The organism is Streptomyces sp. NBC_01198 (assembly GCF_036010485.1).
Taxonomy (GTDB): Bacteria; Actinomycetota; Actinomycetes; order Streptomycetales; family Streptomycetaceae; genus Actinacidiphila.
The window spans coordinates 1,028,380-1,086,050 of record NZ_CP108568.1 but is presented as its reverse complement, the minus strand read 5'-3'; the positions used below and the strand labels follow the sequence as shown (position 1 = coordinate 1,086,050).

General features: G+C 69.0%; 38 protein-coding genes (2 of these 38 only partly in view). 25 read left to right on the top strand and 13 right to left on the bottom strand.

Going from position 1 to position 57,671, the window contains the following annotated elements:
- Window positions 1–713, top strand: partial view of an amylo-alpha-1,6-glucosidase gene (locus OG702_RS04820; RefSeq protein WP_327287629.1) — the 3' end only. It extends 1,042 nt beyond the left edge of the window; the window shows 713 of its 1,755 coding nt (coding positions 1,043–1,755); the start codon falls outside the window, past its left edge; the stop codon is at window positions 711–713.
- Window positions 714–835: 122 nt separating this feature from the next.
- Here OG702_RS04820 and OG702_RS04815 read toward each other — a convergent pair whose 3' ends face one another.
- Window positions 836–3,265 carry a ricin-type beta-trefoil lectin domain protein gene (locus tag OG702_RS04815; RefSeq protein ID WP_327287628.1) on the bottom strand — a complete coding sequence of 810 codons (2,430 nt, stop codon included), beginning with the start codon at window positions 3,263–3,265 and terminating at the stop codon, window positions 836–838.
- 770 nt (window positions 3,266–4,035) lie between these two features.
- On the opposite strand from OG702_RS04815, the gene OG702_RS04810 reads away from it, so the two are divergent.
- Window positions 4,036–5,334: an RICIN domain-containing protein gene (locus tag OG702_RS04810; protein ID WP_327287627.1), complete on the top strand. Its 1,299-nt coding sequence runs from the start codon at window positions 4,036–4,038 to the stop codon at window positions 5,332–5,334.
- Window positions 5,335–5,541: 207 nt separating this feature from the next.
- Window positions 5,542–6,993 carry a glycoside hydrolase family 6 protein gene (locus OG702_RS04805; RefSeq protein ID WP_327287626.1) on the top strand — a complete coding sequence of 484 codons (1,452 nt, stop codon included), beginning with the start codon at window positions 5,542–5,544 and terminating at the stop codon, window positions 6,991–6,993.
- A gap of 337 nt (window positions 6,994–7,330) precedes the next feature.
- Here the strand turns inward: OG702_RS04805 and OG702_RS04800 are convergent, their stop codons facing one another.
- Window positions 7,331–8,533, bottom strand: coding sequence for an IS110 family transposase (locus tag OG702_RS04800; RefSeq protein WP_327287625.1), 1,203 nt, complete (start codon window positions 8,531–8,533; stop codon window positions 7,331–7,333).
- 212 nt (window positions 8,534–8,745) lie between these two features.
- Here OG702_RS04800 and OG702_RS04795 point away from each other — a divergent pair, with 212 nt between their 5' ends.
- From OG702_RS04795 to yjfF, 4 genes are all read left to right on the top strand, one after another.
- On the top strand, window positions 8,746–9,747 hold the full coding sequence (locus tag OG702_RS04795) for an ABC transporter substrate-binding protein (protein ID WP_327287624.1): 1,002 nt from the start codon (window positions 8,746–8,748) through the stop codon (window positions 9,745–9,747).
- 75 nt (window positions 9,748–9,822) lie between these two features.
- Entirely contained in the window at window positions 9,823–11,361 is a 1,539-nt protein-coding gene (locus OG702_RS04790) for a sugar ABC transporter ATP-binding protein (protein ID WP_327287623.1), read from the top strand.
- A complete protein-coding gene (locus OG702_RS04785) occupies window positions 11,358–12,437 on the top strand; it encodes an ABC transporter permease (protein ID WP_327287622.1) in 1,080 nt (359 codons plus the stop codon). The genes OG702_RS04790 and OG702_RS04785 overlap by 4 nt, the downstream gene beginning before the upstream one ends.
- Complete coding sequence (gene yjfF / locus OG702_RS04780) at window positions 12,434–13,441, top strand: galactofuranose ABC transporter, permease protein YjfF (RefSeq protein WP_327287621.1); 1,008 nt, start codon at window positions 12,434–12,436, stop codon at window positions 13,439–13,441. The genes OG702_RS04785 and yjfF overlap by 4 nt, the downstream gene beginning before the upstream one ends.
- Before the next feature lie 68 nt (window positions 13,442–13,509).
- Here the strand turns inward: yjfF and OG702_RS04775 are convergent, their stop codons facing one another.
- The 8 genes from OG702_RS04775 to OG702_RS04740 all read right to left on the bottom strand — a co-directional run bounded on the left by OG702_RS04775 (window position 13,510) and on the right by OG702_RS04740 (window position 23,678).
- Window positions 13,510–14,412 (bottom strand): carbohydrate ABC transporter permease, encoded by a 903-nt coding sequence (locus tag OG702_RS04775; protein ID WP_327287620.1) that lies wholly within the window; start codon window positions 14,410–14,412, stop codon window positions 13,510–13,512.
- Window positions 14,412–15,434: a carbohydrate ABC transporter permease gene (locus OG702_RS04770; protein WP_442814300.1), complete on the bottom strand. Its 1,023-nt coding sequence runs from the start codon at window positions 15,432–15,434 to the stop codon at window positions 14,412–14,414. The genes OG702_RS04775 and OG702_RS04770 overlap by 1 nt, the downstream gene beginning before the upstream one ends.
- 11 nt (window positions 15,435–15,445) lie before the next feature.
- On the bottom strand, window positions 15,446–16,750 hold the full coding sequence (locus OG702_RS04765; protein WP_327287618.1) for an ABC transporter substrate-binding protein: 1,305 nt from the start codon (window positions 16,748–16,750) through the stop codon (window positions 15,446–15,448).
- Between the two features lie 660 nt (window positions 16,751–17,410).
- A complete protein-coding gene (locus tag OG702_RS04760; RefSeq protein ID WP_327287617.1) occupies window positions 17,411–18,349 on the bottom strand; it encodes an amidohydrolase family protein in 939 nt (312 codons plus the stop codon).
- Window positions 18,350–18,407: 58 nt separating this feature from the next.
- Window positions 18,408–20,339 carry a hypothetical protein gene (locus OG702_RS04755; protein ID WP_327287616.1) on the bottom strand — a complete coding sequence of 644 codons (1,932 nt, stop codon included), beginning with the start codon at window positions 20,337–20,339 and terminating at the stop codon, window positions 18,408–18,410.
- Window positions 20,340–20,450: 111 nt separating this feature from the next.
- Window positions 20,451–21,404 carry a carbohydrate ABC transporter permease gene (locus OG702_RS04750; RefSeq protein ID WP_327287615.1) on the bottom strand — a complete coding sequence of 318 codons (954 nt, stop codon included), beginning with the start codon at window positions 21,402–21,404 and terminating at the stop codon, window positions 20,451–20,453.
- The gene (locus OG702_RS04745) at window positions 21,394–22,254 is read right to left on the bottom strand and encodes a carbohydrate ABC transporter permease (RefSeq protein WP_327293087.1); all 861 of its coding nucleotides are present in this window, start codon (window positions 22,252–22,254) and stop codon (window positions 21,394–21,396) included. Before OG702_RS04745 ends, OG702_RS04750 begins: the two co-directional genes overlap by 11 nt.
- A 50-nt stretch (window positions 22,255–22,304) precedes the next feature.
- Complete coding sequence (locus tag OG702_RS04740) at window positions 22,305–23,678, bottom strand: ABC transporter substrate-binding protein (RefSeq protein WP_327287614.1); 1,374 nt, start codon at window positions 23,676–23,678, stop codon at window positions 22,305–22,307.
- Window positions 23,679–24,106: 428 nt separating this feature from the next.
- Here OG702_RS04740 and OG702_RS04735 point away from each other — a divergent pair, with 428 nt between their 5' ends.
- Window positions 24,107–24,790 (top strand): FadR/GntR family transcriptional regulator, encoded by a 684-nt coding sequence (locus OG702_RS04735; protein WP_327293086.1) that lies wholly within the window; start codon window positions 24,107–24,109, stop codon window positions 24,788–24,790.
- Between the two features lie 147 nt (window positions 24,791–24,937).
- Here the strand turns inward: OG702_RS04735 and OG702_RS04730 are convergent, their stop codons facing one another.
- Window positions 24,938–27,340 carry a ricin-type beta-trefoil lectin domain protein gene (locus OG702_RS04730; protein WP_327287613.1) on the bottom strand — a complete coding sequence of 801 codons (2,403 nt, stop codon included), beginning with the start codon at window positions 27,338–27,340 and terminating at the stop codon, window positions 24,938–24,940.
- A 140-nt stretch (window positions 27,341–27,480) separates the two neighbouring features.
- Window positions 27,481–29,019 carry an arabinofuranosidase catalytic domain-containing protein gene (locus OG702_RS04725; RefSeq protein ID WP_327287612.1) on the bottom strand — a complete coding sequence of 513 codons (1,539 nt, stop codon included), beginning with the start codon at window positions 29,017–29,019 and terminating at the stop codon, window positions 27,481–27,483.
- A 670-nt stretch (window positions 29,020–29,689) separates the two neighbouring features.
- Between OG702_RS04725 and OG702_RS04720 the strand changes: the two genes are divergently transcribed.
- The 9 genes from OG702_RS04720 (at window position 29,690) to OG702_RS04680 (ending at window position 41,991) form a co-directional block, all read left to right on the top strand.
- The gene (locus OG702_RS04720; protein ID WP_327287611.1) at window positions 29,690–30,760 is read left to right on the top strand and encodes a LacI family DNA-binding transcriptional regulator; all 1,071 of its coding nucleotides are present in this window, start codon (window positions 29,690–29,692) and stop codon (window positions 30,758–30,760) included.
- Window positions 30,761–30,825: 65 nt separating this feature from the next.
- Window positions 30,826–32,502, top strand: a complete 1,677-nt coding sequence (gene araB / locus OG702_RS04715; RefSeq protein ID WP_327287610.1) for a ribulokinase — start codon at window positions 30,826–30,828, stop codon at window positions 32,500–32,502.
- A 32-nt stretch (window positions 32,503–32,534) separates the two neighbouring features.
- Window positions 32,535–33,341: an L-ribulose-5-phosphate 4-epimerase gene (locus tag OG702_RS04710; RefSeq protein ID WP_327287609.1), complete on the top strand. Its 807-nt coding sequence runs from the start codon at window positions 32,535–32,537 to the stop codon at window positions 33,339–33,341.
- On the top strand, window positions 33,338–34,843 hold the full coding sequence (araA, locus tag OG702_RS04705; RefSeq protein ID WP_327287608.1) for an L-arabinose isomerase: 1,506 nt from the start codon (window positions 33,338–33,340) through the stop codon (window positions 34,841–34,843). Before OG702_RS04710 ends, araA begins: the two co-directional genes overlap by 4 nt.
- Before the next feature lie 96 nt (window positions 34,844–34,939).
- Complete coding sequence (locus OG702_RS04700; RefSeq protein ID WP_327287607.1) at window positions 34,940–36,025, top strand: aldose epimerase family protein; 1,086 nt, start codon at window positions 34,940–34,942, stop codon at window positions 36,023–36,025.
- A gap of 436 nt (window positions 36,026–36,461) precedes the next feature.
- Entirely contained in the window at window positions 36,462–37,556 is a 1,095-nt protein-coding gene (locus OG702_RS04695; RefSeq protein ID WP_327287606.1) for a substrate-binding domain-containing protein, read from the top strand.
- A complete protein-coding gene (locus OG702_RS04690) occupies window positions 37,556–39,139 on the top strand; it encodes a sugar ABC transporter ATP-binding protein (RefSeq protein ID WP_327287605.1) in 1,584 nt (527 codons plus the stop codon). Before OG702_RS04695 ends, OG702_RS04690 begins: the two co-directional genes overlap by 1 nt.
- Window positions 39,140–39,200: 61 nt before the next feature.
- Window positions 39,201–40,217, top strand: a complete 1,017-nt coding sequence (locus OG702_RS04685) for an ABC transporter permease (RefSeq protein WP_327287604.1) — start codon at window positions 39,201–39,203, stop codon at window positions 40,215–40,217.
- A 169-nt stretch (window positions 40,218–40,386) separates the two neighbouring features.
- Window positions 40,387–41,991, top strand: a complete 1,605-nt coding sequence (locus OG702_RS04680) for an alpha-L-arabinofuranosidase B (RefSeq protein WP_442814299.1) — start codon at window positions 40,387–40,389, stop codon at window positions 41,989–41,991.
- 72 nt (window positions 41,992–42,063) lie between these two features.
- On the opposite strand, the gene OG702_RS04675 is transcribed toward OG702_RS04680, so the two are convergent.
- Entirely contained in the window at window positions 42,064–43,104 is a 1,041-nt protein-coding gene (locus OG702_RS04675) for a LacI family DNA-binding transcriptional regulator (RefSeq protein ID WP_327287603.1), read from the bottom strand.
- A gap of 686 nt (window positions 43,105–43,790) precedes the next feature.
- On the opposite strand from OG702_RS04675, the gene OG702_RS04670 reads away from it, so the two are divergent.
- From OG702_RS04670 to OG702_RS04635, 8 genes are all read left to right on the top strand, one after another.
- Window positions 43,791–45,275, top strand: coding sequence for an endo-1,4-beta-xylanase (locus OG702_RS04670; protein ID WP_442814298.1), 1,485 nt, complete (start codon window positions 43,791–43,793; stop codon window positions 45,273–45,275).
- Window positions 45,276–45,566: 291 nt separating this feature from the next.
- Complete coding sequence (locus tag OG702_RS04665; protein WP_327287601.1) at window positions 45,567–47,000, top strand: arabinofuranosidase catalytic domain-containing protein; 1,434 nt, start codon at window positions 45,567–45,569, stop codon at window positions 46,998–47,000.
- 432 nt (window positions 47,001–47,432) lie between these two features.
- The gene (locus tag OG702_RS04660) at window positions 47,433–48,866 is read left to right on the top strand and encodes a lectin (RefSeq protein ID WP_327293083.1); all 1,434 of its coding nucleotides are present in this window, start codon (window positions 47,433–47,435) and stop codon (window positions 48,864–48,866) included.
- A gap of 122 nt (window positions 48,867–48,988) precedes the next feature.
- A complete protein-coding gene (locus OG702_RS04655) occupies window positions 48,989–50,644 on the top strand; it encodes a glycoside hydrolase family 27 protein (protein WP_327287600.1) in 1,656 nt (551 codons plus the stop codon).
- 148 nt (window positions 50,645–50,792) lie between these two features.
- A complete protein-coding gene (locus tag OG702_RS04650) occupies window positions 50,793–53,201 on the top strand; it encodes a ricin-type beta-trefoil lectin domain protein (RefSeq protein WP_327287599.1) in 2,409 nt (802 codons plus the stop codon).
- 83 nt (window positions 53,202–53,284) lie between these two features.
- On the top strand, window positions 53,285–55,267 hold the full coding sequence (locus OG702_RS04645; RefSeq protein ID WP_327287598.1) for an alpha-L-fucosidase: 1,983 nt from the start codon (window positions 53,285–53,287) through the stop codon (window positions 55,265–55,267).
- A 56-nt stretch (window positions 55,268–55,323) separates the two neighbouring features.
- Window positions 55,324–56,814 (top strand): endo-1,4-beta-xylanase, encoded by a 1,491-nt coding sequence (locus OG702_RS04640; protein WP_327287597.1) that lies wholly within the window; start codon window positions 55,324–55,326, stop codon window positions 56,812–56,814.
- 217 nt (window positions 56,815–57,031) lie between these two features.
- On the top strand, window positions 57,032–57,671 hold the 5' end (the start) of the coding sequence (locus tag OG702_RS04635) for an arabinofuranosidase catalytic domain-containing protein (protein WP_327293082.1). Its footprint extends 749 nt past the window's final position; 640 of the gene's 1,389 nt are visible here — the first part of the coding sequence; the start codon lies at window positions 57,032–57,034; its stop codon lies beyond the right edge, outside the window.

Genomic DNA, 57,671 nt, shown 5'->3' with positions numbered 1-57,671 from the left:
CCCGCACCGCGCCCGGCCAGCGCCTGCCGCACTACCAGCACGGCAACGACAGCGGCTGGGACAACGCCACGACCTTCGACGGCCGGCGCGTGCTGATCACCGCCGACCTGGCGGCGTTCCTCATCCTCCAACTGGCGGAGCTGGCCGCGCTGGCCGCTGACGTCGGGGACGCCGAGGCCGCCGCCCGGCACCGGGGGACCGCGGACGAGCTCCAGGACGCCCTGCTTGAGGACCTGTGGTCCGGCGACCGGTTCCGCAGCCGGGCTCCCCGTTCCCCCGACGCGTCCGCCAGCCGCAGCCTGCTCGACCTCATGCCCATCGTGCTGGGCGAGCGGCTACCGCGCGCCGTCGGCGACCGCCTCGCAGAGCGGATCGCCTCGCACCTGACCCCGCACGGCCTGGCCACCGAGCACATCGACTCGCCGCACTACGAGTCCGACGGCTACTGGCGCGGCCCCATCTGGGCTCCGGCCACCGTCCTCATCGAGGACGGCCTGCGCCGCACCGGCCACACCGACCTCGCGGACGACATCAGCCACCGGTTCCGGGCCCTGTGCGAGAAATCCGGCTTCGCCGAGAACTTCGACGCCCTCACCGGCGAAGGGCTGCGCGACCGCGCCTACACCTGGACCGCCAGCAGCTACCTGCTGCTGGCCGACGACCATCACCGGCGCACCTCGCCGGCACCGGGCACCTCGCCGGCCGGCCCGTGACGCGGGCCGGATCAGATGGGTGAGGGTCCACCGGCCCGCGGACGAGGCGGGGACAGCCTGAGCTGTCCCCGCCTCATGATCCGAGTGGAGGCGAGCCGGCCCCCTGGGGCGCCACTGCTACCTCAGCTGCGGGACCATTTCTGGTTGGCGCCGCCGTTGCAGGTCCAGATCTCCAGCAGGGTGCCGTTGGCGGTGGCGCCGCCCGTGGCGTCGAGGCACTTGCCCGATCCGGTCCCCACGATCGTCCCGTCGGAGTTCACGGTCCACTGCTGGTTGGCGCCGCCGTTGCAGTCGTAGATGTCGACCGCCGTCCCGTCGGCCGTGCCCTGCCCGTTGACGTCGAGGCACTTGGTCCCGTAGACGGTGAGCTGCTTGGCGGAGGTGAGCGTCCATATCTGGTTGGTGCCGCTGTTGCAGTCCCAGAGCTCGGTGACGGTGCCGTTGGCCTGCGTGGCGTTGGGGACGTCGACGCATCGGCTCGACGCCTGCCCCCTGATCGGCCCGGTGCTGCCACCACCCCCGCCGCCGCTTGTCGCGGTGACCGACAGGTTGTCGAACATGTCGGTCTGGTAGCCGACGACGCCCAGTCCGACCTGGCCGCTGGCGTACGAGCTGTCCGAGGCCGAGCCGAGTGCGGCGCCGTCGAGGGTGGCGCTGATCTGGCTGCCGCTGAAGCTGAGCGAGACCGTGTGCCACGTGTTGAGTCCCAGCGAGGCGTGGGTGCCTGAGGCGAGGGTGGTCAGCGTGCCGGAGGTGGTGCTCTTGACGATCGACCAGGCTCCGGTGTTGCTCAACCGCAGCTCGTAGGCCGCCTGGTGCGACTGCGGGCGCAGCTGGGTGTTCGCCCGGCCGAGCAGCGTGACGGTGCCGGCCTGCTGGAGGTTCACGTCGGTACTGACCTTGTAGTTGCTCCAGGAGGTGTCACCGACCAGGCCGAAGGCGTCACTGTCGTCCTGCCATTCGATCGGCCGCGCGGGCGTGACCTGCTGGAGGCACTGGCCGGTCCTGCCCGCGGCGCAGGGGCGTACTTCGAAGGAGCCCTGCATGTCGGAGAAGTACTTCGCCTCGCTGCGGGAGGCGTCGGCGTCATAGGAGTCGGTGTACGGCAGCGCAAGTGGCGCTGCCGCCGGGCCGGCTGCCGTTCCCTTGCCCTGGCCGGTGGTGGTGGTCACCGAGTAGATCCGGTTGGGTTGCAGCGTCAGCGAGTAGCTGCCGCCCGTGGGCGTGATGGCGGACTGCTCGGCGAACCAGTCGGCCGGGTTCGACGAGCCCAGATTGGTGGACCACACGTGGACGGTGCTGGTGTTCAGCCCGCCCGTCACGTTGACGTTCACTGTCTGCGCGGCGCTCGCGCCGGTCGTCTCGTAGATCGTCGAGTAGTCCGTGTTGTTGGTGGACTTCAACGAGATGTAGCTGCCGTTGTTGCGGTTGCCGCCGAGGTAGCCGCTGGCCGAACCGGTCAGGAAGCGCCAGCCGGGCTGGGTGAACTGGGCGACCTGCGCGTTCGCCCACAGGCTTTTGCCGAGCGAGTACGCGCCGGACCACGGTGAGGAGGCCACGGCCAGCGCGTCGGTGTTGAAGGGCAGGTTCGGAGTCAGCGCCGCCACCAGCGGCCAGTTGATGAAGCCGGTCATCTGACCGTCCAGATATCCGCGGGTGATGCTGCGGATGTACGGACCGGAGCCGGTCATGTAGTCCTGCGACCCGAACTCGCTGGCCCAGAGCTGCTTGCCGGACGCCACGGCGTTGGAGCTGGACGAGCACGAGGTGGCGTCGCCCAGGTAGCCGCACGGGTAGTGGGCACCGATCACGCCGACGGCGGACTTGAACGCCGGGTCGCTCTGGGCATCGTCCGCGGCCGCCCAGCCGAAGCTGTCGTCGGCGACGATCTGCACGCCGCTGTATCCGTGGGAGTCGAGGGCCGAGCGCAGGTTCTCGTACCAGGTCTTGTTGTGCCCGCGCTCGTTCCAGCCACCGATGTAACTGATCGGCAGGCCGTGCTGCTTGGCGCAGTCCAGCCACTGGATGTCGTAGTTGATCATGTCCGTCGACCAGAAGTTGCCGCTGCCGATCCAGCCGGGCGCGGTCCAGGGGAGGGCCACCAGCTTGATGTTCGGGTTGCGTGCCACCGCCTGCTCGCCGAGCCAGAACTCGTAGCCCACGTTGCAGTTCACGTCGCCGCGCGCGTGCTCGATGCTCGGCTCGGCGCCGTCGGTCGAGTTGGCGTCGCCGCCGATCTCCAGCTTCAGCAGTTGCACCGCGGCGCCGTAGCCCGGCTTGAACAGGTAGTCCAGTATCTGTGCGCGCTGGGTGGCGGGATAGTCGATGAGCAGCCGGGAGTTGCCGCCGCCGCCGCTGATCGCCCCCACCCCGTCGAACGCCCGTCCGGTGGAACCGCCGTTGACCGTGATCGCCGTGGCCGCCTGGGCCGCGGGGGCGGCCGCCACCACGGTGCCGGCGCCGGCGACGCTGCTGAGGAGGAGCGCCAGCCCGAGACGCAACCATCGTCTGCCGGAGGTCGCTCGGCGCGGTCGCCATCGAGATCTGTCCATCTGCCACCGATCCTTTACTGAGGTGCGGCCCAGGTGGTCGGCCGAGGTGCCTGCGCCGGACCGCCGGTGCCTGTCCAGGTTCTGTTCCAGCGGCCCACGTGGTTGTGAACGCTCCCATGGGCGGGGGTGGGCTGCGGCTGTGGTGTGTGTCGTGGTTGCCCGTCGGCCTGGTGTGCTCTGTGATGGCCGGTGCATCTGGGCTCTCTGTTGCCCGGCGGTGGCCGATCGTAGGAGCGCGGTGAGGGCGGGTCAAGGGTTTTGTCCGACCCTGTTGTTCGACCATGTTTGATTGAGTGCGTTATTGCAGGTCGCTCGCCGCCGACGTTCCCCCGGTACGGTCGGTGCCGGCTCAGCCGCGGCAGGTGCGCCGGCTGCGGCGAGGGTTGACACCGTGTGCCCCCGGGTGCAAAGTGCCGCCGTCGGAGCCGACCCGTTTCCGCAGCCGGCAGCTCCGCCGTCAACGGCTGGACCGTGCACCGGATCCTCGCCAACGGCACCACAACCACACCCCGTTCGCACCGCCGCCGGCCCCTGAGGCGCGGCGGACCCACCTGCGGACCCTGGCAGGGAGCGGCACCAGCCCGGCCGACGGCACCTCTCCTACGGAAAGGAACGCATCAATGAGAACGCGATCGCCAGGGAGCAGGGGCCCAGTCGCAATTGAGCGCAGCGGAAGGAAAGCCGGCCTGGAACGGGCGATGGCCTTTCTCGTATTAGCGCTCAGCCTTTTTCTCGCTGTGACGCAGACGCAGACCGCATCGGCTGCGACCGTGACCAGTTACCCCGGCGCGGTGGCGTACGACACTTCGGGGAACGTGATCCAGGCGCACGGTGAGGGCATCATCAAGGTCGGCAGCACGTACTACTGGCTGGGCGAGGACAAGACCGCAGGGTCGCCGTTCCAGAACATCAAGTGCTATTCCTCGACCGACTTCAAGAACTGGACGTTCGTCCGCAACGTCCTGACCCGGCAGTCCAGTGGTGACCTCGGGCCCAACCGGGTCGTGGAGCGCCCGCACGTGATCTACAACGCCTCGACATCGACGTATGTGATGTACATGCACATCGACAACGCCGGTTACTCCGAGCGGAAGGCGGGCGTCGCCACCAGCACCAGTGTCTGCGGCACCTACACCTACCGCGGCAGCTCCAAGCCGCTGGGCCACGACAGCCTGGACGACAACCTCTTTCTCGACGGCAGCACCGGTTACTTCATGAGCGAGGACCGAACCAACGCGAAGCTGCAGATCTACCAGCTCTCGCCGGACTTTCTCAGCGTGTCCTCTCTGGTCAAGACCCTGAACCAGTACGAGGCGCCGGCCATGGCGAAGATCGGCGGCACCTACTACATCTTCGGCTCGCACCTGACGGGCTGGTCGACCAACGACAACCAGTACGCCACCGCCGGCTCGATCGGCGGCACCTGGTCGTCCTTCAAAAGCTTCGCGCCCGCCGGCACCAACACCTGCAACTCCCAGACCACAGCGATCGTCCCGATCGCCGGTTCCAGTACCACCAGTTACCTCTTCCTCGGCGACCGCTGGAACTCCGGGAACCTCAGCGACTCGCGCTACGTCTGGGAACCGCTGAACGTCAGCGGCACCAACGCCTCGGTCGCCTGCAACGCGTCATGGACCATCGACACGGACACGGGTGTCGTCGGCGGCGCCACCGGCGGTGGCAGCAACGCGCTGCGCGGGGTGGGTTCGAGCCGGTGCCTGGACGTGCCGAACAGCAGCACCGCCAACGCGACCCGGACCGAGATCTGGGACTGCAACGGCGGGGCGAACCAGTCGTGGACCCCGAACTCCGCCAAGGAGCTGGTGGTCTCCAACAGCGGCAAGTGCCTGGAGGCCAATGGCAACGGGACCGCGGCCGGTACGGCTGTCACCATCTACGACTGCAACGGCGGCGCCAACCAGCAGTGGAACCTCAACAGCAACGGCACGATCACCAACGTCCTCTCCGGCCTGTGCCTGGATGTCTCGGGGGGCGCCACCGCCAACGGCGCGCTGGTCGAGCTCTGGACCTGCAACGGCGGCAGCAACCAGCAGTGGACCCGCCAGTAGGCGGGGCCGCGCGGGATCGCCACCGGGAGCCGGTTGGGGGCGCGTTGCTGAAGGTGAAAATGGAACGCGCAGGGGGGATGACGCACCCTCGTCCGGCTGGCTAGGCTCGACCGGGTATGTGGGAGCGCTCCCACTGCCGTCACATCCGGCCTTCACCCCCACCCCGAGGGCCGACCCTCTCCCCCCACGAGAGCACGGAGGACACCTGTGACACCCCCCATCGGCACCCCCGGACCGCCCGAGGCGGCCACGGCCCCCACGCGCGGCCCGCGGCTGCGCAAGGCCACGGCGCTCGGCCTGGCGGCCGGTCTCGCCGCCACCGGTATCGTGCTGGGCACGGAGATCACCGCGGGCGCCGCGGCGCAGGGCAGCATCCCGGCCGGGACCCAGCTCTACAAGGACCCCGACTCCCAGGTCGTCCGCTGGGTCGCCGCCAATTCCGGCGACTCGCGCCAGCCGGTCATCGCCCGGCGGATCGCCAGCCAGCCCCAGGCGATCTGGTTCTCCAACTACCGCCCCTCCACGGTCACCAGCGACGTCAGGACGGTCACAACGGCCGCGGCCGCGGCTGGACAGGTGCCGGTGCTGGCCGTGTACGAGATCCCCAACCGCGACTGCGGCGGCGCCTCCGCCGGCGGCGCGCCGGACCTGTCCTCGTACGACACCTGGGTGCGCAACTTCGCCGCCGGGCTGGGCAGCGGCCGGTCGATCATCGTGCTGGAACCCGACTCCATCGCCCTGACCACCTGCCTGTCCGCGCAGCAGCAGGCCGACCGGTTCGCCTCGCTCTCCCGGGCGGGTGCCGTCATCCACGCGGCGGCCCCCAACGCCAAGGTCTACCTGGACGGGGGCCACTCGGCCTGGAACAGCGCCTCGGAACAGGCCAACCGGTTGCGCAGCGCCGGCATCCTGAGCAACGCCGACGGCCTGTTCACCAACGTCTCCAACTTCAACACCACGGCGAACGAGGTCAACTTCGCCAAGAACGTGCTGGCTTCGCTGGGCAATCCGGCCAATCTGCACGCCGTGGTCGACACCAGCCGCAACGGCAACGGTCCGGCCGGCGGTGGGGCGTGGTGCGACCCGTCCGGCCGGGCGATCGGCACCTACCCCACGACCAACACCGGGGACGCGTCCATCGACGCCTTCCTCTGGGTGAAGCCGCCGGGAGAGGCGGACGGCTGCGCCGGGGCCGCGGGGACCTTCCTGCCGGACGTGGCCTACGCGCTGGCGTCCGCCGGAGCGTCGGATCCCGCCTCGCCCACAGCCACGCCGACCACGACCCCGCCGACGACCACTCCGCCGACGACGACTCCGCCCACGACCACCCCGCCAGCGGGCGCGGCCTGCTCGGTCAGCTACAAGATCGCCAGCGCCTGGACGGGCGGCTTCACCGCGGACGTGACCGTGCGCAACACCGGCAGCACTGCCGTCAACGGCTGGTCGCTCAAGTGGACCTTCCCCGCCGACCAGAAGATCACCAACGCCTGGAACGCCAGGACCAGCCAGTCGGGCACGGCCGTGACCGCCACCGACCTGGGCTACAACGGGGCTGTCCCGGCGGGCGGCTCCACCAACTTCGGCTTCCAGGGGACGGGTTCCAGCACCACCTCGCCCTCCGCGTTCACCCTCAACGGTGGCGCCTGCACCGTGTCCTGACCTGCCCCCGATCGACCGCGGCTGCCGACCCGGGTCCTCCCGGGCCGGGCCGCGGTCGATCCCCACCGAGATCACGCAGAAGCCGTGACCTGCGCACCCGAGAGGAGGGGGAGATGTTAACGCTCACTGTCCGGCGATCCCCGCCCGGCTCGCGGTCCCTGGACCCTTCCGATGCGGAAGGAGGGGAGTACGGCTGTGTCGCGGCCGAACTCCGGCCGCACGGTGGTGCCGGCACGGTGGCATGCCCTGTTAGCGCTCACCCGACCCTCTCACCGGTGGAACTGTCCGGACGCCACCGATCCCACCCGAACTCCCCGAAGGAGTCTCAATGATGAAGTCAAGCCGTTTGCGTGACCGGCGGGGCGGAGGTGAACGTCCGTCCGTCACGCAGCAGTGCCCAGAGCACGCTCGCTCGTCGGCGTGCCAGGGCGATGACGGCCTGGACGTGTTTGCAGCCCTCACCGCGCTTCTTGAGGTAGAAGTCCCGGTTCGGTCCCTCGCGGATGATGCTGGTCTGCGCCGACATGTAGAACACCCTGCGCGGGCGGCGGCTGTAACGCTGGGGCCGGTGCGGGTTGCCGGTGCGGCGACCCGAGTCGCGCGGGACGGGAACCAGCCCGGCCGCCGAGGCCAGATGCCCGTCGTCGGCGTAGGCCGGGAGGTCGCCGGCTGCGACGATGAACTCGGCCCCAAGGATCGGTCCCATACCGGGCAGGGATTCGATGATCTCGGCCTGCGGGTGGGCACGGAACGTCTCACGGATCTGCTTGTCGATCCTCTTCAGCCGGTCGTCCGGGGCCAGGATCTGCGCCGCGAGGTCGGCGACGATCTGCGCGGCGACGCCCTCGCCGGGAAGCGCGGTCTGCTGGGCCTCCGCGGCCTCCAGAGCGGTCGCGGCGACCACGTCGGCGCTGCGGACGCTGCGGTTGGCGAGCCATGCTGCCAGCCGTGCCCGGCCGCGGCGCCGGATGGCTGCCGGGGTCTGGTAACCCGTCAGCAGGACCAGGGCGCCCTTGTGCGCCGAGTAGTCGAAGGCCCGCTCAAGGGCGGGGAAGACACCGGTCAGCACGTCGCGGAGCCTGTTGATCATCCGCACCCGGTCGGCCGCGAGGTCGGACCGGTGGGCGGTCAGCAGGGCCAGATCGGCAGCCGGCTGGGCGGGGACGTCGATCACGGCGAAGTCCCGGCGGTGTCGGGCGGTCTCGGCGATGACGCAGGCGTCGCGGGCATCGGTCTTTGCTTCGCCCCGGTAGGCGCCCGACATGCGGTTGACCGTTCGGCCGGGCACGTAGACGGCCTGCTGACCGTGCGCCGCGAGCAGGGCCGGCAGCAGCGCGGAGGACGTCCCGGAGATGTCCACCGGCCAGTGGACGTGGTCCGCCAGGTTGAGGATCTCGCCGAGCGCGGTCAAGATCGCCGACTCGTCGTTGACGACCTTCTTCGACCACAGTGTCGTGCCGGTCTCGTCGACCACCGCCGCCCAGTGGTGCCCCTTCCCCGCGTCAACGCCCGCCCAGGCCTGGGCCTTTCCATCACTCACCTGCCCCTCCTCGCTCCGCACGGCATGCCGTCGGCCCGAGGAACACCCCGCTGTCATCTCCGTAATCAGCGACCGCACAAAGCGCGCATATCTCAATCAGCAGCCAGGGCGCCCCGGAGAGCCGGGCGGCCACTCCTTCGAAGCCACTGAAGGCAAGCAGACATCAGCCACACCCGGCCCTCCCGGGCCGCCTAACAACTTACGGAGCAGACATGATCGACAGACGCGGCTTCCTCACCGCGAGCGCGGCCGTCTCGGCCGCGGGCGTGCTCGCGGCGTGTGCGAAGAAGAACCCGGCCAAGACGACCGGCTCCGGCAGCGGGAGCAAGCAGATCACCCTCGGCTTCTCCCAGGTGGGGTCGGAGAGCGGTTGGCGCGCGGCCAACACCCAGTCGGTGAAGGAGGCCGCCAAGGCTGCCGGGATCAACCTCAAGTTCTCCGACGCCCAGCAGAAGCAGGAGAACCAGATCTCGGCGATCCGCAGTTACATCGCCCAGAAGGTGGACGTCATCTCGTTCTCCCCAGTGGTGGTCACCGGCTGGGACGCCGTACTGAAGGAGGCGAAGGCCGCCGGGATCCCGGTGATCCTCACCGACCGCTCGGTCGAGACGTCCGACCCCTCGCTCTATGTCACCCTGGTGGGCTCGGACTTCGAGGTCGAGGGGGAGCGGGCCGCGCACCAGTTGGAGAAGGTCCTCGCCGGCCACAAGGGGCCGGTCAAGATCGCGCAGCTCGAGGGCACCACCGGCGCCGCTCCGGCGATCGAGCGGGCCAAGGGCTTCGCCAAGATCATGCACGCGAGCCATCCGGAGTGGACGATCATCGCCAGCCAGACCGGGGACTTCACCAGGGCGGGCGGCAAGCAGGTGATGGCGGCCTTCCTGCAGGCACATTCGGACATCGATGTGCTCTTCTCCCACAACGACGACATGGCCATCGGCGCGATCCAGTCGATCCAGGCGGCCGGCAAGACCCCGGGGACCGACATCAAGATCGTGTCCGTCGACGGTGTGCACGACGGCTTCGTGGCGATGTCGAAGGGGCAGATCAACGCGATCGTCGAGTGCAACCCCCTGCTCGGCCCGCAGCTGATGGATGCCGTCAAGACCGTGCACGCCGGCAAGGGATCCACGCTGCCCCGCTGGATCAAGACCAAGGAGAGCGACTACACGGCGGACCAGGCCGCGGCGGCGCTGCCGGACCGCAAGTACTGACAGCCTCCACGGTTCTCCCGGGCCACGGGGGGAGTCCCGTTCCGCGTCGTGACGAATCCACCAAGGAGCGCTGCCATGGCAGAGCCTCGGCCCATCCTGGAAATGACCGGCATCGTCAAGGAGTTCTCCGGCATACGGGCTCTGTCGGAGGTGGACTTCCGGCTCTTCCCCGGGGAGATCCACGCCCTGCTCGGCGAGAACGGAGCGGGGAAGTCCACCCTCATCAAAGTCCTGACGGGGGTCCACCCGCTCGACGGCGGAACGGTCGTCGTGCGCGGGCGACCGGTCCGGATCACCAGCCCGCTCCAGGCTCAGCAGGCCGGCATCAGCACGGTCTACCAGGAGGTCAACCTCTGCCAGAACCTCTCGGTCGCGGAGAACATCCTGATCGGACACGAACCGGTCCGGGCCGGTCGCATCCGCTGGAAGGAGCTGCGCAGGCAGGCCCTCCAGCTGGTGACCCGGTTCGGTCTCGACCTCGACGTCTCCGCCCCGGTGGGCTCGTACCCGCTGGCCGTACAGCAGTTGGTGGCCATCATCCGTGCGGTCGGTTCCGGGTCCCCGGACGGCGGCGGTGCCGGGACCCGCGTGCTGATACTGGACGAGCCGACGTCCAGCCTCGACCGGGACGAGGTCGAGGTGCTGTTCGGCCTGATGCGGCGGCTGAGGGAGGAAGGGGTGGCGATCGTCTTCGTCTCGCACTTCCTCGACCAGATCTACCAGGTCTGCGACCGGATGACCGTGCTGCGCAACGGCGCCCTGGTGGGCGAGCACCTGGTCGCGGACCTCGACCAGGTGAGCCTGGTCAGGCTGATGATCGGCAAGGACCTGGACCAGCTGGAGGAACTCAGCGACCACCACGCGCAGCCGCGTACGGGCGAGGCGGTACTGAGGGCGCAGGGCGTCTCCCGGACCGGGGGTATCGCCCCGTTCGACCTGGAGGTCCACAGCGGGGAAGTCCTCGGGCTCGCCGGACTCCTCGGTTCAGGACGCACCGAACTCGCCCGGCTGCTGTTCGGCGCCGACACGTCCGACAGCGGCAAGGTGTACATCGACGGACGGCAGGTCGCGTTGCGGGAGCCCAATGACGCGATCGCCCGAGGGGTCGCGTTCCTCTCGGAGAACCGCAGGACCGAGGGCCTGATCCCCGACCTGACCGTGCGGGAGAACGTCATCCTCGCCCTCCAGGCCGCACGCGGCTGGACCCGCCCCGTGCCCGCGTCCCAACGCGACGAACTGGTGGCGAAATACATCGCGGCACTGGACATCCGCCCGGCCGACCCCGAGGCGAAGACCGGCTCGCTGAGCGGCGGCAACCAGCAGAAGGTCCTGCTCGCCCGATGGCTGCTCACCCGTCCGAGGCTGCTCATCCTGGACGAGCCGACTCGGGGGATCGACGTGGGGGCCAAGGCGGAGATCCAGAAGCTGGTCGTGTCGCTGTCGGAGGAGGGCATAGCCGTGGTCTACATATCCGCCGAACTGGAGGAGGTGCTACGGCTCAGCCACACCATGGGCGTTCTCCGTGACCGCCGGCTCGTCGCACGCATGGCCAACGGGCCCGACGTCACCGCCGGGCGGGTCCTGGAGATCATCGCGAGTGGGGAGCACCGGTGAGCCTCAACTCTTTGTGGCGCGCGGCGACACAGCACCGGCTGTTCTGGCCGGTGGCCGCTCTGATAGCGCTGCTCGTGGTCAATGTCCCCTTCACTCCGGGGTTCTTCGAGATCCACGTCAAGAACGGCCACCTCTACGGGAGCCTGGTCTCCATCGTGCTGTTCGGCTCCCCGCTCATCCTCGTGGCGATCGGTATGACCCTGGTGATCGCCACGGGAGGCATCGACCTCTCCGTCGGTGCGGTGGTGGCGATCTCCGGGGCGCTCGCCTGCCTCGTCGTCAGCAAGCAGGACGACCAGAACGCCGTGGCCGGGGTGCTGCTGGCCTTCGCGCTGGCGCTGGCCGTCGCACTGGTGTGCGGCGCCTGGAACGGCCTGCTGGTCGCGCGCCTCGGCATCCAGCCGATCATCGCCACGCTCATCTTGATGGTCGCGGGCCGCGGGATCGCCCAGCTGATCACGGGTGGCCAGATCATCACCGTCAACAGTGACGCGTATTCACTGATCGGCGGCGGCTACTGGCTGGCACTGCCGTTCTCCCTCTTCGTCGTGGCCCTGGTGGTCGCGCTGAGCATGGCGCTCACTCGTCGCACCGCCCTGGGGCTGCTGGTCGAGGCCGTCGGGGGCAACGCGGAGGCCAGCCGTCTGGTGGGCATCAGGTCCCGGCGCATCAAGATCATGGCGTACGTGTTCTGCGGGCTCTGCGCCGGCATCGCCGGCCTGATGATCAGCTCCAACGTCTCCGCGGCCGACGGCAACAACGCGGGACTGTGGATCGAACTCGACGCGATCCTGGCCGTCGTGATCGGCGGCACCCCGCTCACCGGCGGCAGATTCCACCTCGGTGGCACGATCATCGGAGCGCTCATCATCCAGACCCTGACCACCACGATCTACACCATCGGCGTGCCGACCCAGACCAACCTCGTGTTCAAGGCAGTCGTCGTCATCGTCGTCTGCCTGATGCAGTCCCCCCTCTTCCGGGCCAAGGTGTTCGGCGCCCGGCGGCGAGGCCCTGCTCGGAGAAGTCCAGGTGCGCCCGTCGACGCGGCGCAGCAGATGGAGGTGTCGCCGTGAGCGTGATCGACAGTTTCCGACCGAGTACGGAAAGATCCCGGCTGCTGCACGACCGGCGGCTGCCGGTCGGTGTGACAGCCGGTCTGTTCGTGGTCATGTTCGGCTTCGGCGCCTTCCGCTACCAGTCCTACGGATTCCTCGACGGCCAGGTCTTCATGAACCTGTTCATCGACAACGGTTACCTGCTCGCCGCCGCCGTCGGCGCGACCTTCGTCATCCTCACGGGTGGAATCGACCTCTCGGTCGGCTCGATCATCGGGTTCACGACGATGCTGACCGCCTGGCTGGTGGAGAAGCAGGGCCTGCCTCTCCTTCTCGTGGCGCCCATCGCCCTCGGCGTCGGGGCGTTCGGCGGATATCTGATGGGCTATGTGATCCACCACTTCGAGATCGAGCCCTTCATCGTCACGCTGGCGGGACTGTTCTTCTTCCGGGGGCTGTGCCTGGTCATCAGCAAGGAGTCGATATCCATCACCGACCCCACGGTGAACAACCTCGCCCAGACCCACGTTCCGCTGCCCGGCGGAGCCTTCCTCTCGATCGCCGCCGTGATCTCGCTGGCCGTCCTGGCCGTCGCGTTCTACGTGCTGCACTACACGCGGTTCGGCAGGCGGGTGTACGCCATCGGCGGGAACGAGCAGTCGGCGCTCCTGATGGGCCTGCCGGTGGCCGGCACGAAGATCGCCGTCTACACCGTCAGCGGTTTCTGCTCGGCGTTGTCCGGACTGCTGTTCACCCTGTACATCCAGTCCGGTGACCCCTTGCACGCGGTGGGCCTGGAACTTGACGCGATCGCCGCGGTGGTGGTGGGCGGCACGCTGCTCACCGGTGGATCCGGCTACGTGATCGGCACCCTGTTCGGCGTTCTGGTGCTGGGTCTGATCAAGACGCTCATCCAGTTCGAGGGCACCCTCAGCTCCTGGTGGACGAAGATCGCCACGGGAGTGCTGCTCTTCGCCTTCATCCTGATCCAGCGCACCATGACTGCCCGACGCCGCGCCTGAGACCGGTAGCGCCGGCCACCGCACGGTGGCCGGCGCTACCGGTGTGACCGACGCGGGCGGCGCCGGGCTCAGCCCTTCACGGCGCCGGTGAGACCGCCGACGATCCGCTTCTCGAAGACCGAGAAGAAGACCAACGCGGGCAGCATCGCGAGCGAGGTGAACGCGAGGACTTTCGCGGTGTCCGTGGAGTATTGCGAGGAGAACGCCTGGACCCCGAGCGGCAGGGTGAAGTTCGCTTGCGAGTTGAGGATGTACAGGGGCAGGACGTAGTTGTTCCAGCTGCCGATGAAAGCGAGGATGCCCACCGTCACCACACCGGGCAGCGACAGCGGTACCACCATGCGGACGAAGAACCCGAGCCGGCTGGCTCCGTCTATCGCGGCGGCCTCTTCGATCTCGTTCGGAATGGCCCTGAGGAACGGCACCAGGATGATGACGGTCGTCGGCAGGCCGAAGGCGATCTGCGGGACGATCACGCCGAACAGGCTGTCGACGAGCTTGAGGTCCTTGATGACGATGTACAGCGGGGTGATCGCGATGACCATGGGGAACATCAGTCCGGCCGCGAAGAGGGAATACATCGCCCCTTTGAGCTTGAAGTCGTAGCGCGCGATGACGAAACTCACCATCAGGCCGAGAACGACGATCCCGATCGTGCTGGCGAGAGCCACGATGACGGAGTTGGCGAACTCGCCCCAAAAGGTGTTCGACTTCAGCACGTTGATGTAGTTGTCGACGACCCAGGGGTGCGGCAGCCCGGCCGGGCTCGTGGTGATCTGCGAGTTGGTGCGGAATCCGCCGACCACGATATAGAGCACCGGGGCGATGCAGACCCCGATGAAGAGCAGCGCGACGAAGTAGGTGAAGGGATTACCCCACTTCTGCGGCCGGTCCCGGGTGTCGCGGCGGCCGGCAGGCGTGTTCGGCTCCGTGGCGGAGGAGAACCAGGATCTCGCGGTCGTCGCGCTCATCAGACGACTCCTTCCGTGACGGCTCCGCGGAGATCACGGCGGAGGACGAAACGCTGGTAGATCAGCGCGACGATGAGCGATATCAGGAACATCACGACCGCGATGGCACTGCCGTATCCGTAGTTGCCGGCGTTCCGGCCCTGGGCGAGCATGTAGATCGCCATGGTCGAGGTGCCCGCCGTGCCCGAGACGTACTGCCCCCAGATGATGTAGACGAGGTCGAAGAGCTGCAGCGAGCCGATGATCGACAGGAACGCCCAGATGCGGATCGTCGGCCCCAGCAGCGGCAGCGTGATGCGGCGCTGTATCTGCCAGTAGGAGGCGCCGTCGATCTGGGCGGCCTCGAAGAGCTCCTCGGGGATCGACTGCAGGCCGGCCAGCATCAGAATCACCGCGAAGCCGATGTACTTCCACGAGATGATGCCCATCAGCGTCCAGATGGCCAACTTCGGGTTGGAGAGCCAGTCGGCCTGCAGCGAGCCGAGGCCGATGTGTCGCAGCAGGTCGTTGACGGCGCCGTCGCTCTGGAGCATCAGGCTCCAGCCGGTGCCGACGATGACTTCGGAGATGATGTACGGCACGAAGATCAGCACCCGGATGACCGAGCGGCCGCGGATCTTCTGGTTGAGCAGGAGCGCGAGCACGATTGCCAGCGGGCCCTGGATGACCAGTGAGAGCCCCATGATCAGGAAGCTGTGCTTGAGAACCTGCTGGAACGCCGGGTCGGTGAGGATCAGCTTGTAGTTGTTCAGGCCGACCCAGTCGGTGGGAGCCCCGTAGCCGTGCCAGCGGTAGAAGCCGTAGTACGCGGCGAGCGCGACCGGGAAGATCACGAACGCCAGGAACATGATGATCGCCGGTCCGGAGAGGAGCGCGATCTCGAGTCGCATCTTGGCACGGCCACGGCGGCGTGAAGCCGGACGCGGACGAGTCGGGGATCCGGACGTGGCCGCACCCCCGACTCGAGACGTGCCCTGCGACCGGTGGCCGGTGGCCGTGTCAGTGCCCAGGGTGTCGCTCATCGTCTGCTTGCTCATCCCCTCTCGGCGGCAGAGTTGGTGTCCTTGACGATGTCGGCGGCGGTGCCCTTGCCGGCCAGCAGGTTCACGACGGCGGTGTTCATGGCGTTGCCGACGTTCTGGCCGTACTCGGTGTCGAGGAACTGCATGGAGTAGGCGGCCTTGTTGAAGGCCTGCAGCGCCGAGATGTTGTAGGGCTCGGTGACGACGCTCTGGGCTTCCTTGTTCACCGGGATCGTGACGAAGGCCTTGGCGTAGGCCACCTGCTGGTCCTTGGTCAGGAGGAACTCGAGGAAGCCCAGGGCCTCCTTCGGCGCCTTCTTGGACAGCGAGTACCCGCCGCTGCCGCCCATGATGGCGCTCGGGTCACCCTGGCCGCCGGCCACGCCGGGGAAGGGGAACCAGCCCAGGTCGGGCAGCGGCTTCTGGTCCTTGGTCAGGCCGGCGATCACCCCGGGATCCCAGTTGCCCATGAGCTCCATGGCCGCCTTGTGGTTCGCGAGCATGCCCGCCGACGAGCCTGCGCCCTGCTGCGACGAGGCGGTCAGGAAGCCCTTCTGGAAGGGGTTGACCTTCAGGAACGACGCGAGGTCGTCGCCGGCCTTGGTCCAGCACGGATCGTCGAACTTGAGCGACTTGCCGACCTTCGTCATGGTGTCCTGGCTGCACTCGCGAAGGGCGAAGTTGTAGTACCAGTGGGCGGCCGGCCAGGCGTCCTTGGCACCGACCGCGATCGGCGCGACGTTGGCCGCCTTCAGTTTCGCGACGCCGGCCTCAAGCTCGTCCATCGTCGTCGGCGCGGAGCTGATTCCGGCCTGCCGGAAGAGGTCCTTGCTGTAGTAGATGCCTTCCGGCGCCGTGTCGAGCGGCACCGCGTAGATCTTGCCGTCGATCGAGTCGCCCGCGATGGCTGCCGGGCCCGCGTTCGTCTTGTCGGCGGCGGTCAGGTCCAGCGCCTGGATCTGACCGGCGTCGACCATGGCCTGCATCTTGCCGCCACCGCGCTGCAGGAAGACGTCGGGTGCGGAGTTCGAGTTGAGCGCGGTCTGCAGCTTGCCGTCGAAGTCCTCGTTCTGGACCGTCTGCAACGTGACCGTGACGTTCGGGTGCAGCGTATGGTAGGCCTTGGCGGCGTCCACGAAGAACTGCTTGCCCGGCCCGGTCGTCGAGTTCTCCCAGAGGGTCACCGTGACCTTGCCGCCGCCGGACGAGCCGGTGTTGCCGCTGTCATCGTCGCTGCCGCCGGCGCACCCGGTGGCAGCGAGTGCGATACCCAAGCCGATCGCGACAGCCGTCGCGCTGCGTGTCTTCCTCGTCATCGTGGAAACTCCCTGATCTGTCGTCATTGACACAAATGGGGCGAATAGTCTGCGCAAGATGGTGGTCCGGGCTGGTGTGAAAAGGTCTCGTCGGCATGCCGACCCGGTGTTCAGGCGGCAGGCCGGCCGGTGGCAACGGGGAACGTCGGGCACGTGCACGACGTCGTGCGGTCAGCCCCTGCTTCTTCGGCTCCGGGTGTCTCATGGCCCTGCCGCCCCCTCGATTCGTGGCGCGCGTCGGCGCCGAGGGCAGGTGCCGCAAAGGGTGACCGATCTGGTGAGCGCTAACATTCGCATTTTCGTCGGCGTGCGGAGAGTTGACGTGGCGGAGCCCGCTGCCCGTGGGTCTCGGGTCGAGTCGCCCCTCCGTTCCGGCGCGCTGCCCGTGCGGCAGATTCGCCAGGTTCCGAAACTTCCGCAAGTTGTGCGAACGTTTCGGGCACCCTAAGTCGGCGGTGGGCGGGCGTCAATACGTCTCGCAGAAGCCGGTTGGCCTGGGGCGGCCCTCAGCGACCGCACGCCAGGCCTACGGAGGACGAAGGGGGCGCCTCAAGACGGTCTTCGAAAGTTTTCGGGCGAGAGCGCCGCACGAATTCGCTGACGGCAGACGGACTTCGGGGCTGAGCCGGGACTCCGGCCCAGCCCCGAGGCCGTGTTCAGCTACGCGGACTCCACAGCTCCTGCGGGCCGGACGGCTTCGCCGGACCGGGGCGCCGGTCCCTGGGTCTGCGCCAGCCGGTAGGTACGGACCGCGTTCGTGCGCATCACCGCGTCGGCCTCGGCTGCCGACAGGTCGGCGAGCGCTTCGCGGACCAGGTCCAGCCAGGACCCGTACGAGGTGGCCTGCGTCATCACCGGCCAGTCCCCGCCGTACAGGCAACGGCCGGGGCCGAACGCTTGCAGCGCCTCGCGGAGCACCGCGAGGAAGGCTCCCGCACCGGTCCTGGGAGCCGCCTCGGTGGCCAGCCCGGAGAGCTTGCAGACGACGTTGTCCTGCCGCGCCAGCCGGTGCAGGGCCGTCCGCCACGAGGGTCCGGGCTCGGGCAGGGACGGCTTGCCCAGGTGGTCAAGGACGATGAGGGTCCGCGGGCACGCGGCCGCCAGTTCGGCCAGCTCCTCCAGTTGCCCTTGCCGCACACACGCGTCGAACGGCAGCCCGGCCTCGCCCAGCAGCCTGACCCCGGCGCGGAAGTCGGCTCCCGCGATGAAGTCCGCGCCCTCGTCCTGGATGTTGTGGCGGACTCCGACGGTGAACGGGTCGGCGGCGAACCGCCGTACGGCCTCAGGAGCGGTGAGCGGGTTGTCGAGGTCCACGTGCGCCACGGCGCCGCGGATCCACGGCCGGGTGAGGGCGAGGCCGCGCACCCACCGCACCTCGTCGGCCGCCTGCTCCGGGGTCCGTCCCGCTTCGACGAAGACCGCCTCCACCGGCTCGGAGACCTCGTCGAGGAAGTCCGAGGGGGAGAACTCCCGATCGAGGACGGGAACGTCTGACAGCCACGGGTAGTCCAGGTGGCGCGGGTTCCAGAAGTGGACGTGGCTGTCGAACACCGCTTCACGCTTCGCTGCGACGCCGTCGGAGGACTGGTAGATGCTCATGGCCGTACCTCGGAAGGCTGGTGGTCGGCGCCGCGCAGGCCGCCCGGAGCGCGTCGCTTCATGAAGTGCTCCGCTCGACCGGCCCGTCGAACGGGGAGCGGTAGGTGGGCGGTTGGGTACGCAGATCGAGCCGGAGCGTGAGGCGGACGGTACTGGAGCGCGGGAGTTCCACCCGCAGCCACGGTCCACCGACGGTCGTCGAAGCGGCCGTCACTGTCGGTGCGGTGTGTCCGTAGTCGTACAGGTCGCCGATCCAGGACGGGTCGTCGCAGACGCTGTAATCCACCGAGCGGATGGTGTGCTCGCTGAACGCACCGGCCTGGACGATCACCGATCGCGCCGATTCCGGGTCGAGGTTGACCAGGTCGACGACCGTGGCCTGCGGGTCGATGGCCGAGACCAGCGCCGCCACCCCGGCGGGCAGTCCGGGACGCCGCGCGGCGGCGTCGTGGTAGCGCACGCGTGCCTGCTGCAGCCCGCCGTTGTAGACCACTTGCGGGCCGCCCCAGGTCAGCTGGACCAGCGCCTCGGTGACCACCGGATTGGACTGCTGCCACAGATGGATGTCCGCCTCGGGCACCTCGGTGTCGCGGTACGCCTCCATCCGGGACAGCCGGTGCCGCACCTGCGCCTGGGCGGCGGCCAGGATCTTCTCCGGATAGCCCGGATCGTCCCCGGCCAGGAAGGCCAGCCAGGGCTCCTCGTGACCGGCCTCCTCCTTGCTGCGGAAGGACCGGACGGTGCGCCAGTCGTATCCCGCGGCCGCGCGCAGGCGCTCGATACGCGACAGGTCCGCGTCGGAGGCCGTGTGGTGCCACAGCGCGGTCGGGACCGCCATCAGCATGGGGTTGTAGTCGAACCAGCCCCCGTCCTCGTAGCGGAACGGCACGTGGAAGGTCGGGGTCGCGACGTCCTCCGCCAGCTGGGGTGTCCACTTGGACCGGATGCTGGAGTCGGCCTCGGTGAAGGTCATCACCTTGCCGTGCGAGATGATCTCGTCCAGCGCCGGGCGTACCAGGTCCAGGTAGGAGTCCTCGCCGGTCGCGGTGGCCCCCGCCAGGGCGGCGACGACGGCCGCGTGCCCCACGCTGTACCAGCCGTGCGGCCAGGACCAGCCGTAGTGGCCGCCGTACCAGCGGCCCTCCAGCAGACCGCCGACGGTACCGTCAGGGGCGACGTTGTCCGGCAGGATCCCCCCGTTGGCCGTGGCGCGCTCCCGCCAGGCGCCCACGTACTCGGCGATCCAGTCCGCGTACCGCTGCTCACCGGAAAGAATCCAGGCGTTCAGGACGAGCCCCGCGGCGGCGAGGTTGACGGCGGTGTCGCCGGAACCCATCCGGCGGCGCATCTCCTCGCCGAGGCGCGGATCGGCGTCGAGCGGGGGCTGCTCCGCGTCGGCGGCCAGGAGCCAGCCGAGCGGGAAGCCGTACATCCGCGCTTCGTTCGGCAGCCAGGGGTAGGCGTCGCCGTCGAAGAGACCGTCGCGTTCCGGGTCGCTGCCGTTGTGCGGCCGGCGGATGATGCGCCGGCCGGGGTCGTAGTTTCCGTGCCCGGGGTCCACGTACAGGTCGGCGAAGCGGCGCGCGCGTCCGGCCCACCGCTCGGGGGCAGCCATGCACAGGAAGTACAGCAGCAGCAGGCTCTCACCCTGGTGGAACCAGTCGTAGCCGCGTTCGTACTCGTCCTTGAGCATGCCCAGCTCGGTCAACTGGCGGGTGACGCCCTCCCAGTGCTGCTCCGACTGGGCCAGCAGATCATCGGCACCGCCCAGCAGGTACAGCTGGGGCCAGTTGAAGAAGACCTCGTAGAAGTCGTCCACGCCGTCGCGGGAGGTCAGGGCACCGGAGTAGCGCAGCCGCCCGTCGGGTCCGGTGAAGTCGCGGGCGAACCGGCGCCAGGCCCGGTCGAGCAGGTCGAACAGCTCCCGCTGGGCGGTCGCCCACCCGGGCGGTTCCAGCAGCGGCACCGAGGCCGTGATGACGGGATGCATCGGGAGGAGCTCCATTCGCGTTCGGGCACGGCCGCGTTCGGGGCACGGCGACGCGCGCGCACCGGCCCGGCCGGGCCGATGCGCCGCGTGTCGTGCGGAGCGGCCGGACGGTCAGCTCTTGGTCGCGCCGGCGAGCATGCCGGCGACCAGGAACCGTTGGGAGAACAGGAAGACGATCAGAACGGGGACGATCGCCAGCAAGGTGGCCAGGGCCAGTTCGGGGCGCTCGACCTGAAGGGTGCTCGCCGTCGGGTTGAACTGCGGGACGGAGTCCAGCAGCGTCCCCAGGCCGACCTGGACCGGCAACTGGTCGCTCTGCGGCAGCATGACGTACGGCAGGTAGTAGTTGGTCCAGTTGGCGACGAAGCTGAAGAAGCCGACCAGGGCGACGACGGGCGCCGCCAGCGGCAGCGCCACCCTGCGGAACGCGCCCAGTTCCGAGCAGCCGTCCAGCCGGGCGGCGTCCAGCAGCTCCCGTGGCATCGCGGTACTGAAGTAGATGTAGGTCAGGTACACCCCGAACGGGTAGAACGCGTACGGCAGGATGATCGACCACATCGAGCCGATCAGGTGAACCGCGTTGACTTCGAGGAAGAGCGGCACGACGAGGGTGGCGTTCGGCATCAGCATCACCACCAGGGTGGCGACCAGCAGGGCGCGACGGCCCCGGAACTCCGTCATCGCCATCGCGTAGCCGGCCGGCACCGCCACGCACAGGGTGATCACCAGTGCCAGGGAGGAGTAGAGCGCCGAGTTCCGCAGCCACATGAAGATCGCGTCGCCCTGGTAGGCGGTCAGGGCGTTCCAGTTGGCGCGCAGCGCGTGGAGCGAACCGAACGACAGCGGATTGTTGTGCACCAGCTGGTCGTCGGTCTTGGTGGCCGCCAGCAGCAGCCAGAGCACCGGCAGTACGAAGAAGACCACGAACAGCAGGAGCACCAGCGCCGGCAGCGGGTTGACGCGGCCCCGGGCGGGCCGGCCGGGACCGGCTCCCGCCGCCCGGCTCGCCTGCGCCCACCTGCCGGACGAGCGTGCGACCGCGGGCCGCCGGATGTCAGTCTGCATCGAAGAACCCCGATCTGGCCACGAAGACCCCTGCGACGACCAGTCCGACCAGCAGCAGTTCCACGGACACGGCGGCCGCGGTGTTGACGTCGTTGTTCTGGAACGCGAAGTCGTACGCGAGCTGGTTGAGCGAGTAGTCCCGGCCGGCGACCCCGACGCTCGCCTGCGACAGCAGCTGCGGCTCGACGAACAGCTGAGTGCCGCCGGCGAAGGCGAGGATGAGCATGTAGACGATCCACTTGCGCAGCAGCGGGATCTGGATCCGCCAGGCCGTCTGCCAGGCGCCGGCCCCGTCGATCCGCGCGGCTTCCAGCACGTCCTGCGAGATGTTGTTCAGCGCCCCGTACATCACCACGATCCAGCCGCCCGCCCCGGTCCAGAAGGCGATGAGGGTGAACAGGATCGGCAGGTGCCCGGGAGCGATGACCTCGCCGAAGGTGTGGTAGCCGAATGCCCGCAGGAGGAAGGCGACCGGGCTGACCGTCGGGTCGAGCACGAACAGCCACACCATGACGCTGGCCGCCCCGGCCAGCGCGCCGGGAACGTAGTACAGGAAGCGCAGCGCCCTGCTCACGCCCCGCGACGCCAGGCGGTGCAGCAGGAGCGCCAGCCCGACGACGAGGACGACCAGCGACACCAGCCACCACAGCAGGTAGAGGGCCACATGCTCGACGGCGGGGGTGAAGCGGAAGTCGCTGACGGCGGTGGAGAAGTTGGACAGGCCGCTGAAGGTGCCGCCGCCGTCGGTGAAGGCGAAGTAGACCGCGTAGCCGGTCGGCACGAGCCCGAAGGCGATCAGCAGGACCGTGTAGGCGGCGACGAAGCCGTATCCGGCCCGGCCGGACCACAGCGTGCGGGTGCTCCGCGCCGTGGCCCGGCCTGCGTCGGCGGGCTTCGCCGTCACTGCGTCACCTTGTAGCCGGCGGCGCGGGCGTAGTTGGCGATCGCGCTCTGCCAGGCCGGCAGCAGGGAGGCGATCGTCTTTCCCGCGGTCAGCTTGGGAGTCACCGTGGCGGCCCAGACGGCCTCCTGGCTGAACTGGCCGTAGCCCCAGCCGGGCCAGACCTCGTTCGCCGCGGCCTGCATGGGTGAGGAGATGTCGCCGGCGAAGAAGTCGGAGGCGGCCTGTTTGGCCAGCCAGCTCTTCGCCGCCGAGGTGTAGGCCGGATAGCCGGGCGCGAGCTTGGCCTGGTAGTCGTCCGAGGTGGTCACCCAGGTGAGAAAGGCGGTCGCGGCCTTGAGGTTGGCGCTGTGGGCCGACAGCAGCCAGGTCCCGCCGCCCACGTTGCCCGCGGTGCTGCCCGGGTCGGCGGACCACTTGGGCATCGGCGCGACGGCGATCTGGTGCGCCGGCGTCTTGAACGTTCCCTGGAACAGCGCACCGCCGAACCAGGAGGGGCCGGGCATCATGAGGATCTTGGCGGCCTGGTTCTTGTCGAAGTCGGAGCTGAAGACGCTGCTCATGGACATCGTCTTGTTCTTGATCAGCGTGTCGAGCAACGAGGCCATGCGCGTGCACTCCGCGCTGGTGGTGTTGACCGTCACTGCCTTGGGCCCGGTGATCTGGTTGGCCCCGCACTTGCTCGGCCACATGTAGAGCTCGGGCGCCCAGGTGTCGCCGCCCGATCCGACCAGGTAGCCGGGATGTTCGGTGGCCACCTTCTGCCCGAGGGCCTGGTACTGCTCCCAGGTCTGCGGGACCTGGTAGCCCCACTGCTTCATCAGCGGTGCGTTGTACCACAGCACGGTCTGGGCGAGATCGTTGCGCAGGCAGTACAGGGTGCCGTTGACCGTGCAGGGGGTGTTGGCGCCCTTGGCCCAGCCCGACAGCGTCGACTCCGGTATGAGGCCCTTGTTCAGCGGGGCGGTGAATCCGGCGTCGACCGCCCAGGTGGTCTCGTTGTTCTGGGAGCTGAACACCACATCCGGCCAGCCCTTGCGGGTGCGGTCGAACAGGCTGACCTTCGTGCGGAGGTAGTTGGAGCCGTTCGCGTCGCCGTCGTAGCTGACGATGTTCATTTTCACGTCGGGGTGCTGCTTCTGGTAGAGCTTGGCGGCATCCATGCGAGAGGCGTCCACCCACACGGTCAGGGCGCCGCCTGTCTGCTTGACCGGGTGGAAGTCACCGTGGGAGCCGTTGCCACCGCTGCCGCCGCCCCCACCGCAGGCGCCCACCGTGACCAGCGCCAGTGCGCCGGCCGTGGCCAGCAGTCCGGCACGTCTGCGGGTTCCGCCGGGTGTGTGCACGCCGACCGCGCGAACCTTGGCTGTCATGAACAACTCCACTACGTTGTGGGACCCAACCGGGACGAAGCCGTCCTGGCCTGACGTTCCAGGCGAAGCGGCATGAGGCTTTGATCACACATAACAAGCTCCCGGCGGGGGTCCAGTCAACAGGATGAGCAGGTTTATTTTCATGATCTTTTGCCATCAGGGGTGCACAGTCGGGAACTTATGCACCATATTGCCGGATATGACGGGAGTGGCGGCGTCGAATAAGTCGTACACATATCGGAGTCCTGGAGGGTCGATGTAAGCTGCGGCTTGACATCGGACCGGTCGTGTCCCACGCGCGGCCGGTGACAGGAGATGAAGGAGGCGGGTCATTGGACGGCAGCCCCGTAGGTGCGGCGCCCGGCAGTTCCGCCGCTGCGCCGTCAGCCGAGCAGGAGGCGGCGGCCTACCGACCCGGCTATGAGCGCGTGGCCGAGGAGATCCTGCGGCTCATCGCGGAGTTGCAGCTTCAGCCGGGTGACCGGATGCCCACCGAGAACCAGTTGGCATCGCGGCTGGGGACCAGCCGGACCGTGGTGCGCGAGGCAGTCAAGATCCTTTCGGCCATCGGGCGGATCCGCGCCCAGAAGGGCCGTGGCCTGTTCGTGGCGAACGACCAGGGCATGCTGGGCTCTTCGCTCTGGGGCAGCTTCTTCCTCCCCACCGATCTCGAGCACGTCTACCGGCTGTTCGAGTTCCGCCGGGTGCAGGAGGCCGCCGCCAGCCGGCTGGCGGCGACCCGCGCGACACCGGCGGATCTGCGCGCGATCGAGAAGGCGGCCGAGACCTGCCGGGAAGGCCATCTGACCGGTCGGCGCGAGTTGTTCGACCGCGGGGACGACGACTTCCACCTCTACGTCGCCAAGGCGTCCCAGAATCCGTTCCTGGTGGACGCGGTCCGCGAGGCGCGGCGTCTCCAACGCCAGTCCAGCATCATCGGGTTGCACGGGACCGTCGGCGGGCACGCAGAGGAGGCCGTGGCGGAACACGCCGCGATCTACAGCGCGATCAGGGGCGGCGATCCCGAGGCGGCGGCGCAGGCGGCCACCGTCCACCTGGACCAGACCCTGGAGGACTACCGGCGCGAGATCCAGCGCCGCGTGTTCGGCTGAGCCGCCTGCCGGCCCACCCCCGGCACCCACGTCAAGGGCGACCCGCGGCGGCCTGCCGCCGCCCCGCCCGGGGTGTCCGGAACGAGGCGGCGGCCTGCCGTACGGTTCAGCGGCGCCAAGTCCGCTGGGACAGCACCGTGGTGCGGGTCATCCGAGCTTCCACTGCTGGTTGCTCTGCCCGTTGCAGGTCCACAGCTCGACCAGCGCGCCGTTGGCGGTGGAGGCTCCGCTCACGTCCAGGCACAGTCCGGACTGGACCCCGGTGACGGTGCCGTTGGCGTTGAGGGTCCACTGCTGGTTGCTCTGGCCGTTGCAGGTCCAGATGCCGACCTTCGTACCCGCGGTGGTGCCCTGGCCGCTTGCGTCCAGGCACATCTGGCCGGTGCCGCTGTAGACCGTCAACTGCCCGGATGAGGTGCGGGTGAAGGCCTGGTTGGCCGCCCCGGAGCAGTCCCAGATCTGCGTCTGGGTGCCCGGCGTGGTCGAGGAGTTCGGCACGTCGAGGCACTTGCCGGCACCCACCGCGTGCAGCCCGCCGCCGCCACTGCTGCTGCCGGTCACCCCGGCCTGAGCGATGACCTGCTGCGCTCCTGACGGCCAACTGTTCCCACTGACCTGGACGTTGCCGCTCAGGACGTTGTTGTGGGGTGACCCGGTCGCGACGTTGGTGGAACCGGAGTTGTACCAGTTGGTGGAGAAGGTGCTGTCGTTGGTGTTGTTCGAGCCGCTGGCGTTGGTGAAGGCCCACACACCGCTGTCCTGGACGACGTTGTTGCTGAGCGTCAGATAGCGCGAACCCTCGTCGAGGTAGAGGCCGACCGTGTGCTGGTTGTCGTAGATGTAGTTGTGGTCGATGCTGCCGCCGGGGTTGGCCGACAGGTTGTAGATGCTCCCGCCGTCGTGGAAGACCTTCTTGGTGCCGTGGACGAGGTTGTAGCTGACGACCGTGTTCTTCAGCGTCGTCGCGGTGGTGTAGACGGGCTGGTAGTTGTAGAGACCGCGGTTCCGGTAGTCCTGGCTGCCGCCCGGGTCGTTCGCCCCCCACCCCCAGCCGACGTCGATGCCGTCGTAGGCGAGGTTGGAGACCTCGTTGTGCGTGATGACGGCGTGCGTGACGTAGGTCGAGAGGATGCCGGCCATGTCCTTGTAGTCCTTGGCGACGCCGGTGATCCGGTTGCCCTGGATGGTGATGTCCTGGTTGGTCATGGCGGTGTTGGAGGGGTGGTGCGCGTCGGGCTGGACGCCGCCGACCACGATGCCCGAGCCGGAGTCGTCCGAGAAGGTGCTGCCGGTGACCGTGACGCCGGATGCGCCGAGGCCCACTCCGGAGCCGTGGGCGTTCGCGTCGTTGCCGATGCCGAGGCCCACCTGGCCGAGGTGCGCGAAGGTGTCACCACTGAAGGTGATACCGCGGGCGGCGGAGACCTGAACCGCCGCGGGCACCTGGTTCCAGCTGTTGCGGGCGGCCTCGAACAGCGGGCAGCCGGACTGGCAGGAGCTCAGGAAGTCCGAGGGCATCGAGAAGGACCGGGCGAGGAACCCGCCGCTCTGCTGGTCCGCGTAGCCGATGGAGCTGCTGGGCTGGAGCCAGGTCGTGTGCTCGAAGGCGATCCCCTGGACGGTGATGTCGTGGGCGGGGCTGGCGTAGCTGCCGCCGATCTGCAGCAGCGAGGTCAGCCGGGGCAGCTCTATGTCGTGGGCCGTGGGCGACCATCCCGACGGCGCCTTGTAGTAGAGCTGTCCGGCCTGCGAGTCGAGGAACCACTGGCCGGCGGTCTTGAGGAAGGAGTAGGAGTTCTCCAGTTGCAGGCTGCCGCCGGCGAAGGGCTTGGCCAGGGTGTCGTAGCCCCAGTTGTTGTTGTTCCAGGCCGGCTGCTGCATCGTGATCGTCGTGCCGCTGATGCTCTGCACAGGGGCGTATCGGTCGGTGAAGGAGTTCTGGCTCTCCAGCTCGATCCGGTTCTGCTGCGGCAGCGACGCGAGGTAGTTCAGGGCCGAGTTGACGATGGTCATCCCGCCGGTGGTGATGTTCACGTCGCTGCGGGAGATGGAGATCGCCGCCCGCGGTGCCAGGGCACCGTCCACGTACAGTTGCCGCGAGTCGGCCCCGCCGGGTACGGACGCCGCATAGATGTTGTTGGTCGCGTCCTTCACCGACCACCCCGTCACCTGCTGTCCGCCGGACAGCACCGGACTCTGGCCGGGAGCGGCCTGCCAGATCACCTGGTGGCCGTTGCTGCCCGAGTCCGCGCTGCCGAGCACGAGCGGGGAGGACATGCGGTACGTCCCGCCGGCCAGTTGCACGACGATGTCGCCGCTCATGTTCCCGTCGATCGCCTCGACCGAGGACTTCGCCTGGGTGACCGAGCAGGGGGCCGAGGCCGAACACGAGGTGCCGCTGCCGGTGGGCGAGACGTACAGCGTCGTCATGGTGGCCGCGTGCCCGCTCACGGCCGGTGCGGCGAGGACCGCGCCGGCGGCGAGGGCCGTGACGAGAGCCGCTCTCGGTGGGCGGCTGCGGTCAGGACGGCTGCGACGGGGGAAACTCATGGGCTGCTCGCTTTCTGCGTCGAGAGGGGAGAGAGAACGGCACCGCGGTTGCTCCGCGGTGCCGTACTCGGATCAGGTCGTGGTGCCGCGGTTGTGTTCGGCCCTGCGGATGGCGTGCGTGCGATCCGCGCGTGGCGGGGTCAGCTCCTGCTCCACTTCTGGTTGGTTGCGCCCGTGCAGGTCCACAACTGGACGAGGGTCCCGTTGGCGGTGCCGTAGGCACTGACGTCGAGGCACAGGCCGGACTGGGCGTTGGTGATGGTGCCGTCGGAGTTGACGTTCCATTTCTGGTTCGTTCCGCCGTTGCAGTCCCAGATGATCGCCCGGGTACCGTTCGCCGTACCGCTCGCCTCCGCGTCCAGGCACTTGCCGCTGTAGACGCGCAGTTCCTTCGCGCTGGTGGCGGTCCACTGCTGGTTGGCGCCGCCGTTGCAGTCCCACAGCTCGGTCTGGGTGCCGTTGGTCTGGCTGGAGTTGGGGACGTCCAGGCACCTGCCGGCCGCCACGGCGTGCAGCGCGCCGCTGGTGCCCGTACCACCGGAGGAGGTGCCGTAGCCGGCGGTGGTGATGCTCGACTGGACGGCGTTCTCGGTGGTGTCACTGGGGAAGCCGGCGGTGATGGCGCCCTCGAAGAACTCGCCCTGGCCGGTCGGGCTGTTGTCGCCGCCGGTGCCCAGCAGGATCGAGCTGTCGGTCTTCATGGGCGAGTAGCCGTTCGGCAGGGCGCCCGAATACGTGGTGGTCAGCCCTCCCGTGGCGGCGTTGCCGTATTTGAGGGTGAAGTTGCTGGTGCCGTTGTTCTTCTCCCAGGCACTGACGAACGGGTAGTGGACGCCCTGGTTGTTCGCGTCGTGGTTGGAACCCGATCCGGTGTGGAACATGCCGTTCTCCAGGTCGGCCTCGACCCAGGGGCCGCTGCCGGTGCAGCCGCCGAACCAGCAGGCGTTGCCCCAGTAGATGGAGTTCATGGTGGCGTTGCCGGTGTCGGTGTGGGAGTTCTCCCCGCTGCCGTAGTCGAAGCAGCACCACTGGTTGGTGTAGTTCGACGAGGTGACCATGTAGATGCCCTCGGGCTGGGAGCCGGTGGGGGCGCCGTTGGCGTGGTCGAGCCGGTAGCCGGTGCCGGGAGTGACCTTGACGCCGAAGACCTGGTGGCCTGCTGCCGTCACGGGCAGGGCCATGGCATCGGCCCCCACATCGGCACCGTTGGCGCCCGGCCCCTTCCAGTAGCCGCCCCAGGAGATCGGCATGTCGTTGTGCTTGCTGCTCTGGTCGTAGATCTTGGTGATGGTGCACGAGGTGCCGGAGCAGAACGAGACCTGGGATGCCCCGTCCGCGTACCCGCCTGCGGACAGCAGCCCGATGTCGCGATAGCTGTGGTCCGACGCGCGCTGGATCTGGTAGAGCGGTCCGTTGTACGAGATGAACAGAGCGCGGGTCGTGGAGTGCGCGGCGATGCACGGCGTACCGCCGGCGGCGTACAGGTCACACGGAAGCGACGACGCGGCGGCGGCCGCCGGAGCGGCCTGATGGGTGACGGTCGTGCCCGCGGCGGGCCCGCTGGCGTCGGCCCGCCCTCCGAAGACGGCTGCGGCCACGGCCAGGGCGAGCACCAGCAGGAGGACCGCGAGCGGTCTGCCGCGGCGTAGCCCGGTGGGTGGGGGGAACGTGACGGACATGGATCTTCCTTTCGGGAGAACGGGCTGCTGAGACGGGTGATGGCGGACGGGGCGACGAGCCCCGCCAAGCCGACCCTGACGCCGCAATAGGATTTATCTCGCGCCGGGCCGGTCACCATGGATCAGTCTCTTGGGACGTCGCGATGCCCCAGCATGCAGTGGCTGCGGTGGATTGCCGGGTGCGGACGCGCTCCGCCCGTTGTGGGCGGAAAAGCCCAGCGACCGGGAGGGCCGGAGATCCGGCCAGGTCAGACCGATTCCTCTGATCATGGAACAGCTCCTGGGGGGATGTGAGCGCTCACAATCAAGCTGCGGGGTACAGAGGTGGGATCCACGAGGGAACGGGCGGACGAGCGCCGAAATGAGACTGACATATTCCGGGGCTGAACCTCAAGGGGCGTGCACGCCGGGCTTCCCCTTCCGGGGCGGGTGCGCCCGTGCCGGGAGTACGCGCACCGCGAGAAGGCCGATCGCGATCGGTACCCGCCCCCGCGCACGGTTCACCGGTCCGCCTGCGGACCGCAGTCGGCCGTCTGCCGCTTCACCACGGGCAGGTGGCTGCGGTACGGTCAGAGGCGCGGGCAGGGCAATCCTTTGTTCAGGTCGGACAACATCTTGACTGGCGCCTCTGTGAGCGCTAACACTTAGCGCCATCACGGATAGGAGAGTCATGTCGGATACTGCGGAGACCCCGCCACGGGAGCCCCGCCGCCGTGCTCCCACCATGGCGGATGTCGCCCAGGTGGCAGGGGTGTCGCATCAGACCGTCTCGCGGGTGCTGAGCAACCACCCGAACGTGCGCGATTCGACGCGGGCGGAGGTGCAGCGGGCGATCGAGCAGCTGGGGTACCGGCGTAATTCGTCGGCCAGGGCGCTGGTGACCCGGCGCACCCTGACGCTGGGGGTCGTGGCCTGCAATCCGACCCTGTTCGGTCCGGCCAGCACGCTGTTCGGGCTGGAGGAGGCCGCCCGCGACGAGGGCTTCATGGTTTCCGCGGTCACCCTGCGCCGGTATACGGCGAAGGCGCTGGAGGAGGCCATCGACCACCTCAGCGACTGGGGGGTCGAGGGCATCGTGGTGATAGTCCCGCACCGGGAGGCTGTGGCGGCACTGGCGGAGCTGCGGCTGCCCTTCCCGGTCGTCACCGTCGAGGGCGGCCACTCGCTGCCGATAGCCGGTGTGTCGGTCGACCAGGAGCTGGGCGCGCGGCTGGTGACCAGCCATCTGCTGGGGGCCGGCCACCGTACGGTGTGGCATGTCTCCGGGCCGCCGGACTGGCTGGAGGCCGAGGCGCGGGTCAGGGGCTGGCGCAGCACCCTGGAGGAGGCCGGCGCCGAGGTGCCGGAGCCGCTGGTGGGGGACTGGACGCCGCTGTCCGGCTACCGGGCGGGCCAGGAGCTGGCCGGCCGGGTCGCGGCGGGCTCGGCCCGCAGGACGTCCGCCGGTGTGACAGCGGTCTTCGTGGCCAACGACCAGATGGCGCTCGGCCTGATGCGGGCGTTCCGCGAGACCGGTCTGTCGGTGCCGGGCCAGGTCGCCATCGCCGGCTTCGACGACATTCCCGAGGCCGAGTTCTTCGCGCCGCCCCTGACGACCGTCCGGCAGGACTTCGCCGCGGTCGGGCAGGCCAGTATCCGCCTGCTGGTCTCCCAGCTGGAGTCCGGCTCGACCGGCCACGAGGGTGAACGCGTGGTGATCGAGCCCCGGTTGATCGTCCGGCGCAGCAGCACGTCGTCCTGACCGGCGGCCCTCCCCCCGCAACCGGCCGGGCGCCTTATCGATTCCGTTTCCTCTGGAGAGCACTTATGATCACCGATTCGCCCGCTGTGACCGTGGGCGTCGACTTCGGGACCCTGTCCGGCCGCGCGCTGGTCGTCTCCGTCGAGGACGGTGCCGAACTGGGCAGTGCGGTGCACGAGTACGCCCACGGCGTGGTCGACGGTGAGCTGCCGGGCGGCGGCGCTCTGCCGCCGGACTGGGCGTTGCAGATTCCGCAGGACTGGCGCGACGTGCTGCGGGTCGCGGTGCCGGCGGCGCTGGCCGCCGCGGGCGTACGGGCGGAGCAAGTGATCGGCGTCGCCACCGACTTCACCGCCTGCACGGTGCTGCCGGTGACGGCGGACGGTACGCCGCTGAGCGAGGTGGCGGCCTTCGCGGACCGGCCGCACGCGTATCCGAAGCTGTGGCGGCACCACGCGGCGCAGCCGGAGGCCGACGACATCGTGGCAGCGGCCGAGGCGTCGGGGCAGGGCTGGCTGGCACGCTACGGCGGGAAGATCTCCAGCGAGTGGCAGTTCGCGAAGGCGCTGCAGGTGCTGCGCGAGGACCCCGGGGTCTACGCGGCTGCCGAGCGGTGGATCGAGGCGGCCGACTGGATCGTGTGGCAGCTGACGGGGGCGGAGAACCGCAACCTGTGCACCGCCGGCTACAAGGGCATCCACCAGGACGGCGCCTACCCGGACGCGGAGTTCCTGGCCTCGCTGCATCAGGACTTCGCCGGCTTCACCGCGAAGCTGGAGCACCCGCTGTCCCAACTGGGCTCGCCCGCAGGGAAGCTGACCGCGCAGGCGGCCGCGCTGACCGGGCTGCCCGAGGGCACCGTCGTCGCGGTGGGCAACGTGGACGCGCACGTCACCAGCGCGGCGGCCCGGGCGCTGGAGCCCGGCCACATGCTGGCGATCATGGGCACCTCGACCTGCCACATCATGAACTCCGACGTGCCGGCCGAGGTGCCGGGCATGTGCGGGGTGGTGCGGGACGGCGTCGTACCGGGGCTGTGGGGCTACGAGGCCGGGCAGAGCGGGGTGGGCGACATCCTGGCGTGGGCGGTGCGCACGGTGGTGCCGCAGGAGTACGCGGCCGAGGCGGCGCGGCGCGGCGTGCCGGTGCACGACCTGCTCACGGAGAAGGCCGCCGCACAACCGGTGGGCGGGCACGGGCTGGTGGCGCTGGACTGGCACAGCGGCAACCGCTCGGTCCTGGTCGACCACCATCTGTCAGGCCTCATCGTGGGGTTGACGCTGGACACCCGTCCCGAGGACATCTACCGGGCCCTGGTGGAGGCCACCGCGTTCGGCACCCGCACGATCATCGAGGCTTTCACGGCGGCCGGGGTGCCGGTCGGCGAATTCACCGCGGCCGGCGGGCTGTTGAAGAACACCTTCCTGATGCAGACCTACAGCGACGTGCTGGGCCGTCCGATCAACGTGCTGGCCTCGGAGCAGGGACCCGCCCTCGGGGCGGCGATCCACGCGGCGGTCGCCGCGGGGGCGTATCCGGACATCCGCAGCGCGTCGGCGGTGATGGGCCGGATCGAGCGGGCCGCGTACACCCCCGATCCGGCACGGGCGGCGGCGTACGACCTGCTCTACGCCGAATACCGCGCCCTGCACGATCACTTCGGCCGCGGCGGCAGCGACGTGATGCACCGGCTGCGGGCCATGCGCGCGACGCGGACGAGCAGTGACATTCCTTCTATGTGAGCGCTAACCTCCTCCCTGTATTCGAGGTCCCGATGCCTGAACGCCCTCCTCCGTCCCCTGTCGACGATGTTCTCGGCCGGCTGCGCCGGCAGGTCAGTGACCTGCACCAGGAGCTGGTCCGCTACGGCCTGGTGGTGTGGACGGCCGGAAACGTCTCCGCCCGGGTGCCCGGCGCCGACCTGTTCGTGATCAAACCCAGCGGTGTCGACTACGACCGCTTGTCACCCGGGAACATGATCGTGTGCGATCTGGACGGCCGGGTGGTGGACGGTGGCGGCCTCTCGCCGTCCTCCGACACGGCCGCGCACGCGTACGTGTACCGGCACATGCCGGAGGTGGGCGGGGTGGCGCACACCCACTCGACCTACGCCTGCGCCTGGGCGGCGCGGGGGGAGCCGGTGCCGTGCGTCCTGACCGCGATGGCCGACGAGTTCGGGGCGGAGATCCCGGTGGGGCCGTTCGCACTCATCGGCGACGACTCGATCGGGCGGGGCATCGTGCAGACGCTGGCAGGGCACCGCTCGCCCGCCGTGCTGATGCAGAACCACGGCGTCTTCACCGTCGGCCGGGACGCGCGGGCGGCGGTCAAGGCCGCGGTGATGTGCGAGGACGTGGCGCGAACCGTCCACGTCTCACGCCAGTTGGGTGACCTGCTGCCGATAGCCGGGCCGGACATCGACCGCCTCTACGACCGCTACCAGAACGTCTACGGCCAGCCCGCGCCCGCGTCCGTTCCCGAGCTCGGGTCCGAGTCCGCGAAGGGCGAGGCGGACGACCGTTCCGCCGTCGATCGGCCTGCTAACGACGGTCCCGTCACCGACCGAGGAGCCACCGTATGAACGCCACGCCCACCGCCGAGATCTGGTTCCTCACCGGCAGCCAGGGACTCTACGGGCCCGACACCCTCGCGCAGGTCGCCGACCAGTCACGGCGGATTGCCGACCAGCTCGCCGCGCTGCCGGGCGGCCCGGTGCGGGTGGTGTGGAAGCCGGTGCTGACGGACGCCTCGGCGATCATCGGCACGGTGCTGGCGGCGAACGCCGACGACGGATGCGTGGGGCTGATCGCCTGGATGCACACGTTCTCGCCGGCGAAGATGTGGATCGGCGGGCTGGATCTGCTGCGCAAGCCGCTGCTGCACCTGCACACCCAGGCCAACGTCGAGTTGCCGTGGGCGACGATCGACATGGACTTCATGAACCTCAACCAGGCCGCCCACGGCGACCGGGAGTTCGGTTACATCCAGTCCAGGATCGGGGTGACCCGCAAGACGGTCGCCGGGCATGTCACCGACCCGGCCGTGGGGCAGCGTATCCACACCTGGATGCGGGCCGCGCTCGGCCACGCGGCCCTGCGCAAACTCCGGTTGGCCCGCTTCGGCGACAACATGCGCGATGTCGCCGTCACCGAGGGCGACAAGGTCGAGGCGCAGCTCCGCTTCGGCGTCTCGGTCAACACCTACGGCGTCAACGACCTGGTGGAGGCCGTCGACTCGGCCGCGGACAGCGAAGTGACCGCCCTGGTCAAGGAGTACGCCGACGCCTACCGGCTTGATCCCGCGCTCGGCCCGGACGGCGTACGCCACGACTCGCTGCGCTACGCCGCGCGGATCGAACTGGGCCTGCGCGCCTTCCTCGACGGCGGCGGGTTCGGTGCGTTCACCACCAACTTCGAGGACCTTGGGGGACTTCGGCAGCTGCCGGGGCTCGCGGTGCAGCGGCTGATGGCCGACGGCTACGGCTTCGGCGGCGAGGGCGACTGGAAGACCGCGACGCTGCTGCACACGGTCAAGGCGATGGCCGCCGGGCTGCCCGGCGGCACGTCCTTCATGGAGGACTACACCTACCACCTGGCCCCGGGCAGCGAACTGATCCTGGGCGCGCACATGCTGGAGGTCTGCCCGACGATCGCGGCCGGCGTGCCCAGCTGCGAGATCCACCCGCTGGGCATCGGCAACCGGGAGGACCCCGTCCGCCTGGTCTTCGACGCCGCCCCCGGGCCCGCGGTCGTGGTGGGCCTGGCCGACATGGGGGACCGCTTCCGCCTGGTCGCGAACCAGATCGACATCGTCGAGCCGGTGGAGCCCCTCCCGGCCCTGCCGGTGGCCCGGGCGGTCTGGCGCCCCGCCCCGAACCTGCGAACCTCCACCGAGGCGTGGCTGACCGCCGGCGGCCCCCACCACACGGTGCTGTCCAGTGCGATCGGCGCGGAGGAACTCACCGACCTCGCCGACCTCCTGGGCACCGAGCTGCTGATGATCGACACCGACACCGACCTGCGCCAGTTCACCAAGGAGATCCGCTGGAACCAGGCCTACTACCGCCTCGCCCGGGGCCTGTGAGGACCGTGCAGGACCCGGTTGTCCGGACGGTCGGCGTCCCGGCACCCATCCGGGCCCCAGCATGCCCACGCGACGCCCCGACTCACCGGAGACCGTATGCCCGACGTATCCTGCTCGCCTGCCGGGACGCTCACTGACGGCCGCGTCGTGCACCGCTGGCGGCTCGCGGCCGGCGGGGTCCGCGCTGACGTCCTGACCCTCGGAGCAAGCCTGCACACGCTGAGCTTTCCGGACCGTACGGGACGGTCGGCCGACGTGGTGCTGACTCCGGCCGGGGTCCAGGACAAGCTCACCGCGGCGCGCTATCTGGGTGCCACGGTGGGCCGCTACGCCAACCGCATCGCGCATGGCCTGGTGCCTGCTCCCGAAGGTCCTGTGCAGCTGAGTGTCAACGAGAACGGCCATACGCTGCACGGCGGTCCCGACGGCTTCGACTCGCGGATCTGGGACGGCAGCCCCTTCCGGGTCGCAGGACGCGTGGGCGTCGCGTTGACGCTCGCCAGCCCGGCAGGCGATCAGGGCTTTCCCGGCAATGTCGAGGTGACGGTGCGCTACAGCCTGAGCGAAGCGGGGGAACTGCGGCTCGACTACTCGGCCTCCACGGACGCGACGACACCGTTCGGGCTGACCAACCACGCGTACTGGAATCTCTCCGGCAGCAAGCGGAGTACGGTCCATGACCACGAGTTGTATGTCGCGGCCGACTTCTACACGCCGGTGGACGCCGCACTCATTCCGCTGCCAGGTCCGCCCCGGCCGGTCGCGGGCACCCCTTTCGACCTCACCGCCCCGCGCCGGCTGTGTCAGGTGCTCGATCGTCTCGACGACGAGCAACTCGCCCTCGCCGGAGGCGGTTACGACCACAACTGGGTCCTGCGGGGCACGTCAGGTGAGCCGCGCCTGGCCGCGGTGCTCAGCCATCCCGCGACAGGCCGGGTGATCGAGTGCCTCACCACGGAGCCGGGAATGCAGGTGTACACAGCCAACTCCTCCGTGCCGCCCGACGCCGGGGAAGGCACGGGTGAGGCCACAGGACCCCATTCGCCGGCCCGGCACGCCGGTGTCGCGCTGGAGACCCAGCACTTCCCCAACTCGCCCCAGCGGCCGGACTACCCGTCCGCGTGGCTGCGCCCGGAGCGTCCTTACCGGTCGACGACGATCTACCGGACGGGAGCTGTGTGACGAACGGTCAACTCGCCCTGGGGGGCGCCGTCGGCCCGCCCGTTTTTGTTCTGTGCAACGTCTTGACGCCGTGCCGGTGAACGCTAACAATCGCTGCCAAGCAACGGACCACAAGCGGGTACGGGAGCGATCGTGCGGGCTTCTGATGTCTCTCGGCGAGAGGTGGCGATGTCCGCACCGGCACGGGAGGGTAAGCGCACGGGGTACGGAACCCCATGTGCGGTTTCACCCGCCGGAGAACGCAGCTCCGTACGGCGTTGTGGTGCGGGGGAAGCGTGATGGGAACAGCAGCCGTCGGCCACAGCGGCACCTTGCACCAGATGATGTGAGCGCTAACAGGCCGCAAGGCCCCTCTGAACAGGATTTGATCATGCGTGATGTGCGGTCTCGTAGTCAGAGAGTCCGATGCTGGAGTGCTGCCGCCATCGCTGTTGCGATGGTTGCCACTGTCGGCGCGTGCAGCAAGAGTGGAGCCGGTGGCTCGTCGTCGGACACGGGCAAGTCCGGCGGCGGGGCGACGACGTCCACCGCGGTGACCATCAAGGGTGACATCGCCTTCAACGACGACAACCTGGCGAAGCTGGACACCGCGCTGAAGGCGGCGCTGGCGGGGAAGGACCTGTCGAAGCTGAACGAGGCGATGGTCGTCAACGTCGCCGTCGACTACTGGAACGCGGGCAAGGCCGGCTTCAACAAGGGCCTCAAGGACCTCGGCGTCAAGGGCACCTACCAGGCGCCGGCGAACGGCCGGCTCGACCAGCAGCTGTCGATCATCCAGACGCTGCGCGGCCAGGGCATCACCGGCCTGAGCGTGTCGGCGATCGACCCCACCGCCATCAAGGCCCCCATCGCGTCGGCCAACAAGGCCCACATCCCGGTGCTGGCGATCGACTCGCCGCTGCCGAAGGAGGACGGCGCCGCCCTCTACCTCGGCACGCCGAACTACACCGCGGGCCAGAAGGCCGGCGAGGCGATGAAGCAGGCGCTGGGCGGCAAGGGCCAGGTCGTCGTCCTGGTCGGCTCGCTCACCACGTCCAACGCCGTCGAGCGCATCCAGGGCTTCGAGGACGCGCTCAAGGGCACCGACATCAAGGTCGCGCAGAAGCTCAGCGACGGCATGGACGCGGCCAAGGCGCTCACCAACGCGCAGACCGCCATCCAGACCAACCCGAACATCAACGGGCTCTACGGGGTGTACTCCTACGACGGGCCGTCGGCGGGCCAGGCGGTGCAGGCGGCGGGCAAGTCCGGCAAGGTCAAGATCATCTCGGACGACAGCGATCCGCAGACGCTGAAGTTCGTGCAGTCGGGTGTCATCCAGGCCACCGTCCTGCAGCAGCCGTACCAGCAGGGCTACACGGGCGCGTACTTGCTCGCCGCGTTCAAGGTGCTCGGAGTCGACGCCACGCTGAAGCTCGTCAAGCCCTACCTGGAGTCGGACGGAGCCACGCTGTCCTCGGGCGTGGGTCTGGTCACCGGAGGGAATCTCGCGGACTACCAGGCCAAGCTCAAGGACCTGGGAATCAGCTGATGGACCCGTCCACCGACATTGGTGCCGGGGCTCCCGGCGGCAACGCGGTCTCGCTGCGGGACGTGACCAAGTCCTACGGCCCGGTGAAGGTGCTCGACATCCCGAGCCTGGACCTGGCTCGCGGACAGATCGTGGCCGTGGTGGGGGAGAACGGCGCCGGCAAGTCCACGCTGATGGGCGTGCTGTCCGGCACCGTCACCCCCACCACGGGGTCCATGGAGATCGCCGACACCGCGCTTCAGCCCGGGCGGCCCGACCACTCCCGCGAACTCGGAGTCGCCCTCGTCGCCCAGGAGTTCCCGCTGGTCGGCCAACTGAGCGTCGCGGAGAACCTGTTGCTGGGGCGCCGTCCGCAGCGGGCCGGTTCCGGCCCCGTCGGGCGGGTCGTCTTCGACCGGGCGGGTACGAGGGCCGAGGCGCGGACGCTGCTGGAGGAGGTGGGCGTCACCGGCGTGGACGTGGACCGCCCCGTCGGCCGGTTCCCGGTCCCCGTACGGCAGATGATCGAGATCGCCAAGGCCTGGGGCCACCGCCCCGTCGTGCTGATCCTGGACGAGCCCACGTCGTCGCTGGGACCGGTGGAGGCCGAGCGGGTGCTGGACCTGGCCCGCGCGCACGCCGCCGCCGGGGGAGCGGTGCTCTTCATCGGGCACCGCCTCGACGAGGTGCGGGCGGTCGCGGACAGGGTGATCGTTCTGCGCAGCGGCGAGCTGGTCGCGGATCTGACACCGGCCGAGGCGACCGAGGAACGGATGATCCGGGAGATGGTCGGCAGCGAGCTCGCTCGCGCCGACCTCGCCCCGCCGTCCTCGGTGGAACGCGCCACGACGCTGTCGGTACGGGAGTTGACCGCCGACGGCCTGGGCCCGGTCGATCTCGACCTGAAGGCCGGTGAGATCGTCGGCGTTGCCGGGCTGATGGGCTCGGGCCGCAGCCGCCTGCTGCACACGATCATGGGCGCCCAGCCCCGTACCGGCGGCACCGTCGCCTTCGAGGGGAAGGACTTCCGTCCCCGGCACCCGGCCGACGCGGTGGAGGCCGGTATCGGGATGGTCCCCGAGGACCGCAAGGTGCAGTCGCTGCTGCCCGCGCACTCGGTGCGCTGGAACGTCACGCTCAGCACGCTGCGCCGGATCAGCCGCCGCGGTGTGCTGCGCCCCAGGAACGACAAGGCGCACGCGGCCCGCATCGTCAAGGACCTGGGCGTGCGGCTGCACAGCCAGGAGCAGCCGATCAGCTCGCTGTCCGGCGGCAACCAGCAGAAGGCGGTCTTCGGCCGCTGGCTCTCGGCCGAGCCCAAGCTGCTGCTGCTCGACGAGCCGACCCGCGGGGTGGACGTCGGCGCCAAGGCCGAGATCTACGCCCTCATCGACGAGGCAGCCGAGAAGGGCCTGGCCGTGCTGGTGGCCTCCTCCGAACTGGAGGAGCTGATGTGGATCTGCCACCGCATCGTGGTGATGTCCCACGGACAGGTGGTGGCCGACATCCCGCGTGACGGATTCGGCAAGGAAACGATCATGACCGCCGCGGCCGGCACGCGCAGCAGGCTGCTGGACGGCCAGCAGGGGAAGGCAAGCGCATGACCACCCGCAGTATCCCGGTTGCCGTCGACACGGCGGACGTCTTTCACGGGAAGGCACGCGTATGAAGACCAGCACCGCTCCGGCGCTCGCGGACCTGGACACCGGTGACAAGCCGGGTACGTCCCTGGTCCGGCGGCTGGCCGAGACCCCCGAAGTCGGCGTCGTCGTCGCCTGCGTGGTCGTCTTCGTGTCGCTCGCGATCGACAAGTCCACCTTCGCCGGCGCCGTCAACCTCCAGGGCATGGGCTTCGACCTGGCGCAGTACGGCCTGATCGCCATCGGTGAGTCGCTGGTGATCCTCACCGGCGGCATCGACCTGTCGGTCGGGGCGCTGCTGGGCACCAGCGTGATCCTGATGTCCTGGTTCAACGTACGGGCCGGCCTGCCGCCGGTCCTCGCCGTCCTGGTGACGCTGGTCATCGCCGGCACGGTCGGCCTCATCCACGGGCTCGCCGTCACCCGGCTGAAGATGCCGCCGTTCGTGGTCACCCTGGTCACCTACACCGTCGCCCAGGGCGTCACGCTCGCCATCACCTCCGGCACCTCGATCACCGGGATCGGCGGCTTCTTCGGCGACGTCGGCCAGACATACGTGGCGCAGATCCCGCTGCCGCTGATCCTCTTCGTCGTCGTCGCGATCGCCGCCTGGTTCTTCCTGGAGCGCACCTACCAGGGCCGCCAGGTCTACGCGGTCGGCGGCAACGCGGAGGCGGCCCGGCTGGCCGGCATCCGCGGCGACCGGCGGATCGTGTCGATGTACGTCACCAGTTCGCTGCTGTCCGCCTTCGCCGGGATCATGGTGCTCGGCCGGATGGGCGTCGGCTCGGCCAGCGGCGTCGGGGTCGGCTGGGAGCTCTCCGCGATCGCCGCCGCCGTCATCGGCGGGGTCAGCCTGGTGGGCGGCCAGGGCCGCATCGTCGGCATCGTGGCGGGGACGATCCTGCTCGAACTGATCAACAACGGCCTGACCACGCTGCAGATCAACTCCAACTACACCAACATCGTGCTGGGTTGCGTCCTCGGCCTGGCCATCACCGCCGACCGGCTCCGCGCCAGAAGCGTCGCCCGCCGCAACTGAGCCCCCGCCCGAGGCCAGGCCCCGCACCCCGCTCCTGGGCGCTGGGCCGGGCTTCGGCCTGCCCACCCGCGGGCCCCCCACCGTGCCGGTGTCAGTTCCGTGGCCGCCGGCCGCACATGGCCATGCGCCGGGCCGCGCGTCCGGTCCCCCCACACAGAGGAGAAACCCGGTGTCCGCACCAGTGACGGCCGTGATCCCACGGCAGTTCAGAAAATATCTGCTGGCGGCTGCTGCCGTCCTCGCCCTCATCGCCGGAGTCCTGGCCGGCGGATCGCACGCCTCGCAGGCGGCCGGCTCACTTCCCTGCGACCTGTACGCGTCCGGTGGTACGCCCTGCGTGGCCGCGCACAGCACCACCCGCGCACTGTACGGCTCCTACACGGGCCCGCTCTACCAGGTCAGGCGTTCCTCGGACAACACCTACAAGAGCTTCAGCCCGACGACCGCGGGCGGCTACCCCGACGCGTCCGCACAGGACTCCTTCTGCTCCGGTACGACCTGCGTCATCACGCGGATCTACGACCAGTCCGGGCGCGGCAACGACCTGACCCAGGCGCCCGGCGGCGGCGCGGCCGGCGGCCCGGACAACCTCGCCAACGCCACCGCCGCGCCGACGACTGTGGGCGGGCACAAGGCCTACGGCGTGTACGTCGCCCCCGGAACCGGCTACCGCAACGACAGCACGAACGGCATCGCCACGGGTGACAACCCGGAGGGCATGTACGCGATCTTCGACGGGACGCACTACAACGGCGGCTGCTGCTTCGACTACGGCAACGCCGAGACGAACAACAACGACGACGGCAACGGCACGATGGAGGCCATCTACTTCGGCAACATCAAGGTCTGGGGCTACGGTTCGGGCAACGGTCCGTGGATCATGGCCGACCTGGAGAACGGCCTGTTCTCCGGCGTCAACCAGCACCTCAACTCCGGTGACCCGACGGTCAACTACCGCTACACCACCGCTATCGTCAAGGGCAAGCAGAACCACTGGGCGATCCGTGGCGGCAACGCCCAGTCCGGTGGCCTGTCCACCTTCTACGACGGCGTACGCCCCAACGTCTCGGGCTACAACCCGATGAAGAAGCAGGGCGCGATCATCCTCGGCATCGGCGGCGACAACAGCAAGGGCGCCCAGGGCACCTTCTACGAAGGCGTCATGACCTCCGGCTATCCCACGGATGCCACCGAGAACGCCGTGCAGGCCAATATCAACTCCGTGAACTACGGCGGCAGCACCTCGGGCGGCGGCACCACCGGCGGCACCACGGGCGGGGGAAGCGGCAATCCCGGCACCCTGACGCCCGGCTCCCGGATCTCCCTGCAGGCCACCACGTCCTGCTGCACCGCCGACTACATCAAGCACGACGACAACGACACCAACGTGGTCATCGCGGGCGTCTCCTCGTCGTCCTCGTCCACCGACAAGGGCGACGCCACCTGGATCGTCCGGTCCGGCCTGGCCAACAGCTCGTGCCTTTCCTTCGAGTCCGCGAACGAGTCCGGCCAGTACCTGCGCCACCAGAACTACCAACTGCATCTGGCAGGCAACGACGGCTCCTCGACGTTCACCCAGGACGCCACGTTCTGCCCGCAGTCCGGGCACAACGGCCAGGGCTACTCCTTCCAGTCGGTGAACTACTCCAACCGCTACCTGCGCCACTACAACTACACCGTCTACATCGCCTCCAACGGCGGCTCCAACGCGTTCGACTCCACCACCTCGTGGAACGACGACACCAGCTGGAACGTCGCCACCCCCTGGTCCTGATCCCCGGATCAGTGCCCAGCCCGCGCGAAGGCCGCGCCGCCGGGCAGTACGGCGGCGCGGCTCGGGGGTGCTTCAGCCCTGCGCGGCCGCGCGTGCGCCGCGGTCCGCGCGAGCGGCGCCGGTGCTCGAGCGCAGTGAGATCGACGGGGCGAGCAGGATGTGCCGCGGCGGCGTCTCCGGAGCCGCGATGCGTTCGATCAGCAGGGAGACCGCCTGCTCTCCCATCTCCTGTGCGGGTACGTCGGCCGCGGTGAGGGGCGGCCGGAAGTCCTCGGCCCAGGGCCGGGCCGCCACTCCCGTCACGGAGAAGTCGTAGGGAACTGCCAGTCCGGCGTCGGCCAGAGCCCGCTGGACTCCGGGCAGCGCGGCCTCGTTGATCGTGGTGATGGCCGTCAGGCCGGCGTGGTCGCGCAACAGCCCTTCGACGCACTCTTGGCCGGAGCGGGCGTCGTCACCGCACATGGCCTCGATCCCCTCCATGCCGCGTTCGCGGACGGCCGCCGTGAAGCCTTCCTGGGCCCGTCGCGCGGGACCGTAACCCGCGGAGACGAGCTCCGGGGAACGGCTGACCAGCGCCACGGTCCGGTGGCCCAGATCCGCCAGGTGGTGGACGGAGTGCCGGATCAGCCCGGCGTAGTCGATGTCGATCCAGCACATCTGCCAGTCGTCGTCGGTGTGGCCGATTCCGACGAAGGGCAGTCCTGCCCGGTGCAGCGTGCCCACGCGCGCGTCCTGGAGGCGGATCTCCATCAGGATCACCCCGTCGACGCGGCTCTCGGAGACCAGTCGTTCGAAGGACCGGTCGTGGTCGCCGCCCGACGGGGACAGCAGGACGTCCAGGTCCAGCCGGGCCGCCGCTTCGACGACGCTGCCCACGAAGTCCAGCTGCATATGGGTGAGGCGGTTGCCGGCGGGCGGGATCACCAGGCCGATCGTCCTGGTCCTGCCCTCCTTGAGTGCCCTGGCGGTCGCATTGGGCCGGTAGCCCAACTCATCGATGACGTCCTGGATCCGCTTGCGGGTACTGACGGAGACGGGTCGCTTACCGCTGAGCGCGTACGACACGGTGCTGCGGGACACGCCGGCGCGCCGCGCGATCTCCCCGATGTTCATGCGACTCCTCGCTTCTGGTGCCCGCTACGTCATGGTACCTGGCACGAATCGATTCGCGAATGAGAGCCGACAGCTGCCAGGGCCCCCGAATCCGCTGCCTGGCGGAACCAGCAGAGGATCCGACGAAGTCCGTGAGCAACGGTGGTGAGCGGTCGCGGGACGCCCTCCCGGGGACTTCGGGTCGAACCGATTCGCAGCGCTTTTTGACCCGCAGTGGTGCTTGCCGGGGAACGTCGGGGGGAATCCGCGCGATGCATTGACGCGCTCGGCCCGGTGACCTAAGGTGCCCGAAACGTTCGTGAAACATTCAGAAGTTTCGGGTGCGGTCGCGCGCCCTCCCACGGTGGCATCGCACCAGCGAATGGGGCGAGATGAATGTTAACGCTCACTAAGCCGCAGGCAAGTCTCCTTCGGGTCGTCGGCAGTGACCAGCCTGACGCTGCGTCAATCGACGCGCTGAGGCTCGTGAGCCCTTCCTCCGCACGGAAGGGCGGCGGGCCTCGGCTCCTGTCCGTGCGCTTCCGTAGACCGACCGCTCGTCCGCCCCCCTGGCGTGTTAGCGCTAACTCGCAGGTCCCCTGGTAGCGACAGGGGCCGGTCCGCGCCCAGCAGAGCTGGTGAGGTGGCCGTAGTACGGGCATCGGCTGTCGGCGGATGCCTCCCCCCACACAAGGAGAATTCCTGCAATGTCATGGTTCAAGAGAAAGAGCCGCCGGAGAAGTACGCTGGCGACGATCACCGGAATAGCAGCCAGTGCGGCCTTGGCCGTGGTGGGCATGGGTACGTTCGCCGGCCATGCTGCGGCGGCGGGTTCGCTGGGTTCGGCGGCCGCGCAGTCGGGCCGGTACTTCGGTACCGCGGTGCCGGCGAGCAAGCTCGGCAACTCCGCGTACTCCACCATTCTCGACCGGGAATTCAACATGATCACCCCGGAGAACGAGATGAAGTGGGACACCACCGAGCCGTCCCGCGGGAACTTCAACTTCGGGCCGGCCGACCAGATCGTCAGTCACGCCCAGGCCCATGGCCAGCGGATGCGCGGTCACACCCTGGTCTGGCACAACCAGCTGCCGGGATGGGTGTCGAACCTGTCGGCCTCGGACCTGCAGTCGGCGATGGACAACCACATCACGCAGGAGATGACGCACTTCAAGGGCAAGATCTACGCCTGGGACGTGGTCAACGAGGCGTTCGCCGACGGTGGCAGCGGCCAGCACCGCAGCTCGCCCTTCCAGGACAAGCTCGGCAACGGCTTCATCGAGCACGCCTTCCGCACGGCCCGTTCGGTCGATGCGAACGCCAAGCTCTGCTACAACGACTACAACATCGAGAACTGGTCGGACGCCAAGACCCAGGGCGTCTACAACATGGTCAAGGACTTCAAGTCCCGTGGCGTCCCGATCGACTGCGTCGGCTTCCAGAGCCACTTCGGCAACGGCGGACCCCCCTCCAGCTTCCAGACCACCCTCAGCAACTTCGCCGCCCTGGGCGTCGACGTCCAGCTCACCGAACTCGACATCGCCCAAGCCTCGTCGTCGGCCTACAGCAACACCGTCAACGCCTGCCTGCACGTGACCCGGTGCGCGGGCATCACCGTCTGGGGCATCCGCGACAGCGACTCCTGGCGCAGCGGCGACAACCCCCTGCTCTTCGACAGCAACGGCAACCCGAAATCCGCCTACACCGCGGTCCTCAACGCCCTCAACGCGGCCACGGGCACCGCGACAGGCGGGACGTCCTCGGGAACGACCAACGGCGGGACGTCTTCCGGGACCACCGATGGCGGGACCTCCTCGGGCACGACCAACGGCGGGACGTCCTCCGGGACGACCACCGGCACCACGAGCGGCGGAACCACCACCGGCGGCACAGGGGGAGGCGCGTGCGCGGCGACGTACACCACCACCAACTCCTGGTCGGGCGGCTACCAAGGCGAGGTCAAGGTCACCGCGGGTAGCGCGGCGATCAGCGGCTGGACCGTCCGGTGGACCCTGTCCAGCGGGCAGAGCATCACCCAGGTCTGGAACGGAACGCTGTCCACCAGTGGTTCGACGGCAACGGTGACCAACGTGTCCTACAACGGCTCGCTCCAGCCATCGGCCTCCACCACCTTCGGGTTCCTCGCCAACGGCACCCCGTCGGCCCCGTCCCTCAGCTGCACCAGCTCCTGACACACATGTGAGCGTCGACACGGCGTCGCGCTCACTGCGGTGCCGCCCGTTCCTGCTCTCCCCGGCATTCACAACGGGCGGCACCGCGCGCGGAGCACACCACACCACGTACGGCGGCCCGACTTCCTGGCTCCCGTGCGCCTTTTTCCCGCGCTGTCGGGTTTCGCATGAAGCGGCCCTGCCACTCGAACGGCCGTGATTGCCGGCTGCGACGGCGTTCCCCCATACACAAGGAGGATGCTGATGTCATCATCGGCACTTGCTCAACGGTTTCGCCGGATAAGGCGGTGGATGCTGACGGCGGGTGCGTCCGTCGCGCTCGCGGCCGGCGTCCTGGTCGGCGGTACCCACACCTCGCAGGCAGCCGGTTCGCTGCCGTGTGACATCTACGCTTCGGGTGGTACGCCGTGCGTGGCGGCACACAGCACGACGCGGGCGCTGTACTCGTCGTACAGCGGGTCGCTCTACCAGGTGCGGCGCTCCTCGGACAACACCACCCGCAACATCGGGGTCCTGAGTGCGGGTGGGTACGCCGACGCGGCCTCGCAGGACTCGTTCTGCTCCGGGACCTCGTGCGTGATCACCGTGATCTACGACCAGTCGGGGCGTAACAACAACCTCACCCAGGCACCCGCGGGCGGTGCCGCCGGCGGCCCCGACAACCTGGCCAACGCGACCGCCGCGCCGACCACGGTAGGCGGCCACAAGGCCTATGGCGTCTTCGTCGCCCCCGGTACCGGCTACCGCAACAACCACACGAACGGCATCGCCACCGGTGACGCAGCCGAGGGTATGTACGCCATCTTCGACGGCACCCACTACAACGGCGGCTGCTGCTTCGACTACGGCAACGCCGAGACCGACAGCAACGACGACGGCAACGGCACCATGGAGGCCATCTACTTCGGCAACATCAAGGTCTGGGGCTACGGTTCGGGCAACGGTCCGTGGATCATGGCCGACCTGGAGAACGGACTGTTCTCCGGCGTCAACCAGCACCTCAACTCCGGTGACCCGACCGTCAACTACCGCTACACCACCGCCATCATCAAGGGTGAGCCCAACCACTGGGCGATCCGTGGCGGCAACGCCCAGTCCGGCGGCCTGTCCACCTTCTACAACGGGGCACGCCCCAATGTCTCGGGCTACAACCCCATGAGGAAGCAGGGCGCGATCATCCTCGGGACCGGCGGCGACAACAGCAAGGGGGCCCAGGGCACCTTCTACGAAGGCGTCATGACCTCCGGCTACCCGTCGGACGCCACCGAGAACGCGGTGCAGACCAACATCAACTCCGTCGCCTACGGATCAGGTGGTGGTGGCACGGGTACGACGGGTGCCCTGCACGCGGTGGGTGCGGGCAAGTGCCTCGACGTGCCGAACTCGTCGACCACGGCCGGCACCCAGGTGCAGATCTGGGACTGCAGCGGTGGCGCCAACCAGGCCTGGACGCGGACGTCCTCGGGTCAGCTGGCGGTCTACTCCGGCGGCAGCCAGATGTGCCTGGACGCCTACAACAACCAGACGACGCCAGGCACGAAGGTGGAGATCTGGAGCTGCAACGGCGGTGCGAACCAGCAGTGGAGCGTCAACTCCAACGGCACCGTCACCGGCACCCAGTCCGGGCTGTGCCTGGACGTGACCGGTGCGTCCACCGCCAACGGCGCCCTGGCCGAACTGTGGACCTGCAACGGGCAGTCCAACCAGCAATGGAACCTCAGCTGAGCTGAACTGAACGGCTGACACCCGTGGCCGGCTCACCGCCGGCCACGGGTGGAGCCGCTCTCCCACAGCGGCCGACCGGTGGGACAGTGAGACGCGCTCACCGGGGTGATCAATCCCATCTCTTCTCATCCCGACGGCGGCAGTCGACGCTCTGCCTGCGGCCTCAAAGAGAAAGCCGCTGGTAGTCGGCGACTGTTGAGATAGGCCGCGCACGGGTCTGGACATCGACCAGGCCTCAACCTATAAATTCATCCCATGCCTCGCTGTTGTGGCTCGCGGCCCGCTCGCGTCGAGGAGCCTTGGGGTTAGCGCTAACAAAGCGGGCTCTTCCCCCCACATCGCCAAGGACAGACAATGCAGTCTTCATCCGTTTCGTACCGAAGTCCTGCCCTTCGCAGACGCCGTTCGCCCGCGCCTGCCGTGATGGCCGTGATGGCGCTGCTGGCCACGATGCTGGCGACGGCGCTGACCTGGTCGGTGCCCGCGTCGGCAGCGGCCGCGCCCCTGGTCGGTGCTGCGTCGGGGCGCTGCCTCGATGTCGCCGGCGGCGTCGACACCCCGGGGACCGCGCTGCAGATCTGGGACTGCAACGGCCAGGCGAACCAGGCCTTCGAGCTCTCCTCGGCAGGAGAGCTGCGGACGATGAACGGCAGCCGCTGCGTGGACGCCTCGAACAACCAGACGTCGACCGGCACTCCGGCGATCATCTGGTCCTGCAACGGCGGCGCCAACCAGAAGTGGACGCTCAACGCCAACGGGTCGATCACCGGTGTCCAGTCGGGCCTGTGCCTGGACGCCAACGGGGCCGGCACGGCCAACGGCACCGCGGTCATCCTGTGGACGTGCAACGGCCAGAGCAACCAGAAGTGGAGCAGCTCGGCGACTCCGCCGCCCAGCGGCGGGTCGGGCCCGTGCGACATCTACGGCTCCGGCGGCACGCCGTGCGTCGCCGCGCACAGCACCACCCGCGCGCTGTACGGCTCCTACACCGGCCGGCTCTACCAGGTCCGGCGTTCCTCCGACGGTGCGACCAGGGACATCGGCGTACTGGCCGCCGGCGGCTACGCCAACGCCGCGGCCCAGGACTCCTTCTGCACGGGGACCTCGTGTGTCATCACGGCCGTCTACGACCAGTCCGGGCACGGCAACGACCTCTGGTACCAGGGATCCGCCCAGGTGCCGGGATCGAGTCAGAGCAGTCCTGCCAACGCGACCACCGAGTCGCTGTCGGTGGGCGGCGCCAAGGCCTACTCGCTGTACGTCAACCCCGGTAACAGCTACTGGAGAGACGGCCACCTGACAGGTGTGCCGACCGGCAGCGCACCCGAGAGCACGTACATGGTGACCAGCGGTACGCACGTCAACAGCGGTTGCTGCTTCGACTACGGCAACAGCGAGACGACCAGGAAGGCCGACGCGGCCGGTGCGATGGACGCGATCAACTTCGGCAAGCAGTGCTGGTTCGGTGGGTGCTCGGGCAGCGGCCCGTGGGTGCAGGCGGATCTCGAATGGGGCCTCTACCCCGGCGGCAGCCAGTCCTGGAACGCCAACCAGCGCGCCTTCACCAGCAAGTTCGTCACCGCGATGCTGAAGAACAACGGCACGTCACGATTCGCGCTCAAGGGTGCGAACGCCCAGTCAGGCGGTCTCACCACGCTGTGGGACGGGGCCCTGCCGTCCGGATACAGCCCCATGAAGAAGCAAGGGGCGATCGTCCTGGGCAGCGGTGGCGACTGCTGCAAGCCCGGCGGAGGCGCCAACCTCAGCGCGGGCACCTTCTACGAAGGAGCCGTCGTCTCGGGCTATCCGTCCGATGCCGTCGACAACGCGGTCCAGGCCAACGTCGCCGCAGCCGGCTACCGCTGACCACCTCACCCGTGGGGGGTGGGGTAGGTGGTGGTCCTCCGGGACGTCCCGGAGGACCACCACGGCCCCCCTGCCCCCTCATCCCACGTCCTCCCACAACCCGGCTCAGGAGTCGAAGAATCATGCGCCTGTTCACCGCACGAGCCAAGCGTCCAGCCCAGCCGTCCGCGCCCCGGTCCCTCCGCAGGACGTTAGCGCTCACAACCTCTGTGGTGCTGCTCTCCGCGGTCGCGCCCCTGGCCACCCTGGGCGCGGCCCAGCCCGCCGCCGCACTGGGCAACGGACTCGCTCTGACGCCGCAGATGGGGTTCAACGACTGGAACGCCTACGGGTGCAACGTGTCGGAGTCGCTGATCAAGTCCACGGCGCAGGCCATGCACAGCAACGGAATGCAGGCCGCGGGCTACACGTACGTCAACATCGACGACTGTTGGATGACCCACTCACGCGACAGCGGCGGGCATCTCGTCCCCGACTCCGCGAAATTCCCCGACGGGATCAAGGGCACCGCGGACTACGTGCACTCTCTCGGCCTGAAGCTGGGCATCTACGAGGACGCGGGAACGGCGACCTGCGCCGGATACCCCGGCAGCCTCGGTCACGAGACCACCGACGCGCAGTCGTTCGCGTCGTGGGGTGTGGACTACCTGAAGTACGACAACTGCAACAACTCCGGGGTGAACGCCCAGTCCCGCTACACCGCCATGCGCGACGCCCTGGCCTCGACCGGCCGCCCCATCCTCTACAGCCTGTGCAACTGGGGCCAGGACAACGTGTGGACCTGGGGGGCCGGTGTCGGCAACAGCTGGCGTACCACCGGTGACATCCAGGCCAGCTACTCCAGCATGCTGTCCATCTTCCACAGCAACGTGGGCCTGGCCTCCTACGCCGGGCCCGGGCACTGGAACGACCCGGACATGCTGGAGGTCGGCAACGGCTCGCTCACCGCGACCGAGAACCGCACGGAGTTCAGCCTGTGGTCGGAGATGGCCGCACCGCTGATCGCCGGCACCAACATCGCCTCGGCCAGCTCGGCCACCCTGTCCACGCTGACCAACTCCCGGGTGATCGCGGTCGACCAGGACCCGCTGGGCAAGCAGGGCACGATGGTCTCCTCCTCCGGTGGCCTGGACGTCCTGGCCAAGCCGCTGGCAAACGGCGACGTGTCCGTGGCGCTGTTCAACGAGACCGGGTCGACGGCGACCATCAGCACCACAGCCGCCGCCATCGGCAAGACCGGTGCGTCGAGCTACAACCTCACCGACCTGTGGTCGGGAGCCGCCTCCAGCACCGCGGGCACCATCAGCGCCTCGGTGCCGGCGCACGGCACGGTGATGTACCGGGTCGCCGGCGGGACGACCGGCGGCGGAACCGGGACCGGCACCACCGGTGCGCTGCACGCGGTGGGTGCGGGGAAGTGCCTCGACGTGCCGAACTCGTCCACCACCGCGGGCACCCAGGTGCAGATCTGGAGCTGCGGCGGCGGCGCCAACCAGACCTGGACGCGTACGTCCTCGGGTCAGCTGGCGGTCTACTCCGGCGGCAGCCAGATGTGCCTGGACGCCTACAACAACCAGACGGCGCCAGGCACCAAGGTGGAGATCTGGACCTGCAACGGGCAACCCAACCAGCAGTGGACCGTCAACTCCAACGGTACGGTCACCGGCACCCAGTCCGGGCTGTGCCTCGATGTCACCGGCGCGTCCACCGCCAACGGCGCCCTGGCCGAGCTGTGGACCTGCAACGGTCAGTCCAACCAGCAGTGGTCGTTGAGCTGACCTGACCATCTCGCGAACTGCCGGGGCGGCAGCCGACTGCCGTCCCGGCGCACGCCGGATCCCCCGGGTGCGGCGGCGGCACGGACGGCTCCCGAGCCGTCGGCCGCCCCTCCGGCCCCCCCTGTTGCGCCTTGCGAAAGGAACGCCAGTGTCAGCACTCAGCCGATTGTTCAGGCGCCTGCGCACCTCGACGGCCGTCCTCGTCGGCCTCGTCCTGGCCGCCGGCGGCATCGTGGGTACGGTCGCCGCGCCGGCCCATGCCGCCACCTCGATCACCATCAACGGCGCCTCCGCGGGCCGGACCTTCGACGGCATCGGTGCGATCAGCGGCGGGGGCGGCAACAGCCGGCTCCTGATCGACTACCCGGAGCCCCAGCGCAGCCAGGTCCTCGACTACCTGTTCCGGCCCGGCTACGGGGCCTCCCTGCAGATCCTGAAAGCCGAGATCGGCGGCGACACCAACTCCACGTCGGGTGCCGAGCCGAGCCACCAGCACACCCGGTCCGACCTGAACTGCAACCGGGGCTACGAATGGTGGCTGATGGGGCAGGCCAAGACGCGCAACCCGAACCTGAAGCTGTACGGGCTGGCCTGGGGGGCGCCCGGATGGATCGGGAACGGCAACTTCTGGTCCACCGACATGATCAACTACCTGGTCTCGTGGCTGGGCTGTGCCAAGCAGCACGGGCTGAGCATCGACTACCTGGGCGGGTGGAACGAGCGGGGCTACAACGTCTCCTGGTACGAACAACTGCGCACCGCGCTCAACTCCAACGGCTACGGCAGCGTCAAGATCGTCGCGGCGGACTCCGACTGGACGGTCGCCAACGATGTGAACTCCAACCAGGCCTTCGCCTCGGCGGTGAGCGTCCTCGGCACGCACTACCCGTGCGGCTACCGCTCGGCACAGACCAACTGCTCGGTGCCCTCGGCAGCCACATCGACCGGCAAGCAGCTGTGGGCGAGCGAGAACGGCTCCGACGACTACAACGGCGGTGCGCAGGCCATGGCCCGCGGCATCAACCGCGGCTACATCGACGGCCGGATGACCGCGTATCTCAACTGGCCGGTCGTCGCGGCGGTCACGCCGAACCTGCCCTACCCCACCATGGGCCTCGCGCTGGCCGCACAGCCGTGGTCCGGCTACTACGCCATCGGCAAGAACGCCTGGGTGACGGCGCAGACCACCCAGTTCACCGCGCCCGGCTGGCACTACCTCGACTCCTCCAGCGGATACATCGGCGGCAACCGCAACAACGGCAGCTACGTCTCGCTGAAGTCGACGAACAACTCCGACTTCTCCACGGTCGTCGAGACGATGGACGCCGGCAGTGCGCAGACGCTGAACTTCACCGTCGCCGGCGGGCTGTCCACCGGGACCGTGCACGTGTGGTCCACCAAGGTCAACTCCTCCAACCCGGCTGACTACTTCGTGCACGCCGCGGACATCACACCGTCCAACGGGAACATCAGCCTGACCGCGCAGCCCGGCTACGTCTACACCCTGACCACCACCACGGGACAGGGCAAGGGGACCGCCACCAGCCCCGCCGCGGGCAACCTGAGCCTGCCGTACAGCGACACCTTCGACGGCTACGCGGCGGGCACCGAGGCGAAGTACCTCATGGACTGGCAGGGCGCCTTCGAGACGGTCGCCTGCGCGGGCGGCCGCAGCGGGAACTGCGAGCGCCAGATGAGCCCGCAGAAGCCGATCACCTGGGACGCGCTGTCCGACCCGCACGCGCTGCTCGGCGACGTCAGCTGGAGCAACTACACCGTCTCCTCCGACGTGCTGCTCGAACAGTCCGGATACGCCGACCTGATCGGCCGTGCGAACTCCCAGGACTACACGACCACCGGCGGCCTGAACGCCTACCGTCTCCGGGTGAGCGACACCGGGGCGTGGTCGATCCTGAGTTCGAGCACCAACGGCACCACCTCCACACTGGCACACGGCACGGTGGCCTCCCTGGGCACCAACCGCTGGCACACCCTGGCCCTGACCTTCTCCGGCACCACCATCACAGCCGCCGTCGACGGTGCCACGGTCGGTTCGGTGAACGACTACGCCTGGGCCGGCGGCCAGGTGGGCTACGGCACCGCGCAGACCGAGACCGCGCAGTTCGACAACCTGTCCATCACACCCGGCAGCGGCGGCACCGGCGGGGGCACGACGGCGGCGATCGTCGGAGCAGGCTCCGGCCGGTGCGTGGACGTACCGAGCGCGTCGCAGACGTCGGGCACCCAGGTGGCGCTGTGGGACTGCAACGGCGGCGCCAACCAGCAGTGGACCAGCACCTCGAACGGTGAGCTGCGCGTCTACGGCGGCGACTGCCTCGACGCCTCGGGCCAGGGCACCAGCCCCGGCACCAAGGTCGACATCTGGACCTGCAACGGCGGCGCCAACCAGAAGTGGACGCTCAACGCCAACGGCACCATCACCGGTTCGCAGTCCGGCCTGTGTCTGGACGCCACCGGCGCGGGAACCGCGAACGGCACCCTGCTGGAGCTGTGGACCTGCAACGGCAGCAGCAACCAGAGGTGGACACGCGGCTGATCCGCCACTTCCCGGCCGGCCGGGGCCTCGCAGCACGCGGGGTCCCGGCCCCTCCCCCCCATCGACCTGCTGAAAGGCCCCCCATGTCCTCCTCACCCTTCCAGCCGAGCCGGCGGAGCCTGCTCACGGCCGCCGGAGCGGCCGCGGCCGCGGGGCTGCTGCGCTTCGCCCCCGAAGCCGGCGCCACCGACGGGCCGGGCAGCTACACCGCGAGCTGGTCGTCAGTCGACCAGCACCCCCCGGCGCCGGCCTGGTTCCAGGACGCGAAGTTCGGGATCTACTACCACTGGGGCGTCTTCAGCGTCCCGGCGTTCGGCAACGAGTGGTATCCGCGCAACATGTACATCGGCGGTTCCGCCGAGAACCAGCACCACATCGCCACCTACGGCGATCCCTCGGCGTGGCCGTACAACAACTTCATCGACGGTGCCCGTGACAAGGCGGGCAACCTCGTGCAGTTCGCCCCCAAACTGGCCTCGCAGGGGGGCAGTTTCGACCCGAACGCGTGGGCGCAGCTGTTCAAGGCCGCAGGGGCGAAGTTCGCCGGGCCGGTCGCGGAGCACCACGACGGCTTCTCCATGTGGAACAGCCAGTCCAACCCGTGGAACTCGGTCAGGCACGGCCCGAAGCTCGACCTGGTGGGCCAGCACGCGCAGGCCATTCGCGGGCAGGGGCTGAAGTTCATGGCGTCGCTGCACCACGCCTACCACTTCAACGGCTACTACGACCACGTGCCGTACCAGTCGGACGCGACGCTGCGTATCCTCTACGGGCAGCAGGGCGCGTCCGCGGAGAACCAGCTCTGGTACAACAAGCTGGTCGAGGTGATCAACGGCTACCAGCCGGACCTGATCTGGCAGGACTTCGACCTGGGCCTGGTGCAGGAGTCCACCCGGCTCCAGTTCCTGGCCTACTACTACAACCAGGCCGTCGGGTGGAACAAGGACGTCGTCGCCACCTACAAGGACGGCTTCGACAACAAGGGCGAGGTCTTCGACTTCGAGCGGGGCGGCCCCGCGGGCCTGCTCGCGCCGTACTGGCTGACCGACGACAGCATCTCCTCCTCCAGCTGGTGCTACACGGTGGGCATCGGCTACTACACCGCGCAGGCACTGCTGCACGCGCTGATCGACCGGGCCGCCAAGGGCGGCACCATGCTGCTCAACATCGCCCCCATGGCCGACGGCACCATCCCGTCAGGCCAGCAGTCGATCCTGCGCTCCATGGGCGACTGGCTCGGCCGTTTCGGCGAGGCGGTCTACAACACCCGCGCGTGGACCAGCTATGGCGAGGGGCCGACGGCGATGGGCGGCGGATCGTTCAGCGGCCCCAAGGCCGGTACGGCGAAGGACGTCCGGTTCACCCGCAGCCAGGACAACACCGTCCTCTACGCCACCGCACTGGGCTGGCAGGGCAGCACCATGACCATCACGACACTGAACTCGAACCAGTTCAACGCCACCACCCTGAAGAGCGCCCAACTGCTCAACAACGCCACGGGAAGCTACGTCAACCTTCCGGCCCCCACGCAGGACGGTTCAGGGCTGCACCTGGCGATGCCCGGATCCAGCGCGCCCTTCACCGCGCTGGCCTACACCGTCAAGCTCACCTTCTCCGGCCAGATCCCCTCCCTGGGCTCATCGGGCGGCACCACGAGCTGGGTGAAGATCGCCAACGTCACCAGCGGACTGGTGCTCGACGGCGGCGGCAGTGTCGCCTCCGGTTCCAACCTCAAGCAGTGGAACTACGACGGAAGCACGAACCTGCAGTGGCAGCTCGTCGACCTCGGCGGCGGCTACTACCGCATCATGAACCGCACCAACGGCATGGCCGCCGACAGCTGGGGCAACACCGCCAACGGTGCGCCCGCCCGGCAGTCCGCCTGGAACGGCGGCAACAACCAGCAGTGGTCGCTGACGAACGTCGGAAGCAACCGTTACCAGATCATCAACCGCGGCACCGGCACCGCCCTCGACGGCAGCGGCAGCACCACCGCCGGCTCCACCGCGGTGATGTGGGCACCGAACTCGAACACCAACAACGAATGGACGATCACCGGCATATGACCGCACCGGTGCGGTGCCACCGGCACCGCACCGACACACCGAACGCAGGAGTCCCCATGTCCCCCCACAACGTCACCACTGGGCCGCCGCACCGGCGGCGCCTGCCGCGCGCCCTGGCCGCGGGCGTGTCTGTCGCGCTGGCCGGCGCGTCCCTGCTGGCTCTCTCCGCGGGACCCGCGCAGGCCGCCACCTCCCTGCGCGGACTCGCCGAAGCGCAGGGCCGCTACTTCGGCACCGCCCTGACCGTGTCCGACCTGGGCAACGGCAACGAGATGAACATCTCCAACGCGCAGTTCGACATGGTCACACCCGGCAACGAGATGAAATGGGACACCACAGAGCCCGGCAACGGCCAGTACAACTTCGGACCCGGCGACCAGATCCTGTCCTACGCCACCTCCCACAACATGCGGGTCCGCGGCCACAACCTGGTCTGGCACGCCCAACTGCCCTCGTGGGTCAGCAACCTGCCGGCCGCCCAGGTCAAGGGCGCCATGGACGCTCACATCACCACCGAGGTCAACCACTACAAGGGCCACATCTACGCCTGGGACGTGGTCAACGAACCCTTCAACGGCGACGGCTCGTACGTCAACGACGCCTTCTACAAGGCCATGGGCACCGGCTACTTCGCGGAGGCCCTGCGCACCGCCCACGCCGCCGACCCCGACGCCAAGCTCTACATCAACGACTACAACATCGAGGGGCAGAACGCCAAGAGCAACGCCCTGTACAACCTGGCCAAGTCCCTGCTCTCCCAGGGCGTTCCGTTGGGCGGCATAGGCTTCGAGAGCCACTTCATCGTCGGCCAGGTCCCGTCCGACTTCCAGGCGAACATGCAGCGCTTCGCCGCTCTCGGGCTGGATGTCGCCGTCACCGAGCTCGACGACCGGATCCAGCTGCCGGCCTCCAGCGCCAGTCTGCAGCAGCAGGCCACCGACTACGCCAACGTCGTCAAGGACTGCCTGGCGGTGTCGCGCTGTGTCGGCGTCTCCCAATGGGGCGTGGACGACGCCAACTCCTGGATCGACGGCACCTTCCCGGGCTGGGGCGCCGCCACCATGTACGACCGCAGCTTCCAGCCCAAACCCGCCTACACCGCCACTGTCACCGCGCTGGGCGGGACCAGCTCCGGCGGCGGTGGCACGGGTACGACGGGTGCCCTGCACGCGGTCGGTGCGGGCAAGTGCCTCGACGTGCCGAACTCGTCCACCACCGCCGGCACCCAGGTGCAGATCTGGGACTGCAGCGGTGGCGCCAACCAGGCCTGGACGCGGACGTCCTCGGGCCAGCTGGCGGTCTACTCCGGCGGCAGCCAGATGTGCCTGGACGCCTACAACAACCAGACCTCACCCGGCACGAAGGTGGAGATCTGGAGCTGCAACGGCGGTGCGAACCAGCAGTGGAGCGTCAACTCCAACGGGACCGTGACCGGCACCCAGTCCGGGCTGTGCCTGGACGTCACCGGTGCGTCCACCGCCAACGGCGCCCTGGCCGAACTGTGGACCTGCAACGGACAGGCCAACCAGCACTGGACGCTCGGCTGACCCCCTGCGCCCTTGTGCCCTCGTGGTCACCCGGACGCCCCGCCGGCGCTCGCGGCGTCCGGGTGACCACCGCATCCCCCTCCCCCCACCAAGGAGCCGCACCATGTCGCCTTCCCTCGCTCGACCCTCCGCCTGGCCCCCGCACAGACGGCGCAGCCCCTTCGCCGTGGTCGCCACCGTCCTGGCGCTGCTCGCCGCGATCGCCACAGCCGCACTGATGACACCCGATACCGCGCAGGCCGCAGCGGCGCCCCTGGTGGGCGCGGCGTCGGGACGCTGTCTCGACGTGAAGGGCGGCGACGCCACGCCGGGCACGGTGCTGGACATCTACGACTGCAACAGCCAGTCCGGCCAGGCCTTCGAGTTCACCTCCTCGGGGCAGTTGCAGACCCTGGGCGGCACGCGGTGCGTGGACGCCTCACACCAGCAGACCACCCCCGGCACAGCGGTACTCATCTGGACCTGCAACGGGCAGTCGAACCAGCAGTGGCGGCACAACTCGGACGGTTCGATCACGGGCGTCCAGTCCGGACTGTGCCTGGACGCCAACGGCGCCGGTACCGCGAACGGCACCGCCGTCATCCTCTGGACGTGCAACGGGCAGGGCAACCAGAAGTGGAGCACCTCGACCACGACACCGCCGCCGACCGGCGGGTCCCGCGCGTGCGACATCTACGCGGCGGGTGGTACGCCGTGCGTGGCCGCGCACAGCACGGTGCGTGCGTTGTACTCGTCGTACACCGGCAGTCTCTACCAGGTGCGGCGCTCGTCCGACAGCACGACCCGCAACATCGGCGTGGTCAGTGCGGGCGGTCAGGCCGACGCCTCGGCACAGGATTCCTTCTGCGCCGGCACCT

What these genes read in the sequence shown, in the direction of transcription:
- OG702_RS04655 (WP_327287600.1), top strand. Translation starts at nt 48,989, where the DNA reads ATGCGCCTGTTCACCGCACGAGCCAAGCGTCCAGCCCAGCCGTCCGCG.
- araA (WP_327287608.1), top strand. Translation starts at nt 33,338, where the DNA reads ATGAACGCCACGCCCACCGCCGAGATCTGGTTCCTCACCGGCAGCCAG.
- OG702_RS04675 (WP_327287603.1), bottom strand. Translation starts at nt 43,104, where the DNA reads ATGAACATCGGGGAGATCGCGCGGCGCGCCGGCGTGTCCCGCAGCACC.
- OG702_RS04725 (WP_327287612.1), bottom strand. Translation starts at nt 29,019, where the DNA reads ATGTCCGTCACGTTCCCCCCACCCACCGGGCTACGCCGCGGCAGACCG.
- OG702_RS04775 (WP_327287620.1), bottom strand. Translation starts at nt 14,412, where the DNA reads ATGAGCGCGACGACCGCGAGATCCTGGTTCTCCTCCGCCACGGAGCCG.
- OG702_RS04700 (WP_327287607.1), top strand. Translation starts at nt 34,940, where the DNA reads ATGCCCGACGTATCCTGCTCGCCTGCCGGGACGCTCACTGACGGCCGC.
- OG702_RS04760 (WP_327287617.1), bottom strand. Translation starts at nt 18,349, where the DNA reads ATGAGCATCTACCAGTCCTCCGACGGCGTCGCAGCGAAGCGTGAAGCG.
- OG702_RS04645 (WP_327287598.1), top strand. Translation starts at nt 53,285, where the DNA reads ATGTCCTCCTCACCCTTCCAGCCGAGCCGGCGGAGCCTGCTCACGGCC.
- OG702_RS04720 (WP_327287611.1), top strand. Translation starts at nt 29,690, where the DNA reads ATGTCGGATACTGCGGAGACCCCGCCACGGGAGCCCCGCCGCCGTGCT.
- OG702_RS04730 (WP_327287613.1), bottom strand. Translation starts at nt 27,340, where the DNA reads ATGAGTTTCCCCCGTCGCAGCCGTCCTGACCGCAGCCGCCCACCGAGA.
- OG702_RS04790 (WP_327287623.1), top strand. Translation starts at nt 9,823, where the DNA reads ATGGCAGAGCCTCGGCCCATCCTGGAAATGACCGGCATCGTCAAGGAG.
- OG702_RS04755 (WP_327287616.1), bottom strand. Translation starts at nt 20,339, where the DNA reads ATGCATCCCGTCATCACGGCCTCGGTGCCGCTGCTGGAACCGCCCGGG.
- OG702_RS04750 (WP_327287615.1), bottom strand. Translation starts at nt 21,404, where the DNA reads ATGCAGACTGACATCCGGCGGCCCGCGGTCGCACGCTCGTCCGGCAGG.
- OG702_RS04795 (WP_327287624.1), top strand. Translation starts at nt 8,746, where the DNA reads ATGATCGACAGACGCGGCTTCCTCACCGCGAGCGCGGCCGTCTCGGCC.
- araB (WP_327287610.1), top strand. Translation starts at nt 30,826, where the DNA reads ATGATCACCGATTCGCCCGCTGTGACCGTGGGCGTCGACTTCGGGACC.
- OG702_RS04710 (WP_327287609.1), top strand. Translation starts at nt 32,535, where the DNA reads ATGCCTGAACGCCCTCCTCCGTCCCCTGTCGACGATGTTCTCGGCCGG.
- OG702_RS04695 (WP_327287606.1), top strand. Translation starts at nt 36,462, where the DNA reads ATGGTTGCCACTGTCGGCGCGTGCAGCAAGAGTGGAGCCGGTGGCTCG.
- OG702_RS04685 (WP_327287604.1), top strand. Translation starts at nt 39,201, where the DNA reads ATGAAGACCAGCACCGCTCCGGCGCTCGCGGACCTGGACACCGGTGAC.
- OG702_RS04670 (WP_442814298.1), top strand. Translation starts at nt 43,791, where the DNA reads ATGTCATGGTTCAAGAGAAAGAGCCGCCGGAGAAGTACGCTGGCGACG.
- OG702_RS04770 (WP_442814300.1), bottom strand. Translation starts at nt 15,434, where the DNA reads ATGAGCGACACCCTGGGCACTGACACGGCCACCGGCCACCGGTCGCAG.
- OG702_RS04660 (WP_327293083.1), top strand. Translation starts at nt 47,433, where the DNA reads ATGGCGCTGCTGGCCACGATGCTGGCGACGGCGCTGACCTGGTCGGTG.
- OG702_RS04765 (WP_327287618.1), bottom strand. Translation starts at nt 16,750, where the DNA reads ATGACGAGGAAGACACGCAGCGCGACGGCTGTCGCGATCGGCTTGGGT.
- OG702_RS04815 (WP_327287628.1), bottom strand. Translation starts at nt 3,265, where the DNA reads ATGGACAGATCTCGATGGCGACCGCGCCGAGCGACCTCCGGCAGACGA.
- OG702_RS04665 (WP_327287601.1), top strand. Translation starts at nt 45,567, where the DNA reads ATGCTGACGGCGGGTGCGTCCGTCGCGCTCGCGGCCGGCGTCCTGGTC.
- OG702_RS04640 (WP_327287597.1), top strand. Translation starts at nt 55,324, where the DNA reads ATGTCCCCCCACAACGTCACCACTGGGCCGCCGCACCGGCGGCGCCTG.
- OG702_RS04690 (WP_327287605.1), top strand. Translation starts at nt 37,556, where the DNA reads ATGGACCCGTCCACCGACATTGGTGCCGGGGCTCCCGGCGGCAACGCG.
- OG702_RS04740 (WP_327287614.1), bottom strand. Translation starts at nt 23,678, where the DNA reads ATGACAGCCAAGGTTCGCGCGGTCGGCGTGCACACACCCGGCGGAACC.